Source organism: Modestobacter caceresii (genome assembly GCF_000761485.1).
Classification (GTDB): domain Bacteria; phylum Actinomycetota; class Actinomycetes; order Mycobacteriales; family Geodermatophilaceae; genus Modestobacter; species Modestobacter caceresii.
In genome coordinates this window covers 1-50,605 of record NZ_JPMX01000012.1, presented here as the reverse complement: position 1 = coordinate 50,605, position 50,605 = coordinate 1, and the positions used below count along the sequence as shown (strand labels likewise).

49 protein-coding genes, 4 tRNA genes, 1 pseudogene and 1 riboswitch are annotated in these 50,605 nt (G+C 74.2%); of the genes and pseudogenes, 27 read left to right on the top strand and 27 right to left on the bottom strand.

From position 1 onward, the window contains the following. The 3 genes and pseudogenes from IN07_RS25620 to pcaC form a co-directional block, all read left to right on the top strand. Positions 1–249, top strand: a pseudogene (locus tag IN07_RS25620) (hypothetical protein); the annotation flags it as partial. After that, positions 246–1,022, top strand: coding sequence for a 3-oxoadipate enol-lactonase (gene pcaD, locus IN07_RS04270; protein ID WP_036333885.1), 777 nt, complete (start codon positions 246–248; stop codon positions 1,020–1,022). The pseudogene IN07_RS25620 and the gene pcaD, both read left to right, overlap by 4 nt. Continuing rightward, positions 1,019–1,429: a 4-carboxymuconolactone decarboxylase gene (pcaC, locus tag IN07_RS04265; RefSeq protein ID WP_081975176.1), complete on the top strand. Its 411-nt coding sequence runs from the start codon at positions 1,019–1,021 to the stop codon at positions 1,427–1,429. The genes pcaD and pcaC overlap by 4 nt, the downstream gene beginning before the upstream one ends. Before the next feature lie 72 nt (positions 1,430–1,501). Here pcaC and IN07_RS04260 read toward each other — a convergent pair whose 3' ends face one another. Next, positions 1,502–2,860: a hypothetical protein gene (locus IN07_RS04260; RefSeq protein WP_156119031.1), complete on the bottom strand. Its 1,359-nt coding sequence runs from the start codon at positions 2,858–2,860 to the stop codon at positions 1,502–1,504. A 336-nt stretch (positions 2,861–3,196) separates the two neighbouring features. Between IN07_RS04260 and IN07_RS04255 the strand changes: the two genes are divergently transcribed. Beyond that, positions 3,197–4,249 carry a glycosyltransferase family 4 protein gene (locus IN07_RS04255; RefSeq protein WP_036333883.1) on the top strand — a complete coding sequence of 351 codons (1,053 nt, stop codon included), beginning with the start codon at positions 3,197–3,199 and terminating at the stop codon, positions 4,247–4,249. 9 nt (positions 4,250–4,258) lie between these two features. Here IN07_RS04255 and IN07_RS04250 read toward each other — a convergent pair whose 3' ends face one another. From IN07_RS04250 to IN07_RS04230, 5 genes are all read right to left on the bottom strand, one after another. Continuing rightward, a complete protein-coding gene (locus IN07_RS04250) occupies positions 4,259–5,728 on the bottom strand; it encodes a sensor histidine kinase (RefSeq protein ID WP_036333882.1) in 1,470 nt (489 codons plus the stop codon). Positions 5,729–5,744: 16 nt separating this feature from the next. After that, positions 5,745–6,485 carry a response regulator transcription factor gene (locus tag IN07_RS04245; protein ID WP_036333881.1) on the bottom strand — a complete coding sequence of 247 codons (741 nt, stop codon included), beginning with the start codon at positions 6,483–6,485 and terminating at the stop codon, positions 5,745–5,747. Positions 6,486–6,596: 111 nt separating this feature from the next. Further along, a tRNA-Phe gene (locus IN07_RS04240) sits at positions 6,597–6,670 on the bottom strand. A 23-nt stretch (positions 6,671–6,693) separates the two neighbouring features. Next, a tRNA-Asp gene (locus IN07_RS04235) sits at positions 6,694–6,770 on the bottom strand. A 37-nt stretch (positions 6,771–6,807) separates the two neighbouring features. Then, positions 6,808–6,880: transfer RNA gene (locus IN07_RS04230), tRNA-Glu, on the bottom strand. A gap of 118 nt (positions 6,881–6,998) precedes the next feature. Here IN07_RS04230 and IN07_RS04225 point away from each other — a divergent pair. After that, positions 6,999–7,646: an AMIN-like domain-containing (lipo)protein gene (locus IN07_RS04225; protein WP_197058349.1), complete on the top strand. Its 648-nt coding sequence runs from the start codon at positions 6,999–7,001 to the stop codon at positions 7,644–7,646. 15 nt (positions 7,647–7,661) lie between these two features. On the opposite strand, the gene IN07_RS04220 is transcribed toward IN07_RS04225, so the two are convergent. Both IN07_RS04220 and IN07_RS04215 read right to left on the bottom strand, forming a co-directional pair. Then, entirely contained in the window at positions 7,662–7,979 is a 318-nt protein-coding gene (locus IN07_RS04220) for a hypothetical protein (protein WP_036333880.1), read from the bottom strand. A 76-nt stretch (positions 7,980–8,055) separates the two neighbouring features. Continuing rightward, on the bottom strand, positions 8,056–8,580 hold the full coding sequence (locus tag IN07_RS04215; RefSeq protein ID WP_081975175.1) for a GtrA family protein: 525 nt from the start codon (positions 8,578–8,580) through the stop codon (positions 8,056–8,058). Positions 8,581–8,795: 215 nt separating this feature from the next. On the opposite strand from IN07_RS04215, the gene IN07_RS04210 reads away from it, so the two are divergent. From IN07_RS04210 to IN07_RS04200, 3 genes are all read left to right on the top strand, one after another. Next, positions 8,796–9,683 carry a Rieske 2Fe-2S domain-containing protein gene (locus tag IN07_RS04210; RefSeq protein ID WP_036333901.1) on the top strand — a complete coding sequence of 296 codons (888 nt, stop codon included), beginning with the start codon at positions 8,796–8,798 and terminating at the stop codon, positions 9,681–9,683. A 35-nt stretch (positions 9,684–9,718) separates the two neighbouring features. Then, on the top strand, positions 9,719–10,558 hold the full coding sequence (locus IN07_RS04205) for a hypothetical protein (RefSeq protein ID WP_156119030.1): 840 nt from the start codon (positions 9,719–9,721) through the stop codon (positions 10,556–10,558). A 175-nt stretch (positions 10,559–10,733) separates the two neighbouring features. Next, positions 10,734–10,806: transfer RNA gene (locus tag IN07_RS04200), tRNA-Lys, on the top strand. On the opposite strand, the gene IN07_RS26915 is transcribed toward IN07_RS04200, so the two are convergent. Together IN07_RS26915 and IN07_RS25615 are read right to left on the bottom strand one after the other, a co-directional pair. Then, complete coding sequence (locus IN07_RS26915) at positions 10,768–12,171, bottom strand: glycosyltransferase family 87 protein (protein WP_081975178.1); 1,404 nt, start codon at positions 12,169–12,171, stop codon at positions 10,768–10,770. The genes IN07_RS04200 and IN07_RS26915 overlap by 39 nt on opposite strands. Positions 12,172–12,320: 149 nt before the next feature. Beyond that, entirely contained in the window at positions 12,321–13,403 is a 1,083-nt protein-coding gene (locus tag IN07_RS25615) for a hypothetical protein (RefSeq protein WP_036333878.1), read from the bottom strand. Positions 13,404–13,478: 75 nt separating this feature from the next. Here IN07_RS25615 and IN07_RS25610 point away from each other — a divergent pair, with 75 nt between their 5' ends. Beyond that, positions 13,479–13,847, top strand: coding sequence for a GtrA family protein (locus IN07_RS25610; RefSeq protein WP_052090748.1), 369 nt, complete (start codon positions 13,479–13,481; stop codon positions 13,845–13,847). On the opposite strand, the gene IN07_RS04180 is transcribed toward IN07_RS25610, so the two are convergent. Continuing rightward, complete coding sequence (locus IN07_RS04180; RefSeq protein ID WP_052090746.1) at positions 13,832–14,995, bottom strand: phosphatase PAP2 family protein; 1,164 nt, start codon at positions 14,993–14,995, stop codon at positions 13,832–13,834. The two genes, IN07_RS25610 and IN07_RS04180, sit on opposite strands and share 16 nt — an antisense overlap. An 80-nt stretch (positions 14,996–15,075) precedes the next feature. On the opposite strand from IN07_RS04180, the gene IN07_RS04175 reads away from it, so the two are divergent. Continuing rightward, on the top strand, positions 15,076–16,590 hold the full coding sequence (locus tag IN07_RS04175; RefSeq protein WP_156119029.1) for a hypothetical protein: 1,515 nt from the start codon (positions 15,076–15,078) through the stop codon (positions 16,588–16,590). Continuing rightward, a complete protein-coding gene (gene pgsA, locus IN07_RS04170) occupies positions 16,587–17,177 on the top strand; it encodes a CDP-diacylglycerol--glycerol-3-phosphate 3-phosphatidyltransferase (protein WP_081975171.1) in 591 nt (196 codons plus the stop codon). The genes IN07_RS04175 and pgsA overlap by 4 nt, the downstream gene beginning before the upstream one ends. A gap of 36 nt (positions 17,178–17,213) precedes the next feature. Here the strand turns inward: pgsA and IN07_RS04165 are convergent, their stop codons facing one another. Beyond that, a complete protein-coding gene (locus tag IN07_RS04165) occupies positions 17,214–18,740 on the bottom strand; it encodes a hypothetical protein (RefSeq protein WP_036333876.1) in 1,527 nt (508 codons plus the stop codon). A 104-nt stretch (positions 18,741–18,844) separates the two neighbouring features. Between IN07_RS04165 and IN07_RS25605 the strand changes: the two genes are divergently transcribed. The 4 genes from IN07_RS25605 (at position 18,845) to IN07_RS26615 (ending at position 22,370) form a co-directional block, all read left to right on the top strand. Then, positions 18,845–19,219, top strand: coding sequence for a DUF2784 domain-containing protein (locus IN07_RS25605; RefSeq protein ID WP_197058348.1), 375 nt, complete (start codon positions 18,845–18,847; stop codon positions 19,217–19,219). A 359-nt stretch (positions 19,220–19,578) separates the two neighbouring features. Beyond that, entirely contained in the window at positions 19,579–19,833 is a 255-nt protein-coding gene (locus tag IN07_RS04155) for a hypothetical protein (RefSeq protein ID WP_036333875.1), read from the top strand. Then, the gene (locus tag IN07_RS04150; protein WP_036333874.1) at positions 19,833–20,720 is read left to right on the top strand and encodes a hypothetical protein; all 888 of its coding nucleotides are present in this window, start codon (positions 19,833–19,835) and stop codon (positions 20,718–20,720) included. The genes IN07_RS04155 and IN07_RS04150 overlap by 1 nt, the downstream gene beginning before the upstream one ends. 90 nt (positions 20,721–20,810) lie before the next feature. After that, the gene (locus IN07_RS26615) at positions 20,811–22,370 is read left to right on the top strand and encodes a flagellin N-terminal helical domain-containing protein (protein WP_036333873.1); all 1,560 of its coding nucleotides are present in this window, start codon (positions 20,811–20,813) and stop codon (positions 22,368–22,370) included. Between the two features lie 7 nt (positions 22,371–22,377). On the opposite strand, the gene IN07_RS04140 is transcribed toward IN07_RS26615, so the two are convergent. Further along, positions 22,378–24,051, bottom strand: a complete 1,674-nt coding sequence (locus IN07_RS04140; protein ID WP_081975168.1) for a bifunctional 3'-5' exonuclease/DNA polymerase — start codon at positions 24,049–24,051, stop codon at positions 22,378–22,380. A 35-nt stretch (positions 24,052–24,086) separates the two neighbouring features. Then, a complete protein-coding gene (locus IN07_RS04135) occupies positions 24,087–24,305 on the bottom strand; it encodes a hypothetical protein (protein ID WP_036333872.1) in 219 nt (72 codons plus the stop codon). 123 nt (positions 24,306–24,428) lie between these two features. Here IN07_RS04135 and IN07_RS04130 point away from each other — a divergent pair, with 123 nt between their 5' ends. Beyond that, entirely contained in the window at positions 24,429–25,139 is a 711-nt protein-coding gene (locus IN07_RS04130) for a hemerythrin domain-containing protein (protein ID WP_036333871.1), read from the top strand. 77 nt (positions 25,140–25,216) lie between these two features. Next, on the top strand, positions 25,217–25,966 hold the full coding sequence (locus IN07_RS04125; protein WP_036333870.1) for an enoyl-CoA hydratase/isomerase family protein: 750 nt from the start codon (positions 25,217–25,219) through the stop codon (positions 25,964–25,966). A 60-nt stretch (positions 25,967–26,026) separates the two neighbouring features. On the opposite strand, the gene IN07_RS04120 is transcribed toward IN07_RS04125, so the two are convergent. Then, positions 26,027–27,067, bottom strand: a complete 1,041-nt coding sequence (locus IN07_RS04120) for a YihY/virulence factor BrkB family protein (protein ID WP_036333869.1) — start codon at positions 27,065–27,067, stop codon at positions 26,027–26,029. 299 nt (positions 27,068–27,366) lie between these two features. Here IN07_RS04120 and IN07_RS04115 point away from each other — a divergent pair, with 299 nt between their 5' ends. Continuing rightward, positions 27,367–27,546 carry a hypothetical protein gene (locus IN07_RS04115; RefSeq protein ID WP_036333868.1) on the top strand — a complete coding sequence of 60 codons (180 nt, stop codon included), beginning with the start codon at positions 27,367–27,369 and terminating at the stop codon, positions 27,544–27,546. A gap of 76 nt (positions 27,547–27,622) precedes the next feature. Here IN07_RS04115 and IN07_RS04110 read toward each other — a convergent pair whose 3' ends face one another. Further along, positions 27,623–29,416: an acyl-CoA dehydrogenase gene (locus IN07_RS04110; protein ID WP_036333867.1), complete on the bottom strand. Its 1,794-nt coding sequence runs from the start codon at positions 29,414–29,416 to the stop codon at positions 27,623–27,625. 173 nt (positions 29,417–29,589) lie between these two features. Here IN07_RS04110 and IN07_RS04105 point away from each other — a divergent pair, with 173 nt between their 5' ends. From IN07_RS04105 to IN07_RS04095, 3 genes are all read left to right on the top strand, one after another. Then, entirely contained in the window at positions 29,590–30,060 is a 471-nt protein-coding gene (locus IN07_RS04105; RefSeq protein ID WP_036333866.1) for a hypothetical protein, read from the top strand. Next, on the top strand, positions 30,057–31,232 hold the full coding sequence (locus IN07_RS04100; protein ID WP_036333865.1) for a zinc-dependent alcohol dehydrogenase: 1,176 nt from the start codon (positions 30,057–30,059) through the stop codon (positions 31,230–31,232). Before IN07_RS04105 ends, IN07_RS04100 begins: the two co-directional genes overlap by 4 nt. A 30-nt stretch (positions 31,233–31,262) precedes the next feature. After that, positions 31,263–31,327, top strand: a riboswitch (guanidine-III (ykkC-III) riboswitch). A gap of 11 nt (positions 31,328–31,338) precedes the next feature. Further along, positions 31,339–31,653: a DMT family transporter gene (locus IN07_RS04095; protein ID WP_036333894.1), complete on the top strand. Its 315-nt coding sequence runs from the start codon at positions 31,339–31,341 to the stop codon at positions 31,651–31,653. Positions 31,654–31,666: 13 nt separating this feature from the next. Here IN07_RS04095 and IN07_RS04090 read toward each other — a convergent pair whose 3' ends face one another. Together IN07_RS04090 and IN07_RS04085 are read right to left on the bottom strand one after the other, a co-directional pair. Further along, on the bottom strand, positions 31,667–33,547 hold the full coding sequence (locus IN07_RS04090) for an MDR family MFS transporter (RefSeq protein WP_036333864.1): 1,881 nt from the start codon (positions 33,545–33,547) through the stop codon (positions 31,667–31,669). Next, on the bottom strand, positions 33,544–34,062 hold the full coding sequence (locus tag IN07_RS04085) for a MarR family winged helix-turn-helix transcriptional regulator (protein ID WP_036333863.1): 519 nt from the start codon (positions 34,060–34,062) through the stop codon (positions 33,544–33,546). Before IN07_RS04085 ends, IN07_RS04090 begins: the two co-directional genes overlap by 4 nt. 191 nt (positions 34,063–34,253) lie before the next feature. Between IN07_RS04085 and hrpA the strand changes: the two genes are divergently transcribed. After that, entirely contained in the window at positions 34,254–38,210 is a 3,957-nt protein-coding gene (gene hrpA / locus IN07_RS04080) for an ATP-dependent RNA helicase HrpA (RefSeq protein ID WP_036333862.1), read from the top strand. 137 nt (positions 38,211–38,347) lie between these two features. On the opposite strand, the gene IN07_RS04075 is transcribed toward hrpA, so the two are convergent. Beyond that, on the bottom strand, positions 38,348–38,710 hold the full coding sequence (locus IN07_RS04075) for a hypothetical protein (protein ID WP_036333861.1): 363 nt from the start codon (positions 38,708–38,710) through the stop codon (positions 38,348–38,350). 190 nt (positions 38,711–38,900) lie between these two features. Here IN07_RS04075 and IN07_RS04070 point away from each other — a divergent pair, with 190 nt between their 5' ends. Both IN07_RS04070 and IN07_RS04065 read left to right on the top strand, forming a co-directional pair. Then, the gene (locus IN07_RS04070) at positions 38,901–39,305 is read left to right on the top strand and encodes an ATP-binding protein (protein ID WP_052090743.1); all 405 of its coding nucleotides are present in this window, start codon (positions 38,901–38,903) and stop codon (positions 39,303–39,305) included. Positions 39,306–39,380: 75 nt separating this feature from the next. Then, entirely contained in the window at positions 39,381–39,563 is a 183-nt protein-coding gene (locus tag IN07_RS04065; protein WP_036333859.1) for a hypothetical protein, read from the top strand. Here IN07_RS04065 and IN07_RS04060 read toward each other — a convergent pair. Together IN07_RS04060 and IN07_RS04055 are read right to left on the bottom strand one after the other, a co-directional pair. Then, positions 39,560–40,780 carry a CynX/NimT family MFS transporter gene (locus IN07_RS04060; RefSeq protein ID WP_052090741.1) on the bottom strand — a complete coding sequence of 407 codons (1,221 nt, stop codon included), beginning with the start codon at positions 40,778–40,780 and terminating at the stop codon, positions 39,560–39,562. The two genes, IN07_RS04065 and IN07_RS04060, sit on opposite strands and share 4 nt — an antisense overlap. Before the next feature lie 43 nt (positions 40,781–40,823). Further along, positions 40,824–42,140, bottom strand: coding sequence for a sulfate adenylyltransferase subunit 1 (locus IN07_RS04055; protein ID WP_052090739.1), 1,317 nt, complete (start codon positions 42,138–42,140; stop codon positions 40,824–40,826). Positions 42,141–42,232: 92 nt separating this feature from the next. On the opposite strand from IN07_RS04055, the gene IN07_RS04050 reads away from it, so the two are divergent. Further along, entirely contained in the window at positions 42,233–42,556 is a 324-nt protein-coding gene (locus tag IN07_RS04050) for a hypothetical protein (protein ID WP_231557984.1), read from the top strand. Here the strand turns inward: IN07_RS04050 and cysD are convergent. From cysD to IN07_RS04025, 5 genes are all read right to left on the bottom strand, one after another. Beyond that, the gene (cysD, locus tag IN07_RS04045) at positions 42,547–43,455 is read right to left on the bottom strand and encodes a sulfate adenylyltransferase subunit CysD (protein ID WP_036333858.1); all 909 of its coding nucleotides are present in this window, start codon (positions 43,453–43,455) and stop codon (positions 42,547–42,549) included. The two genes, IN07_RS04050 and cysD, sit on opposite strands and share 10 nt — an antisense overlap. A gap of 133 nt (positions 43,456–43,588) precedes the next feature. Next, the gene (locus tag IN07_RS04040; protein WP_036333857.1) at positions 43,589–44,308 is read right to left on the bottom strand and encodes a PaaI family thioesterase; all 720 of its coding nucleotides are present in this window, start codon (positions 44,306–44,308) and stop codon (positions 43,589–43,591) included. Between the two features lie 7 nt (positions 44,309–44,315). Next, positions 44,316–45,884: a sensor histidine kinase gene (locus IN07_RS04035; RefSeq protein ID WP_052090755.1), complete on the bottom strand. Its 1,569-nt coding sequence runs from the start codon at positions 45,882–45,884 to the stop codon at positions 44,316–44,318. A gap of 32 nt (positions 45,885–45,916) precedes the next feature. Continuing rightward, on the bottom strand, positions 45,917–46,657 hold the full coding sequence (locus IN07_RS04030; RefSeq protein WP_052090737.1) for a response regulator transcription factor: 741 nt from the start codon (positions 46,655–46,657) through the stop codon (positions 45,917–45,919). 115 nt (positions 46,658–46,772) lie between these two features. Next, complete coding sequence (locus tag IN07_RS04025; RefSeq protein WP_231557983.1) at positions 46,773–47,612, bottom strand: siderophore-interacting protein; 840 nt, start codon at positions 47,610–47,612, stop codon at positions 46,773–46,775. Positions 47,613–47,929: 317 nt separating this feature from the next. Here IN07_RS04025 and IN07_RS04020 point away from each other — a divergent pair, with 317 nt between their 5' ends. Together IN07_RS04020 and IN07_RS04015 are read left to right on the top strand one after the other, a co-directional pair. Next, positions 47,930–48,139: a hypervirulence associated TUDOR domain-containing protein gene (locus IN07_RS04020; protein WP_052090735.1), complete on the top strand. Its 210-nt coding sequence runs from the start codon at positions 47,930–47,932 to the stop codon at positions 48,137–48,139. Positions 48,140–48,173: 34 nt separating this feature from the next. Beyond that, positions 48,174–48,599 carry a DUF2795 domain-containing protein gene (locus tag IN07_RS04015; protein WP_036333856.1) on the top strand — a complete coding sequence of 142 codons (426 nt, stop codon included), beginning with the start codon at positions 48,174–48,176 and terminating at the stop codon, positions 48,597–48,599. Positions 48,600–48,660: 61 nt separating this feature from the next. Here IN07_RS04015 and IN07_RS23780 read toward each other — a convergent pair whose 3' ends face one another. Then, positions 48,661–49,881 (bottom strand): hypothetical protein, encoded by a 1,221-nt coding sequence (locus tag IN07_RS23780; protein ID WP_156119026.1) that lies wholly within the window; start codon positions 49,879–49,881, stop codon positions 48,661–48,663. Between the last annotated feature and the right edge of the window lie 724 nt (positions 49,882–50,605).

The following is a 50,605-nucleotide window of genomic DNA, read 5'->3' as shown; positions in this document are numbered from 1 at the left end:
CTGGGCGCGGGCCCCGCGCACGACGCCGCGGCCGCCGCGGTCCGGGAGGCGGCCGCGGCCGGTCGCCCGCTGGCCGACCTCGTGGCCGAGCGCACCGACGTCGACGGCGCCGCGCTGGTCGCCGACGGCAGCCCGGACGTCGGTGAGGCCGGCGCCCAGGTGGACGCCGCCCTCGCCGCCCACACCATCGCGCTCCAGTCCGACCCCACCGCATCCGTCGTCACCGCAGGAGAAGGAGGACCGGCATGACCGCCGTCGAGGTGCACGCCGTCGTCGAGGGCCCGGCCGGTGCGCCGGTGCTGCTGCTGTCCAACTCCCTGGGCTCGGACCTGTCCATGTGGGACCCGCAGGTGCCGGCGCTGACCGAGCACTTCCGGGTGGTCCGGTACGACACCCGCGGGCACGGCCGCTCGCCGTCGGTGCCCGGGGAGGCCACGATCGACGACCTCGCCGACGACGTCGTCGCGCTGCTGGACCGGCTCGGGGTGGACCGGGCGCACGTCGCCGGCGTCTCCATCGGCGGGATGACCGGCCTGCGGCTGGCGGTGCGTGACCCGCAGCGGGTGCTGACCCTGGCGGTGCTGTGCAGCTCGGCGCACACCGGCAACCCGGACAGCTGGGCGGACCGGGCGCGCACCGTGCGCGCCGAGGGCACCGGGGCGATCGCCGAGCCGGTGGTCAGCCGGTGGCTCACCCCGCCGTACGCCGCCGCCCACCCCGACCTGGTCGCCCGGCTGCGGGCCATGATCACGGCTGCCGACGACGAGGGCTACGCCGGCTGCTGCGCCGCGATCGCGGGGATGGACCAGCGCCGCGACCTGCACCGGATCACCGCGCCGACGCTGGTGGTCTCCGGAGCCGAGGACCAGGCGGTGCCGCCGGAGCACCAGCAGCTGATCGCCGACGGCGTCCCCGGCGCCCGGTTGCTCACCCTCAGCCCGGCCGCGCACCTGGCCAACCTGGAACAGCCCGAGCAGGTCAGCCGGGCCCTCATCGCACACGCCATCGGAGGCACGCCGTGACCGGACCGACGGGACCGCTGGAGACCGACGAGCAGCGCCGCGCCGCGGGGATGCGGGTGCGCCGGGAGGTGCTCGGCGATGCCCACGTCGACCGGGCGGTCGCCGCGGTGACCCCGTTCACCGCCGACTTCCAGGACTTCATCACCCGCGTCGCCTGGGGCGACCTGTGGCAGCGGCCCGGTCTGGAGCGCCGCGAGCGCAGCATGCTGACCCTGGCCATCACCGCGGCGCTGCGGCAGTGGGACGAGTTCGCGCTGCACGTCAAGGCCGCGGTGCACAACGGGTTGACCGACGAGGAGATCGCCGAGGTGTGCCTGCACACCGCGGTCTACGCCGGGGTGCCGGCGGCCAACCACGCCCTGGCCGTCGCCAAGCCGATCCTGGCCGAGCTCCGCGCCCAGGGCTGAGGCCGCTCCCCGGCTGGGGCCGCTCCGGGGCTGGGGCCGCTCCGGGGCTGGGGCCGCTCGGGCCCGGGGCGGTCAGCCGGCGGGGACGGTGACCGGCACGGTCGCGCGACCGTCGCCGAGCTCGACGGTGGCGCCGTCGGGGAACGTCGCGGAGCCGGCGACGACGACGGTCCCCTCGGTGAAGTCGGCGGGCACGTCGAAGGCGGTGATCACCCGCGTCGGGGAGTCGTCCAGGTCCTGCGCCCGGAGCGTCGTCCCGTCCGGCAGGCGCAGCGACAGCAGCCCCGGTGGCACCGCACCGGGCGCGGAGTCCGGCAGCGCCATGGTGACGTCGAGCAGCAGCAGCGCGCGGCTCGGGCCGGCCGGTCGCTCGTCCCTGACGAACCACTCGAGCCGGCCGCCGCGCACCGCGATCGTGACCGGCAGGGACGCCGAGACCCGGCCGGGTGCGCTCAGCGTCGCCGGCAGCTGCCGGGAGGTGTCCACGTCGGCCTCTCGGGAGGTGCGGGCCAGCACCTGCAGGTTGTCCGGGCCGGGTGCCCCGGTGAGCAGGGACAGTCGCTGCTCGACCCCGGCGTCGGTGACCACCAGGTCGGCGACGGCGGTGTCGGTGGGCACCGACAGCAGCGCCTCGACCGTGGTCCCGGGGCCGGTCAGCGCCGGGGGTACGGGGACCGGCTGCCGGTCGCCGACCTGGTAGGTGATCGTGGGTGGGGTGGGGGAGCGACCCTCGCCCTGCTCGACCACGTACCGCACGGCGAGGAACTGCTCACCGTCGGCCGGCCGCAGGGCGGCGTCCCCGGTGCCCACCCGGTCGGGCTGCGCCAGGCCGGTGACGGTGACCGCCGCGGCCGGGCCGGAGAGCCGGGCCGGGCCCGCCGGCTCGCGGTAGGTGACGTCAGGGAACGGCCCCACCGCGGTGTGGCCGGGCAACGCCTGGGGCACGGCCGGCGCGGTCAGACCGCCGGTGCCCCGCGGGGGCTCGCCGCCGTCGGGCCGGCGGAGCAGCTCGCGATCGGTCAGCGGCTCCGGGGCGGGGTCGGCGGGCAGCGCGGCCACCGACAGCCGCACGTCGCCCCCGGCCGGCGTGCCGGTCAGCGGGAACCGGAGCCAGCTGGCGTCGTCCTGTCCATCGACGAAGAGGGCCGGGCCGCAGAGCAGGTCCGGGCGCACCTCGGAGCCGGCGGCGTCGGCCAGCTGGAACCAGCAGCGGCTCTGTGCGCTCTGGACCCCCTGCCGGGCCGCCACGTGGTCGGTGAAGACGCGGTCGGCCTCGGCGAGGACCGTGCCGGGGTCGGTGACGTAGCGGCCGCCGTAGGTGAACGGGTCCTCGCGCAGCAGCGCGAACAGGCCGGCGCCGACCAGCAGCACGACGAGCAGGGCAGCGCTGAGGATCGTCCCGACCGGCCGGGGACGGCGGCGTCCGGTCACCGGCGGCTCGGCGGCGGCCGGGTCGGACGCGGGGGGACCGGGGCGCTCCTCGCCGTCTCCGCCCACTCGTCCTCCGGCCTCTCGGTGTCCCACGGCGGCCCGGGGAGCGGCCGACCGGGAACGCTAACCGACCGGACGGGGCGACCGCACGCACCGCCACCGGAACGGGGAACGGGTCGGGTGGCCGCCGGTCACCCGGACGGAGGAGCGACGTCTTGCCTCTCGGTTCGGCGGCAGATACACCGGGTAGGGACGATCCGCTGACAGACCCCCACCCGTCGAGGAGCACCGCACCTGCCGCGTCGGAGTGCCCGACCGCAGGAGGCGTACGACCGCGTGACCGCAGTGCCCGAGGAGACGGCCCGCCCGCTGCGGGTGGCGACCGTGCCGTACGCCGGTGCGTACCTGGACGCCGTGCTGCCCGAGACCATCGTCCGCGTGGGACCGGCCGGCTCGCCCAGCCCGTGGTTGGACGTCCGTCACCTCACCGCGCACGTCGGCGAGGTCGACGTCCTGCACCTGCACGGCGGGTACGACCACCTGACCGTGGCCGAGATGGAGGCCTGGACGGCGGCGGTCCGGCGCACTGGCGTGCCGCTGGTCGTCACCGTGCACCACCTGGACGCCCTCGAGGGAGCCGACACCGGCACCCACCCCGAGTCCGCCCGCGCCCGGCACCGCGCGCACCTGCGGGCGCTGCTGGGCACCGCCGAGGTCGTGCTCACCCTGACCCGCGGCGCCGCCGACGAGATCGCCGACCGCTACGGCCGGACGGCGATCGTCGTCGCCCACCCCTCCCTGGCCGGCCCGACCCCGGACGTCGGGCGGGAGACCCGGCTGGTCGGGCTGCACCTGGGGCGGCTGGGCGCCGACGTGCCCGAGGCCGAGGAGCTGGTCCGGGCTGCGCTGTCCGGTGCGGTCTCCGGCGGCGGTCGGCTGCGGGTCGACGTGCACCCCGACGTCGACCTCGTCGCGGGGCTGCCGGGGCTGCTGGCGCTCGCCGACGCCGGTGAGCTGGAACTGGTGCGCAGCTGGCCCGACGACCCGGCCGCCTGGGTCCGCCACCTGCAGGAGCTGCACGTGTCGGTGCTGCCCCGCCGTACGGGCACCCACTCGGGCTGGGTGGAGCTGTGCCGGGACGCCGGCACCCGCGTCGTCGTGCCCGGCGGTGGCCAGCACGCCCAGCAGTGGTCCGACGTCGTCGTGTACGGCAACGACCCGCGCCAGGGCCTGGACGCCGCGTCGCTCAACTCGGCCGTGGTCGCGGCGCTCACCCGGCCGGCGCCGGCCCGGGTGGACCGTGCCTGGCGGGCCGAGCAGCGCGTCGCCGTGCAGCGGGTGCACGCCCAGGTGTACGAGCAGGTCGCCGCCGACGTCCCGGTGCGCTGAGGCGGCGGGTCAGCCGGCCTGGGTGGCGTGCGGCAACCGCACGGTGAACGCGGTGCGCCCCGGGGTGCTGGCCAGCTCCACGCTGCCGCCGTGCGCGGTGACGACGGCGTGCACGATCGCCAGCCCCAGCCCGGTGCTCCCGGCCGAGCGGGACCGGGAGGCGTCACCGCGGGCGAACCGCTCGAAGACGTGCCCCTGGAGCCCGGCGGGCACCCCCGGTCCGTCGTCGAGGACCTGCAGGACCGCCTTGTCCCCCTCGGTCCGCAATGAGGTGGTGACGGTCGTCCCCGCGGGCGTGTGGCTGCGGGCGTTGCCCAGCAGGTTGACCAGCACCTGGTGCAGTCGGGCGGCGTCGCCACGCACCACGACCGGGGTGTCGGGGAGGTCGAGCTGCCAGTGGTGGCCCGGGCCGGCGACGTGGGCGTCGCTGACCGCGTCGACGGCCAGGGCGGTGAGGTCGACCTCCTCGGAGGCGAGCTCCCGGCCGGCGTCGAGCCGGGCTAGCAGCAGCAGTTCCTCGACCAGGGCCGACATGCGCAGCGCCTCGGACTCCACCCGGTTCATCGCGTGGCCGACGTCCCCGGCGACCTCGCTGTGCTGCCGCCGGACCAGCTCGGCGTAGCCGCGGATGGAGGCCAGCGGGGTGCGCAGCTCGTGGCTGGCGTCGGCGACGAACTGCCGCACCCGGGTCTCGGACTCCTGGCGAGCGGCGAGCGAGCCCTCGACGTGGTCGAGCATCCGGTTCAGCGCCGCCCCGACCTGACCGACCTCGGTGCCCGGGTCGGTGTCCTCGGGCGCCATCCGCTCGGCCAGCTGCACCTCGCCGCTGGCCAGCGGCAGCTCGGAGACGCGGGTCGCCGTCGCCGCCACCCGGTCCAGCGGCGCCAGGGTACGGCGGATGACCAGCACGGCGGTGCCGGCGGCGGCGAGCAACGCGGCCAGCCCGGCCAGCAGCTCGACGGTGACCAGGTTGCGGACGGCGTCGGCGGCGCCGCTCAACGGCAGCCCGGTGACCAGTACGTCGTCGTCCGAGGTGGTCCTGGCGACCAGCCGGTACTCGCCGAGACCGCCGCCGAGGTCCCGGGTCACCGGCTCACCGTCGGTGGGCAGCCCGGCGAGGACGGACTCCTGCGCGTCGGTCAGCGTCAGGGGTTCGCCGAACTGGGGCACCACCCCGGACCTCCGGACGACCCCGTCGGTCACCTCGGCGACCAGGGTGCCCTCTCCCTGGCCGCGGGCGTCCAGGCCCTCGGGCCTGCCGCCGCCCTCGTCATCGTCCCGTCCGGGCCCTCGATCGGGGTCCTGCGCCCGGGCGGCCGCCGCCGCCAGTTGGGCATCCACCTGACCGCCCAGCTCCGAGCGCAGCGCGGTCACCGAGACGACGCCGACCAGGGTGAGCACCAGCACCAGCGGGACGACGAAGGCGACGAGCAGCCGGGTGCGCAGCGAGCGGCGGGACCGGGGGAGACCGGCGGTCACCGGGAGGGGGCAGACGTCATGCGGCGGGCTTGATCACGTACCCGGCGCCCCGGAGGGTGTGGATCATCGGCGGGCGGCCCGCGTCGATCTTGCGCCGCAGGTAGGAGATGTAGAGCTCGACGATGTTGCCCTGGCCGCCGAAGTCGTACTGCCAGACCCGGTCGAGGATCTGCGCCTTGGACAGCACCCGCTTGGGGTTGCGCATCAGGTAGCGCAGCAGCTCGAACTCGGTGGCGGTCAGCCGGACGTCCTCCCCGGCCCGGGTCACCTCGTGGCTCTCCTCGTCCAGGGTCAGGTCGCCGACGACCAGCAGGCCGTCGTCGGCCACGACCCGGCTGGTGCGGCGCAGCAGGCCGCGCAGCCGGGCGGCGACCTCCTCCAGGCTGAAGGGCTTGGTGACGTAGTCGTCCCCGCCGGCGGTGAGCCCGGCGATCCGGTCCTCCAGCGCGTCCTTGGCGGTCAGGAAGACCACCGGGACCAGCGGCGTGTCCGCGCGCAGCCGGCGCAGCACCTCCAGGCCGTCCATGTCGGGGAGCATGACGTCCAGGACGACGGCGTCCGGGTGGAACTCGCGGGCGTCGCGGACCGCGGCGGCGCCGTCGGGGGCGGTGCGCACGTCCCAGCCCTCGTAGCGCAGCGCCATGGACAGCAGTTCACAGATCGAGGGCTCGTCGTCGACGACCAGGACCCGCAGGGCGCTGCCGTCCGGCCGGGTGAGCTGGGCGCGGGAGCTGGACGCGGGGGAGGTGGTCGTCATGGTGTGACTGTGCGTCCTGGACCTGAGAGCTCCCTGTGCGCAGCGCAGGAACTCGCTGAACGTCTGCCCAGCGGCGAGGAGCGCGGCCGGGCAGACGGGGATGAGGTGAGGTGGGCAGGGGCGGGGTCGAACCGCCGACCTCTCACTTTTCAGGCGAGCGCTCGTACCAACTGAGCTACCTGCCCCTCCCGGTGTACTGGACACCGGGTGGCGACCCTGACGGGACTCGAACCCGCGACCTCCGCCGTGACAGGGCGGCGCGCTAACCAACTGCGCTACAGGGCCTTGCTGTGGTGCATGAACTGCTGTGCTGCATGGTGCGTGCCCCCAACGGGGTTCGAACCCGTGCTACCGCCTTGAAAGGGCGGCGTCCTGGACCGCTAGACGATGGGGGCTCGTGGTCGCTGGAGGCAGGGAGAACCATACATGGCCCCGGGCGGCTCCTCGCACCGGGGGGCCACCGGTGCGCGTGGCGTCCGTACCGGCAGGGTCCGCCGTGCCAGCATCCACCCCGTGCCGATCCGCCGTTCCGCTCGGGTGACCCGCTCCGCCGGGCTCGCCGTCGCCCTCCTGCTGGTGGCCGGTTGTGCCGCTCAGCCCGGCACCGACAGCACCGCGTCGACCGCTGACGCCTCGTTCAGCGCGGCACCGGAGACCGGGGGGACCACCGAGCCGACCCCGACCACGACCACGGCGGAGGCGGAGAGCCCGGCGCCGGAGTTCCCCGCGGACACCTCGGCCGACACCGCCGAGCCGGTCGACCCGGAGGGGCTCACGGTGACGGAGGTCCGCGCCGCCCCGCACGAGGGGTTCGAGCGGGTGGTCTTCGAGCTCGCCGGCAGCGGCACCCCCGGGTGGCGGGTCGAGTACGTCGACGCGCCGTCGTCCCAGGGGTCCGGGGACGCCGTCGCCGTCCCGGGGTCGGCGTTCCTCCAGGTGACGTTGCAGGGCACGAGCTACCCGTACGAGACCGGCGCCGAGGAGGTGGCCCGGGGACCGGTGTCGGTCTCCGGCACCGACACCGTGCAGGGCGTCGTCTACGACGCCACCTTCGAGGGCACCTCGGTCGCCTGGATCGGCACCAGCGCCGAGGTCCCTTTCCGGGTGTCCGCGCTGTCCGACCCCACCCGGCTGGTGGTCGAGGTCGCCGACGCCGGCTGAGCCCAGGGAGGCGGGTCAGCCCAGGGAGGCGCTGAGCTCCACCGAGCCGGAGTCCACCGTCGTGCAGGTCAGCGAGAGCGGCCCGGCGGAGACGCTCTCGCCCTCGGCGCAGGTGACGCTGGTGTCGCCGACGGTGACGGTCGCCCGGCCGTCCTCGGTGCCGCCGTAGGAGAGCTCGGTGCCCAGGATCGTGGCCTCGGCGCCGTCGCCGCTGAGCGTCGCGGTGCACTCGTTGCCCGAACAGGCGACGCTGTACGAGCTGCAGGCCGTGAGCGGGGCGAGCAGCAGCATCCCGGCGGCCGCCACGCGGGCGGATCGGGTCATGATCGACATGCCGGCAGCCTAGGGGCGGGACGCCGAGGCCCCGGTCAGCCGCAGCGGCGAGCCGCTGTGCTCGGTCGTGGGGAGCTCAGTCGCGGGGAGCGGGGGAGAACACCCAGCTCCGCAGGGCGACGAACCGGATCAGGCCGATCGCGCCGGTGACCGCGGCGATCAGGCTGAGCTGGACGACGGCGCCCACGTCGCCGGTCAGGGTGTGCAGGCCCGCCAGCGCGAGCGAGGTGGCGACCAGCCCGATGCCGGCCAGGCCACCGCCCTCCCACTGCGCGGTGAACCAGGAGACCCGGCCGCCGGCGTGGAAGGTCAGCCGGCGGTGCATCTCGTTGGCCAGCAGGGTGGAGGCGATCGCGCCGACCAGGTTGGCGGGCTGGGCGCCCAGGCCCTGCAAGCTGATGAACACCAGGGCGTAGAGCGCACTGGAGACCCCGCCGACGACGACGAAACGGGCGAACTGTGCCCCGGCGTCGTCCTGCTGCAGCCGCTCGCGCACCGCGCTCGACCGCTCCCGCACCCACGTCGGCGCGACCACGTCGTCGAACCCACCCGCGCGCACGCCGCAGACGGCGGTGCGGCGGAGCAGGGACGGGCAGGTCACGGGTCCTCCTCAGGGTGTGAGCACGGGTCCGTGCTCAGGCAGCAAGGTCATCCTGCGACAGCAACCAGTGGACCGCATGTGCATTCCCGCTGCGTTCCCGCAACACTCGTGACGTCGCTCACGCAGAGTGTCGGTACGTGCGTCGGCGTCCTGCTCGCGGCAGCGAGCCCGTCGACGGCGGGTTCCGGTCGGCTGCGCCGGGTATGGGCCGGTGCATGAGCCTGTTCGGTGTGCTGGACCGCCTGTCCGAGGTGTCGTCGTTCGACGCGAAGCTGGAGTCCGCCCGGACGGCGGTGAACAAGGTGCTGCGCCCGCAGGCGTTCCGCGACCTGCTGCACGGCACGTGGCTGGGCCATCCGCTGCACCCGATCCTGGCGATGGTGCCGGTGGGCACCTGGCTGTCGGCCGGGATCCTGGACCTCATGCCCCCGGCCCGCCCGGCCGCCACCGCGCTGATCGGCACCGGCGTGGCGGCCAGCCTGCCCGCGGCGATGGCCGGCGCGGCCGACTGGTCGGAGCAGGACGACGCCGTCCGGCGGCTGGGCGCCATCCACGCCGCCGCCAACGTCGCCGCGTTGGGGCTGTACGTCGGCTCGCTGGTCGCCCGCGGCAAGGGCAACGGCGCGCTCGGGCGGGTGCTGGCCTACAGCGGCCTCGGCCTGGCCAGCGGGTCGGCGGCCATCGGCGGCCACATGTCCTACGCGCAGTCCTCGGGTGCGAACCACGCCGTCACCGACGCCCGGCAGCTGACCACCGACTGGATCGACCTCGGCCCGCTCGACGACCTGCCGGAGGGGCGGCCCGCGCTGCGCACGGGCGAGGGCCGGGGCACGCCCGTGGCGCTGGCCGTGGTGCGCCGGGGCGCCCGCGTCGACGCCTTCATCAACTCCTGCGCGCATGTGGGTGGGCCGCTGGCCGAGGGCGCCGTGGAGCAGGTGCGCGGGTCGGACTGCATCGTGTGCCCGTGGCACGGCTCGGCCTTCGACCTGGAGAGCGGCGAGCCGCGCCGGGGTCCGACGGCGTCGGCCCAGGAGCGGCTCGAGGTCAAGTACGAGGCCGGCCGGGTGCTCGGCAAGCTGCCCAACCGGCACGTCTCGAAGTGACCATCGGCGGCTGAGGCCGCCCTACGCTCGGCCACGTGCGGACGGTGCGCGCCCCGGTCCTCGCGCTGCTGCTCGCCGGCTGCGCGGCGGGGAGTCCGCCGTCTGCCGCGCCGGCTGCTCCCTCTGTGACGGTGCTGCCGGACGTCCCCGGGATGGCGGGGGAGGCGCTGCGTCACCGCTCCGACGAGGCGATCGGCGGGCAGGTCCAGGTGCACCTCACCAACACCGGGACGACGCCGTTCACCGTGACCGAGGTGGCCCTGGACTCCCCGGGCTTCCAGCCACTGCCGGCCCGTCCGGTGGACGCGGAGTACGCCCCCGGGCGGACGATCGACCTGACGACGCCGTACGGACCCGTGGACTGTGCGGTGACGCCCGGCCCGGCTGCGGCCCGGCTGACCGTCGTCCGGGCCGGTGGGACCGCCGAGGCGGTGCGGGTCCCGCTGGCCGGCGGGACGCTCGCGCAGGTGCACGCCGAGGAGTGCGCGGTCGCCGCGGTCGCCGCGGTGGTGGGAGTCGCCGTCGAGGGGCTGACCGAGGCGGGGGAGGCGGTCACCGGCGAACTCGTGCTGGCCAGGCGCACGGGCGACGAGCCGGTGGAGGTCGCCGCGCTGGGGCGCAGTGTCGTGCTGGAGCCCGCACTGGACGCCGAGCTGCCCGTCACGCTGGCCCCAGGTCGTGACCGGCTGCGGCTGCCGGTGAGCTTCCGCCCGACGACCTGCGAGCCGCACGTGCTGGCCGAGACCAAGCAGCCGTTCGCGTTCCCGCTCCGGCTGACCGTCGGCGATGGTGACGAGGTGACGGTCGACCTGACGCTGGGCGACGCCCAGGAGGCGCTGCTGCAGGAGCTGCTCGGCCGGGTCTGCACCGGCTGACCGGGATTGGCCGGCCGGTGCGGCGGGCACCGGAGCACGATGTTCCTCTTCTTCACCAACCGGCTGGGTTGCCTGGGTTCCCTGCTGGTCAGCCTCGTGCTCACCGGACTCCTCTTCCTGCTGTTCACCCTGCTCTGACCGGCCCGGGCAGGCGTTCTGGGAGACTCGCCCCGCCGGGCCTCTAGCTCAACTGGCAGAGCAGCGGACTTTTAATCCGCGGGTTGTGGGTTCGATCCCCACGGGGCCCACCTCGCTGGCCGCGCGTGTCGCCGTCGGGCAGGACCACCGTCGTCCCGCGGTCGAGTCAACGGTTGGCTGTCGACCTGGTCGACGGTGTCGGGCGGGTGCGCCGCGACCCCCCGGGCTCCGGACGGGGAGAGGCGGGGCCAGCGGGACGGCGCGGCCGTGTCCGAACGATGCGCGGCCACGGCGCAGGCGCCAAGCAGCAGCAGCCAGCCCGCGAGGGGCAGCAGGCGCAGGAACGTGTCGGGCACGCCGGTCAGGCCCTCCACGTGCCAGGCGTCGTTGGTCGCGAACAGGTAGACCCCTGCCCACGCCGGCCAGGTGCGCACCAGGCTGTCGCGCCGCACCACGGTCACCAGCAGCGGCAGCAGGTAGATGCTGTAGTTGGCCCACGAGAAGGACGACGCCAGCAGCGTGCCGAGCATCAGCAGCGGCACGACCTCCAGCGGGGCCTGCGGGCGGGACCGCCGGCGCCACGCCACCCAGCAGGCCAAGCCGAACGCTGCCACCCGCAGCCCCAGGTCCAGCGCCGGCGGCAACCCCAGCTGTACGGCGGCACCGTGCAGGGAGCGGTTGAACGGGGCCAGCTCGGGACGGTTGCCCCCGGCCAGCAGCGGCAGGACGTCGCTGAAGAACACGGCGCGGTCCGGCACGGTCAGCACCCCGACAGCGGTGAGCACCACTCCGCTGGTGGCGGCTGCGAGCAGTGCCCGTCCCCGCCCCAGGAGGACGAGGGCGATCACGACCGGGGCCAGGGTGGGCTTGACCGCGCACACGGCGCCGAGCAGGGCGCCGGCTGCGATGTCTCGGCGGGCCACGAGCAGTGCGATGACGCCGGCCTCGGCGAGCAGGAGGACGGTGTCGACGTTGCCCTGGTCCAGCAACCCGATCAGCGGCCGGCTGTTGGCGAGGACCAGCAACGCCCCGGGCAGGACAGGGGACGTCGCACGGATGCCGACCAAGCGCAGCAGCAGCACCGTCGCGGCGGCCACGGCGGCCAGGCCGACCAGCACGACGACGACCAGCGCACCACGGAACGGCAGCAGGCCCAGCGGCGCGAAGAGCCAGCCGGCCAACGGGGGGTAGATGAACTCCAGGCGGGCGTCGTACAGCGGTCCGCCGGCGGCCAGGCTGGCGCCGCTGCGCCACAGGATCGCCAGGTCCGAGGCGGTCCCCGTGGACGAGCGCACCGCCAGGTGCAGCAGGGAGCCCACGGCCAGCGGCCACAGCACGACACGGACTGCCTGCCCCCACGCCACGCGTCTCGGGCGTCCGGCCGGGTCGGGGCCCCCCAGCGGGGTGCGGCGATCGACGTCGGCGTCCGCCGGCACCGACGTGCCGGTACTGGCGGCCCACGTCGTCCGCTGCATCGTCGCCTCCCTCCAGCCAGAACGACAGGGCCCCTGCGGCAGCGCGAGGCCAGCCCGGGAGTGCCCAGAAGCTCCTGCGTGAACCGCCCGGGGGCGACCGAGGTCCGCGTGGGCTGGAGCCGGACGGCACGCCGGGCATGCCGCAGCTGCTAGTGGCGATCCGTGGCGACGGGGAAGACCCACCGGCGCCCCGGCCACTCGGAGACGCACCAGAGCTCTTCCCCGGGGCGGGACCAGGCCAGGTCCTCCGGCCCGCTCGGCAACACCCCCCGGTTGCGGTGCCAGGTGCCCGGGGCGCCGACGTACAGGTCCCCGGCGGACCCCCTGCCATTGCTCGCTGTGACGAACCAGGTGGACCCGTGCACGGCCACCCCCTGCATGCGGCGCGGTTGGTCCTCGTGGACCTCGAGCGGAACGCACAGGCCGTGGCCGTCGACGGCCGGAAGCCCCGTCCGGGGGTCGAGGGGGTAGCGCGCGAGCCGGGGCTGTCGATCGTCCTTGGCTCGGTACTCCCCGACGGCGAGCGTCGGGCGCCCCTCCAGTTCCCCGGTGGACAGGAACGAGTAGCGCAGTCGACGCGGTCCCGCGCGCAGCGGGACGCGAAACGCCATGAGCTGGGGGAGCACGTGGTCATACCCCCGGGAACCGGAGCCGCCGACGGCGGATCGCCGCAGCGCGTCGATCCCGGTGGGCGACGCATCGCCCGCCGTCCCGGTGAGCCGACGAGGGACCGCCATGAGGTCCCCGAGGCGGAAGACCCGCACCCCGAAGAGGGTGTCGGCGACCAGGAGGAGGTCACCGTGGACGGCGATGCCCCCGGCGTGCACGGGAACTGTGCCCATGGTCAGGACCCCGAGACGCCGGTGCGGCGCGACCAGCAGGACGTGCCCGTAACGGGGACCATCCGGGTGCGCCCGGTCGACGACCGAGATCCGGGAGCCCGGTGTGCGGAGCAGCCGGCCGCGCTTGGCGTACCAGCTCACAAGCAGCACCGTGCCGGACCGGGTGCTCGCCACACCCTGTGGCCACCACCCGGGGTCACTACGGTCCAGTTCGTCCCAGGTGAAGCCGTCACCCGCGGCCTCGCCCGGGACGAGGCACTGTTCGCCGGCGCGGTCGAGGTCGTCGAGGACGCCGTCGAGCCCGAGCCTCTGCAGTCGCGCGCTCAACCGGTCGACGAGGTCGGCCCGCGGCCGTGTCGCCTTCAGTGCGAACGGCGGTGCAGCGCGCATGCGGTGCATTCTCAACCGGCCCGTGCCGGTCGGCGTTCCGAGCAGGCGACGCGCACTCGGCACGAGTCCCCTCGGGTGGGCAGCCGGCCCCGCAACGCCTTGGCGCACCAACGCGGGAACGCTCTGCTCGACGACCAGCCGCTGGTCGCCAAGACGATCTCTCTCGTCGCGGGCACCACCGTCGCCTATGTCGGCAACCGGTTCTGGACCTACGGGGACCGGCCCCGTGGCCGACTCGGGCGGGAGTACTCGCTGTACATGGCGCTCAGCGCAGTCGCCCTCGTGATCTCGCTCGTCTGTCTGGCGGTCTCGCGCTGCGTCCTCGACCTCAGGAGCCCGGTCGCCGACAACGTCGCGGCCAACGTGGTGGGCCTCGCACTCGGCAGCCTCTTCCGCTTCCTGACCTACCGGCGGTACGTGTTCCCGGCTCAGCCCGCGACCTGATCGGCGTCGGTGCGGGAAGCCGGACCGCCCCCGGCCGTCAGCGGGGACGGAGCCGCCTGCGGGCGGCGTCGGAGGCTGCGTCGCCGCTCGCGTGCCCCGGCCACGCCGGATTCGTCCGGCCCGGGCACGGGTTCCCGCCGGCCCCGGAACTGACCCGTGCCCCATGCGGCGAGCAGGACCGAGATGGCGCCGATCGCCAGCCCGGCGACGTCGTCGAGGAGGTAGTGCCAGCCGAAGTAGATCGTCGCGACGACGGTCAGCCCGAAGAAACCCCAGAGCGCCGCGCGCACCGCGATCGAGCCGAGCGCGAACTGCCCGATGAGGGCGGCAGTGAAGATGATCGACACGTGCAGCGATGCGAAGGCGGCGATGCTGTTGAGTCGCTCGGTCCCCTGTGGGTCGCCGAGGACGATCAGGCGGGACAGCAGCAAGCTGTCCTGGAGTCGGGACACGCCGGTCTCGGGGAGGTCTGAGAACAGCTCCGGTTCCGCGTAGATCGGGCCTCTCGACGGCAGGACGTAGTAGCTGGCGGTACCGAGCGCCCAGTTGAGGCACAGCGCCGTGACGTACCAGCTGGCGTGCCCGGCCCGACCCCGCAGCACGAGGGCGAGCCCCAGGGAGGCCGGCACGAACATCAGGAACGCCAGGTAGAACCACGACAGGACGTGCGCGGCGACCCCGGTGCCGAGCAGGTCGTGCAGCACCTCAGCGGGTGCGACCCCTCCCGTGAGTGCCCGGTCGGTCCCCGCCAGCTCGTCGTCGACCAGGCCGGTTCGGAAGAGGGGCAGGTAGTGCTTGAGGTTCCGGTAGGCGACGTAGGTGACGTAGAAGGCCGCGAGCCCGACCAGGACCGGACGGAGCCGGCGCCAGGGCCAGCGTTCGCGAACGACGCTGAGGACCTCTGCCGGAACCGCTCTCGGTGAGCGGACGCGCACCAGGACCCGCGTCAGCACGTCGAGCGCGAGCAGCAGCACCGCGATCAACGGCAGCCGCACGTAGGTCGGGCCGAGGAACCCGTCCGGGTCGCGCAGCGGCAGACCGAGGACCACGGCGCAGACGACGGCCACGGCACCCGTGAGCAGGGCGACGGCGACGGCCATGCCGTAGGCGTGGCGGTCGCGAGGTCCACGGGCGGCGGGTTCGTCCATACGCGGCTATCTTCTCTGAATCGTCGGCCAGCACACGTCGACGTTCGAATCGCCTTCGAGGCCGCCCGAAACGGAGCGCTGTGAGGACGGTCAGTCTACCGGTCGAGGAAATCGCGCCACCTCGCCCACACGCTGGCCGGTGGTCGCCGGGCCCCGGCTGGGCCGTCGTCGGACTCTCCGCGGCCGTCCACCTGGCCCTGTGCTGGCTCTTCCGGGGCTTCCTGACCGACGACGCCTGGATCTCGGTCCGATATGCGGAGAACCTCGCGGCCGGCGAGGGATTCGTGTGGAACCCGGGCGGCCCGCGCGTCGAGGGCTTCAGCAACCCGTTGCTCGTCGCCGTGGAGGCGCTGGCCTCGTGGGCCGGCTGGTCCGCACCCGGGGCGGCGCGCCTCCTGGGCGTGGCGGCCGGCCTCGCCTGCGTGGTGCTCGTCTACGCCGCGGGCCGCCCCGTCGTGGGGGAGACCGCGGCCCGGATCGGGTCGGTGCTGACCGCCTGCAGCGCGCCCTTCGCCCTGTGGGCGGTCGGCGGCCTGGAGACACTGCTGGTGGCATTCGCCCTCACCGCGGGCACCCTCGAGGTCGCCCGACGGGACGGCGGCAGGGTCCTGCGCGCCGCCGCGGCGTTCGCCGTGCTGCCCTGGCTGCGCCCGGAGGGTCTCGCCGTTGCGGCTGCCGTGGTGGCGCTCGGCGAGGTCCCGGGCCTCTTCCGGGCGGCGACGCGCCGGCGCGCGTTCCGACGTGCCCTGCTGCTCGGGGGCATCCCGCTCGGCTCGCAGATCGCGCTCGAGGCCGTCCGGCTCGGGATCTACGGGCACCTGCTCCCCAACTCGGTGCTCTACAAGTCCGGCGCCGGCGACGGTTTCACCGTGCTGGACAAGTTCCTCGACCAGGCCCTGCTGCCGACGGTGCTGGCGGCGGTCGGTGTGCTGCTCCTGACCGGCAGGGCGCGCCTCCTCGCCGTTCCGCCGCTCGTCTACGGGCTGGGGTCCATTGGCACCCTCGACAGCGCGAACGCCTACAGCCGGTTCTTCATGCCGGTCTGGCCCCTGATCGCGCTGCTGGCGGCGGTCGTCGTCGGGTACGGCGTCACGGCCCTCGCCCGGCGCCGCCGCACGGTGAGCGCCGCCGCACTGGTCGTCGTCGCCGCCCTCCTGGTGCTGGCACTGCCTCCCGGCGACGTCCGGAGCGTGCACGCCATGCAGGACCGGTACACCGACTGCAGGGTCGGCGCCCGGGAGTCGGCCATCGACTGGTTGCTGACGACGCCGCCGGACACGTCCTTCGCCATCTCCGACGCCGGCCTGGTGCCGGCCCGCGCCGGGGGGCGGTTCGTCATCGACGACTTCTTCCTCAACGAGCCGCTCATCCAGGAGACCGGCCGGATCCCGTTCCGCGAGCGGGCAGACCTCGTGCACGGCCGCGCCCCGGACGTCCTCGTGCTCGCGAGCCGGGACGCCAGCCGGTTCGTCGGCTCCTACCCGACCGAGCAGGCGATCCACGACCACCCGGACATGGCGGAATACCGCCTCGCACACGTGGCGGTCGGGCAGGGTGCCTCCTGCCGGTACCACCTCATGGTGTTCCAGCGATGACCAGCGGGATGTGGACGCTGCCCAACGCCCTCACCGGACTCCGCCTGCTCGCCGTGCCGGTCTTCGGCGCGGTTCTGGTCGTGTCGGGAGACACCCCCCGGGGCCGGTGGATCGCACTTGCCCTGTTCATCGCTGCGTCGCTCACCGACGTCGCGGACGGCTGGCTCGCGCGGCGTCGTGACCAGTGCACCGACTTCGGCGCCCTCCTCGACCCGATCGCCGACAAGGCCTTGATCGCCACGGCGCTGGTGTGCATGTCCGCCCGCGGCCTCGTCCCCTGGTGGGCGACCGTGCTGATCCTCGCCCGCGAGGCGGCCGTCACGGTCCTGCGACTGGCGGTCCTGCACCACGGTGTCATCCCGGCGAGCCGCGGCGGCAAGGCGAAGACGGCAGCGCAGACGACGCTGATCGTGCTCGCCCTGGCGGCACCCGGGTGGACGGAGGTCCTGACGGCCGTGGTGGTGACGACCGTCCTCTGGACGGTGGTCACCGGCCTGGACTACGGAGTGAAGGCAGCGGCGCTGACCCGGGCCCGGCCTCCTTCCCCGCAGCCGTCGGCGGCCCCTGGGCGGCAGGTGCCCCGCTGACCGCCGCCTCTGGCGCGGACGGAGATCACAGGCTCGTCAGCAGGGCGGTGGTGGCGCCAGCTCCCGGGTCAGATCCGCACGCAACCACACCCGGTAGCCGCAGATCTCGGCGACGACCTGATAGCGCTCGTGCAGCAGGTCCCGCAGCCGCGACCCCTCGTCGATGCCCCACGCGTTCAGGCCGTTGATCTGGACGACCCACGACGGCGCATCGGGCCCCGCCAGGGTGGCCCGCAGCCGGGTCTGTCCGGGATCGAGCGTGCGCATCGCCGCGCTCCACAGGTGCGGGTACGACGACGGCATGTCCGCGGTCTCCAGGACGGAGGGGAGGCCGTATGCCACGAAGCCCGTGTCGCTCGCCGCCTTCGAGTCGGCCAGCCACTCGCCGGTCCGCTGGCTGGACCAGGCCGACGGGACGGTGGCGTAGATCACGTTCGAGGCCAGGGTGCCGACGAGAGCGGCGGCCGCGACCAGCCTGCAGCAGCCCCGCATCCAGGCGCCGGCGCGGGAGACGGACGGAGCGAGCGCGCCGGCGGCGAGGACGGCCGCCGGCGCGAGTTGCAGCAGGTAGGGCGGCCAGTACGCGCCACCCGACGCGATGCCCACGATCCCGAACACGAGGAGCAGGGTGATGACCTTCCCCTCGGCCGACCCCTGCCGCAGGCCGCGGTGCGCGGTGAGGAGCCAGATGACCACGACCGGCAGGAGGCCCGTGATCGACCCCAGGACCAGCAACATCCCCGCCCTGCGGATGTTGTCGTCCGGACTCGTCGACCAGAGGACGTCGAACGCGGCACCACGGGAACCGACGAGGTCGTGCCATGCGTCGGCCGGCGGGACCTGGGCCGCCGCCAGCCACAGCACGACCAGCGCACAGGGCAGCAGTGCACCGAGGAGGCCCCCGGCCCCGACGAGAAGAGCGCGGCGACGGGCGGCGCCCTGACTCCACCACCCGAGGACGACCAGGCCGGCGAGGAGGAGTAGGCCCTCCAGCAGACTCTGCTTGACCAGCGGTGCGGCCGCGGCGGCCGCGCCGGCGGCGACGGCGCACCCGAAGCGGCCCGTGGTGGAGTCGGCGCTCCATGCGGACAGGGCCAGCGCGAACCCCACCATCACGAGCGCAGCCCCGAACAGCTCGCCGTCCGCCTGCTCCGCCGCCAGCGCCGGAGAGCACATGATCCCGGCGGCCACCACGGCGGCCCACCGCCCGCCGACCGGGCCTGCCAGCAGCGTGCCCGCACGCCAGCCGGCGAGGACGAACAGGAGGACGAACGGGATGGCGAGGACACGGATGGCCTGATCCCATTCGGTGAGCGACGCGACCCTGAAGATCAGCATGAGCAGCGGCGGGCGATCGACGAAGTAGTCGCCGTAGAGGAACTCACCGCCCGCGTGCCACTGCCGCGCCGCCAGCAGGTAGCCGCCCTCGTCGTTCCGCAGCGGCCTCAGCACGTATGTCGCGCGGACGAGCACCACGACCAGGCAGATCGGGACGAGGAACCGCCGGGCAGAGCTGCTGGGGGAGCGGGCGGGCTCGAGGTCCCGGACCGCACGCGAGGCCACGCCCCATTCAACCGCGACCCACCGTGCCTCGACGCCCGCGCCGGCCACCGCCCCGGCCGCGGCAGACCCGGTGCGGCAGTTCGCCGGAGTCCTATGCTCTCCACGTGGCGAGCGGGCTGGCTGTGGTGGCCGCGGTGGTGGTCGCCATCGTGCACATGGGCTTCCTGGCCTACATCGTGTTCGGCGGGTTCCTGGCGCTGCGCAGGCTGGCCTGGCTGTGGCCGAGCATGGCGGCGACCTCCTACTCGGCCTACGTGACGCTGGCCGACTTCACGTGTCCCCTCACCACTCTGGAGAAGTGGCTGCTCGAGGTCGGCGGCAGGGCGCCGTACGCGGGCAGCTTCATCGCGCACTACCTGCACGACGTCCTCTACCCGGCGCAGTACGAGACGGCGGCCTGGCTGACCGCGATGAGCGTCGCCCTCGTGTCCTACGCCGTCGTGCTCACACGGTGGCGGCGGCGGTCCGCCGTCTTCTGACAGGCGGTCCTCCACGGCCGCTCCTACGGCGACCCCGCCCAGACCGGCGGCGGTGTCGTCTTCCCGGGGATGTGCCCGATGCCCACCGTGGAATGGCGTGCGCGACAGGCCGGAATCGCGCGCCGAATCGGGATGACCGAGGCCTGATCCGAGAAAAGGCCAGCTCAGCGGTGTGTCGATGTCGACAAGGCGGCTGCTGGCAGGTCGGTCATCGACCGTTCGGGTGCCCCGCACAACGATTCGGTGACGGGACCGTGATGACGGTGTGAAAGCGCGTCGTCCGGCGCGTCGGGAGCCCTAGCTTTCGGCATGTCCGCGGCACTTCCCCAGCCGCGACGGAATGCACCGAGGAGCCCCTTGTGACCGCCTTGCTCGATCTGGCACCCCGCCCGTCGTCCCGTTCCGTGACCCCGGCAGAGGAGGAGCTGGACCTGGCCGCCCTGCTCCAGCTCTTCGAGGCCGGCGTGGACGGCGAGGCCGACGTGGACGGCGAGGACGGGACGACGCCGGTGCACGCCTCCCTGCGGTCGTCCGCTGTCTCGCTCCTCCGGTGGGCCCAGGGCTCCTCGCGTCGGGCCGCGAGCTGGGGCGCCGTCCCCGGTGGGTGGCAGTGATGTTGATCTGGCCGGTGGTCGCCGTGGTCGGTTTCGTGGTGCTGGCCGCGCTCGTCGTGGCCCTCGCGCAGAGCTCGACCGCGCAGTACGAGTTCGAGCGGAACCAGGTGCAGGGCCAGCGCCAGCAGGCGCCGGCCGAGGCGGCGGTCCCGGTGGCGGTGGGCGCGGCGGCGGTGGGCGCGGCGGCGGTCGCCGGCGGTGCGGCAGTCCAGCCCCAGATCGCCGAGCCGGCCAACGCGGTGGCGGTGCAGCCGGTCCCGGCCAGCGGCATGGCGGCTCACCCGGCGGGCCGGCAGGGCGGCGCGCAGGGCACCCCGCCGGCCTGGTGGCTGGTCGAGGAGCAGGAGGACGGCGCCCGGGAACAGGTGCTGGCGGGCCCGTTCGCCGACCCGATCGAGGCCGACTGGCTGGCGATGTCGGCACCGGCGGGTGCCGGCCGGGCCGTCTACGGCGTGCTGCGCTCCGACGGCCGGTTGGTCCGCCGGCAGCTGCCGGCCGAGCGGGAGTGGCTCAGCGACCTCGGGGACCAGCTCGACCGGCTGCCGGAGGAGTGGGACGGGCCGCTGGCGGACGAGGACGAGCTCGTCTCGCTGGGGGTCGAGGTGACTGCGGCGCTGGTCGAGGCGGGGCTCCAGCTGCACGACTGCGCGGGGGAGGGCCCGGCCGGCGGCGTGTGCCTCACGCCCGAGCCCGGGCACCCGGGTGTGCTGGTCAGCTGGCACCAGCACGACCGGATGAGCCGCGACCACGTCCGCGGCGTCGCGGCGCAGGAGGCGGTGCAGCACACGATGAACGCCGCGATCGCCGAGTGCCTGCTGCAGCTGGGCTTCGACGTCCAGCCGTTCGGTGCAGCCGGGTGCTTCCTCGTGGCGGTCGACCCGCACTGAGCGACGGCGGCCCGGGGCGGCCACGCCCCGGGCCACTGTCACCCTCCCGCCGCACGGTTGCGGCGATCCCCCCGGCCATGAAGGAACAGCGTGGGTCTCACCGTCACCACCGGCATCGCGGCGATGAACGCCTCGCGCGTGCTGGCGACGAACGACCAGGCGCTGCGCACGTCGCTGGAACGGCTCTCCTCGGGCTTCCGGATCAACCGGGCCGCCGACGACGCCGCCGGGCTGACCCTCTCCGAGGGCCTGCGTTCCCGGATCGGGGGGACGACCCAGGCGCTCCGCAACGCCCGGGACGGCATCAGCGTCCTGCAGACGGCGGAGGGCGCGCTGCACGAGAGCGCCGCGATCCTGCAGCGCATGCGCGACCTCGCCGTCCGGGCGGCCAACGACGGGGCGGTGGACGCCGCCGGCAGGTCGGCCGTCCAGGCCGAGCTGAGCCAGCTCCGGGACGAGCTGGACCGGATCGCCGTCACCACCACCTCGCACGGCAACGCCCGGCTGGACGGCTCCTGGGACCGGGTCTTCCAGGTGGGCGCCCAGGTCGGCGAGACGATCGGGCTGCGCCTGGGCAGGGGCACGAACGCCGTCGCACTCGGCCTCGCGGACGTCGACGTCACCCGGGGCGAACCGGCGGTGCGGACGACCGCGGCGGTGGGCCCGGACGGCACAGACAGCCCCAGCGGCGCCGCGCTCGTGTTCGAGGGCGTGACCCTGGTGGCCGATGGCGTCGCCGCGCTCACCGGCACCATCTCGGTCGATGGGCGCACCCTCGACCTGGGAGCGGTGGCCCACCCCGATCCCGAGGGCGACGGCGTGACCAACGCCGAGGCCGTGGCCCACCTGAAGGCGGCCGCGCGGGCCGCCGGCTTCAGCTGGCCGCACGACCCGTTCCTGGACGACGGCGACGACCTGCTCTTCCGCGGCCCACTGCCCGCCGACGACGCGACGGCGGGCGACCTGGCCGCGGCCACCCCGGTGTACACACCGGTGACCGGCGCGCCGCCGGTCACCGTGTGGACGGTCCTCGCCTTGCCCCCGGACAGCCCGGCGGCCGGTTCGGTCGTCTTCCTCGATGCCGCCGCGGGCGGCCACGTCCCCCGGCTCACCGGCACGATCTCCGTCGCCGGCCGCACCCTCGACCTGGGCCGGGTGTCCCTCGTCGACACCACCGGCGACCAGGGCGTCTCGCTCGCGGAGGCGCTGGAGCAGCTGGGCGCCGCGGCCCAGGCGGCCGGCCTCACCAGCGGGGACGACGCCTTCACGGCCGTCGGCGACGACCTCGTGTTCCGTGGTCCCGTGCCCGCCGACGACGCGACCGCGGAGGAGGTGCTGGCGGCCAGCCCGGTGTACCGCCCCGCCGTCGGCGCCCCGGCCGCGATCCGCGCCATCGACCAGGCGATCGGGCTGGTGTCCGCTCAGCGGGCGGAGCTGGGGGCCGTGCAGAACCGGCTCGAGCACACGATCAGCAGCCTGGGGGTGGCCCTGGAGAACGCCACGGCCGCCGAGTCGCGGATCCGGGACACCGACATGGCCCAGGAGAGGACCCTCTTCACCCGCGGCCAGGTGCTGACCCAGGCCGGCACCGCGATGCTCGCCCAGGCGAACCAGTCGGCGCAGCGCGTCCTGTCGCTGCTGCAGGTCTGACCGGGTCTCAGTCGGCGTCGGCCCAGGACTCGACGACCGAGACGTCGAGCGGGAAGTCGACCGGGAACGAGCCGAACAGCAGCCGGCCGGCCTCCGCGGCGGCCTGGTGCACCGCCGCGGTCACCTCGTCGGCGAGGTCGGCGGGGGTGTGCACCACGACCTCGTCGTGCAGGAAGAACACCAGGTGCGGGCGGTCGGTGAGCCCGCCGGCGTCCCCGAGCTGCCAGAGCCGGTTGCGCAGGTCGGCCAGCCAGCACAGCGCCCACTCCGCACCCGTGCCCTGGACGACGAAGTTGCGGGTGAACCGGCCCCACGCGCGACGGTCGCGGGCCCGGTCCTCCGGCGGCACATCGTCATCTGACGGTTCCAGGGAGCGCTCGGCCCACGCGCCGGTCGGCGGGGGAGAGCCGCGTCCGAGCAGGGTGTGCACGACCTCGCCCCGCTCGCCGGCCCGGGCGGCCTCCTCGACCAGGCCGATGGCCCGCGGGTAACGGCGCGCCAGCCGGGGGAGCATCCGCCCGCTCTCGCCCCGGGTGCCGCCGTACATCGCGCCGAGCATGCCCAGCTTCGCGTCGCTGCGGCTCGGCACGGCGCCGCTGTCGACCATCGCCTGGTACAGGTCCGCCGCACGGGCGGCCTCGGCCATCGCCGTGTCGCCGCTCATCCCGGCGAGCACCCGTGGTTCCAGCTGGGAGACGTCGGCGACGACGAACCGCCAGCCGGCGTCGGCGACGGCCGCCGGCCGGATCTGCACCGGCACCGACAGCGCGCCTCCGCCGGAGGACGCCCACCGGCCGGTCACGACCCCACCGGGCAGGTAGGTGGGGCGGAACCGGCCGTCGCGCACCCAGCTGTCCAGCCAGGCCCAGCCGTTCGCCGCGAGCAGCCGGGCGAGCTTCTTGTACTCCAGCAGGGGCGGGATGCCGGGGTGGTCCAGCTGCTCCAGCGTCCAGGACCGGGTGTCGGCCACCGGCAGCCCGGCGGTCTGCAGCGCCCGCAGCAGCTCGCCGGGGGAGTCCGGGTTCAGCTGCGGCGCCCCCAGGGCCGTGCGGATCTCCGGCACCAGCCGTTCCAGCTCCGCCGGCCGCTGCCCCCGCAGTGGCCGTGGGCCCATCAGCTCGGTCAGCAGCCGGTCGTGGACGTCGGCACGCCAGGGCAGCCCGGCGTGCGTCATCTCCGCGGCCACCAGCGCACCCGAGGACTCCGCGGCGAGCAGCAGGGCCAGCCGGCCGCGGTGCGGCGATGCGGCCAGGGCCGCCTGCTGCCGGCCGTGCTCGGCGCCCGGGTCGAGCCGGTCGGCCAGGTCGTCGAGGGCGAAGAGGGCGTGGTCCTCGGCAGCGACCGGCGCGAGCGCGTCCCAGGCCGCGGCGTCGTCCCCGGCGAGGAACGCCTGGTCGACGAAAGGGGAGTGGCGCAGCAGCGCCCGGCTCAACCGCAGGTCGGAGCAGCGCTCGACCCGCACCCCGGCCGCCAGCAGCCCCGGGTACCAGCGGGTGGTGTCGTCCCAGACCCAGCGGGTCCGTGCGCGCTGCCGGACGAACCCGGGCAGCTCCTCCTCCGGGAGCCGCACCGGTGCACCGGCGCCGGCGAGGGCATGCGCCTCCACCTGACCGGGCGCCGGGCGGACCAGCAGCACCCGCTCCGGGACGCCGCCGTCCTGGACCGGACTGCCCGAGGTCACCGCGGCAGTGTGCTGGACGGGTACGACGCGATCGCTCAGCTGCCGTGCTGGCAGGCCGGGCAGAGCCCGGTGTCGTCCGGCACGTCCTCCACCGGCACCACCTGGACGTACGCGCCGCACAGGGCCGGCACGTCCTCGTGCGACTCCAGCGCCGGACGCCCGACGGCCGCGTCGACCGCGTGCAGCGGCCCGGCCAGCTTCTCGCCCACCGGGTCCTCCGCCGTCCGCCGGGCCCGCCCGATCACGTTCGCCATGTCCTCCACTCTCCCTCACCTGCGACGGGCGGGCTCGGCCGGCGCATGGGACGGACCGGTCCCGGGCAGGAGCAGGAGCGTCCCAGCCCCGGACGCCGCAGCGCCGCACGTCAGGAGTCCCCGATGCCGCGATCGATCGCCGACCAGACCGTCGAGGAGCTCGGCGGGCCGAACAGCGTCCTCGCCCGCCAGCGGGACGACCACGAGCAGCTGGACCGGCTGCTGCACGAGCTGGACGGCACCACCGGCACCGACCAGGAGCAGGTGCTGCGCCGGATCGACCGGCTGGTCTTCAGCCACGCCTTCGCCGAGGAGACCGTGCTCTGGCCGGTGATCCGGCGGGTGCTGCCCGATGGTGACACGTTGACCCGCCAGGTCGAGGAGGAGCACCAGGAGGTCAACGAGCTGGTCAGCGAGCTGGAGACCCTCCCGCACGACGACCCGCGCCGGGCTGCCGCGCTGTCCCGCCTGGTGGAGGTGCTGCGCGAGGACGTCCGGGACGAGGAGGACGTGATGTTCCCCCGCCTGCAGGAGGCCCTGGACGCCGACGCGCTGCGCCGGCTGGGCCGGCAGTGGCAGCTCGCCCGGCTGGTCTCGCCGACCCGGCCGCACCCGACGGTCTCCCGCCGTCCGCCGGGCAACGCACTCTCCGGGCTGCCGCTGTCGCTGCTCGACCGCACGCGGGACCTGGTCGATGCGGGTGTGCAGCACGCCCCCGCGCGGATCGCCCCGGCCGGCCAGGCGGTCAGCCGCAGGCTGGCCACGGTCGCCGGCTGGGTGGAGCGGGTGCCGCTGGCCCGCCGCGGTGACGACGGCCAGTCGACCAGCCGATGAGAGACGTCGCCGGCCTCGTGGTCTGATCGCAGGGACACGGCCGGCACCGCCGCCGGCCGACGACGCGAGGGAGTCGCATGTCCGGCAGCTCAGGCGAGGTCCAGCTCGAGGTCACCGACGGCGTCGCCGTCGTCACGCTCAACGCCCCGGAACGCCGCAACGCGCTCACCCCCGCGATGGCGGCCGAGCTGATCGCGACGTTCGACGAGGTGGACGGTCGGGACGATGTCGGCGCCCTCGTGGTCCAGGCGGTCGGGAAGTCGTTCTGCGCCGGCGGGGACGTGCAGACCCTGACCGACGCCGGCCGCGACCCGGCGGCGCCCGAGGCCTACGCCGGGATGGGCGCCATCTACGACTCCTTCTACCGGCTCGGCCAGGTCCGGGTGCCGACGATCGCCGCCGTCCGCGGCTCGGCGGTGGGCGCCGGGATGAACATGCTGCTCGCCGCCGACCTGCGGATCGTCGCCCGGGACGCCCGGCTGATCTGCGGCTTCCTCAAGCGCGGCATCCACCCCGGCGGCGGGCACTTCGTGCTGCTGTCCCGGCTGATCGGGCGCGAGGCGGCCGCGGCGATGGCGCTGTTCGGCGAGGAGCTGGACGGCGAGGCAGCGGTGCGGCTCGGCCTGGCCTGGGAGACCCACGACGACGACGCCGTCGAGGGCCGCGCCCGGGAGCTGGCCGCCCGGGTGGCCCGGGACCCGGCCCTGGCCCGGCTGGCGGTCGGCAACTTCCGCAAGGAGACCGGCCCGCCCGGGGTGAGCTGGGAGATCGCCACCCAGTTCGAGCGGCCCGCCCAGATGTGGTCGATGCGCCGGCCGACCGACTGAGCACGGACGACGGTCCCCGGTCCAGCTGGACCGGGGGCCGTCGTGGGTGTGCGGGGTGGATCAGGTGGTCTGCTGACGCTTCGGCTCTGCCCGGGCGTCGAGCTGGATCTCCTTGTCCGCGCGCGGCACACCGGCCTTCAGCTCCGTCGTCCGCTCCATCTCGGAGTCGAGCTCGATGCCGAACAGCAGCGCCAGGTTGATCAGCCAGAACCAGATCAGGAAGATCACGACACCGGCCAGTGCCCCGTAGGTGGCGTTGTAGCTGCCGAAGTTGGCCACGTAGAACGCGAAGGCAGCCGACGCGACGACCGCCACCAGGATGGCGACGCCCGCACCGGGGCTGACCCACTTGAACCCGCGCAGCTTCGCGTTGGGGGTGGCGTAGTAGAGGACGGCGATCATCAGCGCCAGCAGCACCAGGATGACCGGCCACTTCGCCCAGCTCCAGACGGTGAGCACGGTGTCGCCCAACCCGATGGACTGCCCGATCGCGTCGACGACCGGGCCGCTGAGCACCAGCATCGCCAGGATGAGCGCGGCGAACAGGATGCCGATCAGCGTGACCAGCAGCTGCAGCGGCTTGAGCTTCCAGATCTTGCGGCCCTCGCGGACCTCGTAGACCACGTTGGCCGCCCGGGTGAAGGCGCCCACGTAGCCGGAGGCCGACCAGATGGCAGCGGCGAGGCCGATGACCAGGCCGAGCCCGGCCGCACCCGGACTCCCCGCGATCTGCTCGATGACCGGGTTGAGCGTGTCGGCCGCCTGAGCGGGGACGACCTCGGTGATGGCGTCGGTGAGCTGCTGCGGTTCGGTGAGCAGGCCGACGATCGACACCAGGGCGGTCAGTGCGGGGAACAGCGCCAGCACGCCGTAGTAGGTCAGCGTGGCCGCCCAGTCGGTCAGCCCGTCCTCGCTGAACTCCTTGGCCGTGCGCTTCAGCGTCGCGCCGGTGCCCGTGCCGGTGTCTGCGCCGGTGGGCGCGAAGTCGGCCCGCTCGTGCGTGATGTTGTCGTCGTCGGGAGCGATGTCGCGCTCCCGGCTGTCCTGCGCAGTGTCACTGCGCGCCCCCTCCTGGGGGTCGCGCGCACTGGCTCCGGCCATTCGTGGCCTCCGGGGTGTGGCGCCGTCATTGTCGAGCGGTGGGTGCCCCGGCCCGACCCCTGGCAAGCCTCCAGCGGGGGAGAATCCGACACCGGGCGGTTCCCGGGTGGCGCGCGGGCCGGGTCCCCCCGACGTGCCTGGCCCTGCGCCCCACGGGGGTTGCGAGGAGCGTCACAGCTCTTTTGGGTGAATTCCGCGTACCCAGGGGTTCGCCGCGCGCCGGACCGGGCAGTGGACGCCGGACGGAAGTCGTCGGGCCCGTCCTGGCGAGTCTCGAAGAGAAGCATGGAGAGCGACAGATGGTGTTCTGGCCGGCGCTGACCCTGATCGGGTTCCTGGTCCTGACGGCCCTGGTCATCGCGATGGGCACGCAGTCCACCGCGCGGTACGAGGCGGAGAAGCGCGCAGCATCGCGGCCGCGCGCACGGCACGCTGCCGCGGAGAACCGCTCGCCGGTCCCCGCGAACGCCGCCTCCTGACCTCCCGGCGCCCACCGGCGCCGCTGGACTGTCCCACCACGGCGGTCCTCCTCCCGGAGGGCCGCCGTCGTCGCGTTCAGAACCAGTCGCTGCGCATCTCCAGGACCGTGGTGTCCAGCGAGGCCAGCAGGGCCAGCTGCGGGCCGACCTTGGGCAGCTCCCAGTGCTGGAAGTAGCGCGCGGCCTGGCGCTTGCCGGTGTAGAAGTCGCCGTCCCGGCCCTCGGTGGCCAGGGCCTGCTCCAGCCACAGCCAGCCGACGACGACGTGGCCGGCCGCCTCCAGGTAGACGCTGGCGTTGGCCAGCGCCACCTGCGGGTCGCCTTGGCCCCACAGCGTCGCGGTGACCGCGCCGAGCTGCTGCACCAGGCCGTCGAGCTGCTCGCCCAGGTCGGCCCACTGCGTGCCGGCCGCCCGGGCGGTGGTCGCCGTGATCGTCTCGCCCAGCAGGCTCAGGCCCGCCCCGCCGGACATGACGACCTTGCGGCCCAGCAGGTCAAGCGCCTGGACGCCGTGGGTGCCCTCGTGGATCGGGTTGAGCCGGTTGTCCCGGTAGAACTGCTCGACCGGGTAGTCGCGGGTGTACCCATAGCCGCCGTGCACCTGGATGGCCAGGTCGTCGGCGGCCAGGCACCACTGCGAGGGCCAGCTCTTGGCGATCGGGGTCAGCATCTCCAGCAGCAGGTGCGCCCGCTGCCGGTCGGCCTCGCCCTCGGCGGTGCGCTCCTCGTCGACCAGTCGCGCGCAGTACAGGCCCAGCGCCAGCCCGCCCTCGACGTAGGACTTGCCGGCCAGCAGCATCCGCCGCACGTCCGGGTGCTCGATGATCGGCACCGGCGGCGTCGCCGGGTCCTTGCCGGACAGCGGCCGGCCCTGGGTGCGGTCGCGGGCGTAGTCGACGGCGTGCAGGTACCCGGTGTAGCCCAGCCCGGTGGCGCCCATCCCGACGCCGATCCGCGCCTCGTTCATCATGTGGAACATGTAGGTCAGTCCGCGGTGCTGCTCGCCGACCAGGAAGCCGACGGCGCCGGGCTGCCCGCCGGGGGTGTGCACGCCCTCGCCGAAGTTCAGCAGGGTGTTCGTCGTCCCGCGGTAGCCCATCTTGTGGTTCAGGCCGGCCAGCACGACGTCGTTCCGCTCGCCGAGCGACCCGTCCTCGCCGACCAGGAACTTGGGCACGATGAACAGTGAGATGCCCTTCACCCCGGCCGGGCCCCCGGGCACCTTGGCCAGCACCAGGTGGACGATGTTCTCGGTCAGCTCGTGGTCCCCGGCCGAGATCCACATCTTGTTGCCGGTCAGCCGGTAGCTGCCGTCGTCCTGGGGCTCGGCGCGGGTGGTGATGTCGGCGAGCGACGACCCGGCCTGCGGCTCCGACAGCGCCATCGTGCCGAACCAGCGCCCCTCGGCCATCGGCGGCACGTAGGTCTGCACCTGCTCCGGGGTGGCGTGGGCGACCAGCAGGTTCGCGTTGGCCATCGTCAGGAACGGATAGGCCGAGGTGCCGATGTTGGCGGCCTGGAACCACACGTGCACCGCCTGGTTCACCACCGCCGGCAACTGGAGCCCACCGAGCTCCTCGGGCAGCGCGGCGGCGGTCATCCCCGCCTCGGCGAAGACCCGCAGCGCCGCCGCCACCTCCGGGATCAGCACGACCTTGCCGTCGACGACGTGCGGCTCGTTCTCGTCGGCCTTGCGGTTGTGCGGGGCGAACTGCTCGGTGGCGATCTGTTCGGCCAGCTCCAGGACGGCGTCGAACGTCTCCCGCGAGTGCTCGGCGAACCGCTCCCGCTTGGTCAGCGTTTCGACCTGCAGCCATTCGTGCAGCAGGAACTCGAGGTCGCGGGGGGACAGGACGAGCGACGAGCGCACGGGGGGCTCCTTGACGACGGCGGTGTCGGCGGGGCGGATGGTCGACCCCCGTCCAGGTTAAGCGCGCACCGCTGGACGCAGACGGTGCTCGGTGACCAGCCTCGGGTGGTCCCCGTGCAGCGTGTCGCACTGTCCGTGGTTGGCCGCCCCGCGCAGCCGGGTACCCGCGCGCCATGCCCCTTTCAGACATCCTGGCCCGGGCGGCCGGGCTGGCCTCCGAGGCCGGCAGCGGCGCGCTGAAGCAGCTCCAGCACGTCCGGCTCCCCGGGGTCGGTCAGGCCTCCGCCACCGACGACCCGCAGACCGCCGCCCGGCGCTGGCGGGCGGTCACCGTGCTGACCGATCCCGACCAGCTGCGCTCGGCCACCCCGGCGCCCCTGACCAGGTTCGGCGATCGGGTGGAGATCCGGGTGACCCCGGCCCCGGGAGACCGCGGGGCCGAGCTGGCCGCCCGTTTCCGCGAACCCGTCGGCGAGGACGACCTCGGCGAGCTGCGGTCGGCGCTGCGCGAGGCCAAGCAGCGGATCGAGACCGGTGAGGTGCTGCGGAACGAGCCGCAGCCGCACGGTCACCGCAAGCAGACCCCGCAGGGGGAGGCCCTCGACGGGATGGTCGAGCGAGCACCGAAGGAGGGCGTGCTGTGAAGGCCGCGACCTGGACCGGCGTGAACGAGGTCTCCGTCGAGGAGGTGCCCGAGCCACAGCTGCTCAACGACCACGACGTGATCCTGAAGGTCACGCAGTCGGTCACCTGCGGGTCGGACCTGCACCTGCTGGGCGGCTACATCCCCTTCATGCGGGCCGGCGACGTGCTGGGCCACGAGTTCATCGGCGAGATCGTCGAGGTCGGGTCAGCGGTGCGGCACCGCAAGGTCGGCGACCGCGTGGTCGGCGCTCCGTTCGCCGCCTGCGGGAACTGCTGGTACTGCGAGCAGGAGCAGTACTCCCTCTGCGACAACGGCAACGCGAACCCCGGGATCACCGAGGGCCTGTGGGGGCAGAGCCCCGGCGGCTGCCTCGGCTACTCCCACGCCATGGGCGGCTACGCCGGCAGCCACGCGGAGTACATCCGCGTGCCCTACGCCGACGTCGGCACCTTCGTCGTCCCCGAGGGCATCTCCGACACCCGGGCGCTGTTCGCCTCCGACGCGGCCTCGACCGGCTGGATGGGCGCCGACCTGGCCGGCACGGAGCCCGGCGACGTCGTGGCCGTGTGGGGCGCCGGCGGCGTCGGCCAGATGGCGGCCCGGGCCGCGATGCTGCTCGGCGCGGAGCAGGTGGTCGTCGTCGACCGCTTCGCCGAGCGGTTGCAGCAGGTCCGCGAGCACGTGGGCGCGGAGACCATCGACTACTCGAGCACCGACGTCCTCGCCGAGCTGCGCGAGCGGACCGGTGGCCGCGGGCCCGACGTCTGCATCGAGGCGGTCGGCATGGAGGCGCACAGCTCCGGCGCCGCGGGCGTCTACGACCAGGTCAAGCAGCAGCTGCGGCTGCAGACCGACCGGCCCACCGCCCTCCGTGAGGCGGTCATGGCCTGCCGCAAGGGCGGGAGCATCTTCACCCTCGGGGTCTTCGCCGCGATGGTGGACAAGTTCCCGCTGGGGGCGTTGATGAACAAGGGCATCACCCTCCGCGGGGCACAGGTGCACGCCCAGCGCTACATCCCCGAGCTGCTCGAGCGGATGGAGCGGGGCGAGCTGACCACCGAGCACCTGGCCACCCACGTGCTGCCGCTGAGCGAGGCGCCCCGCGGCTACCAGATGTTCAAGGACAAGGAGGACGGCTGCGTGCGGGCCGTCTTCACCCCCGGCGGCTGACGAGCCCGTCCCCGGCCGTGTCAGGCTGGGGACGAGCCCGGCACCGGGCTCCCGGACGAGCACGCCGTACCCGGACAGCGACAAGACGGTGTACCAGGAGGCCCCGGTGTACTGGCTCGTCCTCGTCGTCTCCGGCGTGCTCGAGGCCGTCTGGGCCACCGCCCTCGGCCGGTCGGAGGGGTTCACCCGGCTGACGCCGACCGTCGTCTTCGCCGTCGGCCTCGCCGCGAGCATGGCCGGGCTGGCCTACGCGATGCGCGGCCTGCCCATCGGCACCGCGTACGCCGTCTGGGTCGGCATCGGTGCGGCGCTGACCGCCGGCTGGGCGATGTGGTCGGGGGAGGAGCCGGTCTCCGTCGTCCGCGTGCTGCTGCTGGCCGGGATCGTCGGCTGCGTCGTCGGGCTCAAACTCACCCACTGACCGCGAGGAGCGGTCAGCGCTGGTCGCGCGCCCCGTCGGGCAGGTGGTCGGCCGGGACGCTGTCCAGCCCGGTCGGCTGGTCCGGCGCCGCCTCGTGCCGGCCCCCGCCGGACGTCGGTGCACCGACCCGGTCGTCGTCCAGGCGCCGGTCGGTGCGGTCAGCGTCGTCGACCGGCGGCTCGACCGACGTCGGCGCCGCGACACCGGCCGCGTGCGCCGCTGCCGTGTTCGGGTCGTCGGTGACCTCGCGGGCGCCGGCCTGCTGGGCCTGGATGCCGGACTGGGTCCGCAGCTCCAGCTGGGGCAGGAAGAGCAGCACGAAGAAGCCCAGCGCGACCACGCCGGCGGCGATCAGGAACACCATGTCGATCGAGTCGGCGAAACCGGCCTTGAACGGCAGGGCGACGGCGCTGGGCAGCTCCTGGATGAAGGAGGTGTCCGACAGGTCGGTCGCGTTCCCGGCTGCCGCCTGCAGCTGCGGGGCCAGTGCCGGGTCGGCGGCAGCGGCGGCGGAGACCTCGTTGCCGATGTCGGTGGGCAGCCGGGTGAACAGCACGGAGAGGAAGACCGCCGTCCCCAGGGTGCCGCCCATCTGTCGGAAGAACGTCACCGACGAGGTGGCGACGCCGATCTCCCGCGGGCTGACCGCGTTCTGCACCGCCAGGATGACCGGCTGGAAGTTGAAGCCCAGGCCCAGCCCCATCAGCGTCATGAAGGGGAACATCGCCCACACCGAGGTGTCCGCGTCGACGATGACGGACAGCGACACCAGTGCGGTGACGATGAAGACCACGCCGACCAGGGGGAACGGCTTGTACACGCTGGTCCGGGCGATGACCTGACCGGCGATGATCGAGCCGGCCATGATCCCCAGGACCAGCGGGATCATCTGCAGCCCGGCCTGGGTGGGGCTGGAGCCGAGCACGATCTGCAGGTACTGGGGCAGCAGCAGGATGCCGCCGAACATGCCGGCGCCCAGCACGATGCTGCTGAGGCTGGTCACCGCGAACGTCCGGTTGGCGAACATCCGCAAGGGCAGCAGCGCGTCGTCCTCGTAGACCCGTTCGGCGAGCACGAAGAGCACGAAGCCGACGGCGGAGAGGGCATAGCAGACCAGCGCGCCGGTGCTGTCCCAGCCCCAGGTGCGGCCCTGCTCGGCGACGATCAGCAGCGGCACCAGGAAGGTGATCAGGGCCAGGGCGCCGGGGAAGTCGATGCGGTGCTCGCGCTTGGTGTGCGGCAGGTGCAGCACCTTGAAGACGACGGCGAACGCGAGGATGCCCAGCGGCACGTTGACGTAGAAGATCCACCGCCAGCCGGTGATGCCCAGGATCGCGGACTGGCCGGCGAAGAAGCCGCCGATGACCGGGCCGAGCACGCTGGAGGTGCCGAAGACGGCCATGAAGTACCCCTGGTACTTCGAGCGCTCCCGCGGCGGCACGATGTCGGCGATGATCGCCAGCGCCAGGGACATCAGCCCACCGGCGCCGATGCCCTGGATCGCCCGGTAGACGGCCAGCTGGTACATCGTGTCGGCCAGACCGCAGAGCATCGAGCCGATGACGAAGACGGCGATCGCGAACAGGTAGAACGGCCGGCGGCCGTACATGTCGCTCAACTTGCCGTAGAGCGGCGTGGTGATCGTCGAGGTGATCAGGAACGCCGTGGTCGCCCACGCCTGCAGGTCGTAGCCGTTCAGGTCGTCGGCGATCGTGCGGATCGCCGTGGACACCACGGTCTGGTCCAGCGCGGCGAGGAACATGCCGAGCAGGAGGCCGCCCAGGATCGTCATGATCTGGCGGTGGGTGAACACCCCGGAGGCGTCGGGCGCCGCCGCGGCGGCGCGGGCGGTCCGGCGGTCGGCCCCGGTCGCGCGGTCGCTGGTCTGGGTCATCGGTCCTTCTTCTCCTCGCGGTCGTCCCCGGCGCTGCCAGCAGGGGCGCCGGGGGTCGGGAGGTGGTCGGTGAGGTCCTGGACGAACCGCTGCAGCGCGGTGGTGAAGGAGTCGAGCTCGGCCGGGGTCCAGCCGGCGGTGGCCTGCGCCAGGTGGGCGTTGCGCTCCTCACGCAGCCGCTCCAGAGCGGCCTCGCCGGCGGGGGTCACGATGAGCCGGCTGGCCCGGCCGTCCCGCTCGTCGGCGACCCGGCGCACCAGCCCCTGGTCGACGAGCAGGGTGACGTGCCGGCTGACCGTCGAGGGGTCGGCGTGCACCATCTCGGCGAGCGCGCCCTGCCGGAGCGGGCCCGAGCGGGTCAGTGGGAACAGCAGCACGTGCGCCGCCCGCTCCCGGGCGTCGGGGCCGGAGTCGTCGGTGGCCAGGGCTTTGAGCGCGTGCATCACCCGCATCAGGCGGCCGAGCTCGTCGCCGAGGGCCACCCTCTGTTCCGGGTGGCGGGCGAGGTCGGTCATCACTGCTCCGGGGGATCGCGGTGCGTCTGCCCAGCGCGACGGTGCGCCGGAGGAACCGTTGCACCGTACAATCCGTTGCGCGATACACGCAACCAGTTGCACGCTGCACGGAGTGTGACGCCTGCGACCATGGCCGGGGAGGTGAGACCCTGGGTGGTCGTCCCCCCTCTCCAAGGAACTGCGAGCACCCCGTGACCACCCCGCACGACGACCTCCGGTCCCGGCTGTCCGCACTCACCCTCGCCGACGAGCACCGGCTCCGCCGACGGCTCGACGGCATCCGGCGCACCAAGGACCCGGCCGCCCGCGCCCGCCAGCACGAGCAGATCGCCGCGGACGTCGCCGCCGCCGAGGAGCGCATCGCCCGCCGTCGCGCCGCCGTCCCGGTGGTCAGCTACCCGGAGGAGCTGCCGGTCAGCCAGCGCCGCGAGGACATCGCCGCCGCGCTGCGCGACGCCCAGGTGGTCGTGGTGGCCGGCGAGACCGGCTCGGGCAAGACCACCCAGCTGCCGAAGATCCTGCTCGAGCTGGGCCGCGGGGTGCGCGGCCGGATCGGGCACACCCAGCCGCGGCGGCTGGCCGCCCGCACGGTGGCCGAGCGGATCGCCGAGGAGATCGGCTCCCCGCTGGGCGAGACCGTCGGCTGGAAGGTCCGGTTCACCGACGAGGTCGGGGACAAGACGCTGGTCAAGCTGATGACCGACGGCGTCCTGCTGGCCGAGGTGCAGCGCGACCGGATGCTGCGCCAGTACGACACGATCATCATCGACGAGGCCCACGAGCGGAGCCTCAACATCGACTTCCTGCTGGGCTACCTGGCCAGGCTGCTGCCCCGCCGTCCGGACCTGAAGCTGGTCATCACCTCGGCGACCATCGACGTCGACCGGATCGCCAAGCACTTCTCGACCGACGGCGCGCAGGTCCCCGTCGTCGAGGTCAGCGGGCGGACGTACCCGGTCGAGGTGCGCTACCGGCCGGTGATCGACCCCGACGACCCCGAGGCCGACCCGGACCGGGACCAGGTCTCGGCGATCGTCGACGCCTGCGCCGAGCTGGTCGCCGAGGGGCCGGGCGACGTGCTGGTCTTCCTGGCCGGTGAGCGCGAGATCCGGGACACCGCCGAGGCGCTGGGTGGGACGACGGAGCGCAACGGCACGCCCATCGACGTCCTGCCGCTCTACTCGCGGCTGTCGGCCGCAGACCAGCACAAGGTCTTCCAGGCGCACACCGGCCGCCGGATCGTGCTGGCCACCAACGTCGCCGAGACGTCACTGACGGTGCCGGGCATCAAGTACGTCGTCGACCCGGGCACCGCGCGGATCTCCCGGTACAGCCATCGGACGAAGGTGCAGCGGCTGCCGATCGAGTCGGTCAGCCAGGCCTCGGCCCGGCAGCGCTCCGGCCGGTGCGGGCGCACCAGCGAGGGCATCGCGATCCGGCTGTACACCGAGGACGACTTCGACGCACGGCCGGAGTACACCGACCCGGAGATCCTGCGCACCAACCTGGCCTCGGTGCTGCTGCAGATGGCCTCGCTCGACCTGGGCGACATCGCCGACTTCCCGTTCATCGACCCCCCGGACCGCCGGGCGGTCGCCGACGGTCTCGCCCTGCTGCAGGAGCTCGGCGCCCTCGACGGCGACGGGAAGCTCACCGAGACCGGGCGGGCGCTGGCCGCCCTGCCGCTGGACCCCCGGATCGCCCGGATGGTCGTGGAGGCCGACCGGCGCGGGGTGCTGGAGGAGGTGCTGGTCATCGCCGCCGGCCTCACCGTGCAGGACGTGCGGGAGCGCCCGGCCGAACACCAACAGGCCGCCGACGAGCTGCACAAGCGGTTCGCCGACGAGAACTCCGACTTCCTCGCCCTGCTGAACCTGTGGAGCTACCTGGCGGAGCGGGCCGAGGTGCTGTCCGGCAACCAGTTCCGGCGGACCGTGAAGAAGGAGTTCCTGCACTACCTGCGGATCCGGGAGTGGCAGGACCTGCACGGTCAGCTGCGCAGCACCGCCCGCCGGCTGGGCATGACCACCGGCTCGCTGGCCCCGGCGCCCGACGAGCGTGGTGTCACCGCGTCGCTGCTGGCCGGGCTGCTCTCCCAGGTCGGGATGCAGGCCGAGCCGGTCAAGGACCGCAGCGGCAAGCCCGGCCGGCCGGGCCGGGAGTACCTAGGCACCCGCAACACCCGGTTCGTGATCGCCCCGGGCACGCCGCTGGCCAAGAAGCCGCCGCGCTGGGTGGTCGCCGCCGAGCTGGTCGAGACCAGCCGGCTCTTCGCCCGCACCGTGGCCCGGGTGGAGCCGGAGGTGGTCGAGCGGCTGGCCGACCACCTGGTGAACCGGCAGCACAGCGAGCCGCGGTGGGACGCGAAGCGCGGCTCGGTCGTCGCCACCGAGCGGGTCACCCTCTACGGCCTGCCGCTGGTGGTGGGCCGGCGGGTGCAGTACGGCTCGATCGACCCGGTCGTCTCCCGCGAGCTGTTCATCCGGCACGCCCTGGTGCAGGGCGAGTGGACGACGCACCACAGGTTCTGGGCGGCGAACCAGGCCGCGATCGAGCGGGTCGCCGAGCTGGAGGAGCGGGCTCGCCGCCGGGACATCCGGGTGGACGACGAGACGGTGTTCGAGCTCTACGACGCCCGGGTGCCCGCCGACGTCGTCTCGACCCGGCACTTCGACCGCTGGTGGAAGGAGGCCCGGCGGACCCAGCCGGACCTGCTGACCTTCACCCCGGAGATGCTCACCAACGCCGCGGCCGCCGGGCAGGTGCAGGCCGAGGACTACCCGGACGAGGTGCGGCTGACCCAGGGGCTGACCCTGCCGCTGTCCTACGCGTTCGCCCCGGGAGCGGCCGAGGACGGCGTCACCGTCGACGTCCCGCTGGGCGTCCTGGACACCCTGGCCGCGACCTCCGGGGAGTCGTTGGCGTTCACCGTGCCCGGGCAGCGGGCGGAGCTGGTCACCGAGCTGCTGCGCTCCCTGCCCAAGCAGCTGCGCCGCGGCCTCGTGCCCATCCCCGACCGGGTGCGTGAGGTGCTGCCGCACATCGACCCCACCGAGCCGCTGCTGCCGGCGCTGGAGCGCGAACTGCGCCGGGCCACCTCGGTCGTCATCCCGCCCGACGCCTGGCAGCCGGCCGAGGTGCCCGCCCACCTGCGGGCGACCTTCCGGGTGCTCGACGACCAGCAGCGTCCGCTGGCCCAGGGCAAGGACCTGACCGCGCTGCGCGCCGAGGTGGCACCGCACGCCCGGGCCAGCCTGGCGCGGGCGGCCTCCACCTACGAGCGCACCGGCCAGACCAGCTGGACCTTCGGGGACCTGCCGGCGACCGTGGAGGTGCAGCGCGGCGGCCACGTGGTCACCGCGTACCCGGCGCTGGTCGACGAGGGCGCGACGGTCGGCGTCCGGGTGGTGGCCACCCAGGCCGAGGCGATCCGGCTGGGCTGGCGCGGCGCGCGGCGGCTGCTGGTGCTGGTCGCCGGGGCACCGGTCAAGCAGGTGGTCAAGGGGCTGGGCCCGCGCAGCCGGCTGGCGCTGCAGTTCAACCCGGACGGCGAGATCCCCGACCTGGTGGCCGACTGCGTGGACGCGGCGGCCGACGAGCTCATCGCCGCGGGCGGCGGCCCGCCGCGCACCGAGGCGGCGTTCACCGCGCTGGTCGCCTCGGCGCGGGAGCAGCTGCTGCCGCTGACCTCCGATGCCGTCCGCCGGGTGGAGGCGGTGCTGACCCAGGCGCGCGAGGTCGCCATCGCCATCGGTGCCGCACCCGGACGCCGGGTGCCGGAGGCGGCGATCGCCGACCTGCGCGCCCAGATGGGCGGGCTGCTGCACCGCGGGTTCGTCGCCACCGCCGGCCGGCGCCGGCTGCCGGACCTCGTGCGGTACCTGACGGCCATGGCCCACCGGCTGGAGAAGCTGCCGGCGAACGCCGCCCGCGACGAACTGTGGACGGCGCAGGTCGCCGCGGTGACGGCCGAGTACGCGCAGCTGCGTGCGGCCGCGCCGCCGACCGGGGCGCCCGACGACCCGGTCACCCGGGTGCGCTGGATGATCGAGGAGCTCCGGGTGGGGCTGTTCGCGCAGACCGTCGGCACCCCCCGGCCGATCTCCGAACAGCGGGTCTACAAGGCGATCGACGCCATCAGCGCCTGACGAAGGTGGAAGGACCCCGTCCTCCTCACTCCTCGCGAGCTCGGAGCGAGCCTCTGGACGGGGCCGTTCCCCCCACGCCTCGCAAGCTCGGCGCGGGCCCCTGCAGCGGGGCCGAACGGCCCGTGGGGCCGTGGGGGTCAGGCGGGGTCGTTGGCCTCGCGGAGCAGGGCGGAGATCCGTTGGCGGGTCACGCCGAACATCGCGGCGATCCGGTTGATGCTCACGTCCTCGGCCTGCAGGGCGGCCGCCTGCTCCCGCCGCCAGGCGTGCCCGGCGGTGGAGAGGGCGCCGAGCACGGTGCTGATCCGCTCCACGATCAGCGGACGCGCCTCCGAGCCGACGACGTCCTGCCAGGGCAGGCCGGACGCCCGGGCCGCGAGGAGCGCCTCGGCCCGCGCCTTCGCCTGCTCCAGCTGGGCGGTGCAGGCGTCCAGCTCGGTGAGCAGGGTGCGCAAGGCGCGGGTGGCGTCGTCCTCGAACGGTCCGCCGGTCTCGGTCACGCCATCACCTCCTCGGGCATCGGTACGGACCGTTCGGCCCATCAGTTCAGTTGCACACTACTGGACTGAACGGTTATTGCATGCAACGACCATGACATGCAATGGGCATTGCGTTTCGGCGTGCTCGATGGGATGGTGGTGCACCTGCCGGTTGCGTACAACCGGAGCTCTGCCTGCCGAGATGAGACCCGTGTCCTCCTTCACCGCGAGCATCGACCTGCCGCCCCGGGCGAGCAGCGTCCCGCTGGCCCGGCGTCTCGTCCGCGACGTGTTGCGCACCTGGCGCGCACCGCAGGACCCGGAGGACGCGGAGCTGCTGGTCACCGAGCTGGTGGCCAACGTCGTGGACCACGCCGGCGGTGACGTGCTGACGCTGGAGCTCAGCCTGGCCGGTGCCTGGCTGCGGGTCGGTGTGCTGGACGGCTCCGCGGTGGTGCCGGTGATCAGGGAGATGTCGCACACCGAGGAGCGGGGCCGGGGGATGCAACTGGTCGCTGCCGTCGCGGACCGCTGGGGGTGCGAGGAGCACCGCGGCGGCAAGCGCGTGTGGTTCGAGCTGTCGCCCGCCGGCGTTGGGGAGCCCGCCGAGCCCTGACCGCCGCTGGTTTGCCGCCCCGGCGGGACGGGGACGGTCCGGGGGACCGCGACCGTCAGACGAAGGAGTCGTCGCATGAGTGAGCCGACCAGCCACACCGAGCCCGCCGGACAGGGCCTGTCCGACGAGGAGATGGTGGAGACCGTCGCCGGGCAGACCGACAGCGCCTCCGAGAACGCCGACGAGGCCGGCAGGGACTGGAACGGCGAGGCCGCGGACGCCCCGCAGCCGGACGCCGCGACCGACCCGACGGCCTAGTCCGGCCGCGACGCCGTCCTCGCCCCTCCCGGGTCCAGGACGGCGTCGCGCGCGGCACCCCAGCCGGCCCAGACCATCGGGGCCAGCAGCGCGATCAGCAGCACCAGGGGCCAGGTCCACCCGGTCGTGGCGTCGTGCAGCGCCCCCAGCACCACCGGCCCGGTCGAGGCGACCAGGTACCCCAGGCACTGGGCCACGCCACCCAGCCGGGCGGCCACCAGCGGGCTCGGGCTGCGCAGCACGATGAGCGTCAGCGCCAGGGCGAACCCGCCGCCCTGGGCCACGCCGAACACGGCCACCCAGACCAACGTGCCGCTGGCCGGGGCGAGCAGCAGCCCGCCGAGCCCGACGGCGTACGCGGTCAGCACGCCGGCCACCAGTGGCCGCTGGTCCGGCATCCGCCCGGCCGCTGCCGGCACCAGCAGTGCCCCGAGGGCGCCGGTGACGTTGGAGGCCGCCAGCAGCAGCCCACCTTCCCGGACCGGCACCCCGGCGTCGGCCAGCAGGGTGGGCAGCCAGGCGGCGAAGGAGTAGAACTGCACGCTCTGCAGGCCGAGGTAGGCGGTCACCTGCCGGGCCAGCGGCTGCCGCAGCAGCGACCACGAGCCGGCCTGCGGCGGCGCCGTCCGGGTGCCGCGCACCCCCGCCACCGGCAGCCAGAGCGCCAGGGCCGCGAGGGCGAGCACCAGCCAGAAGGCGAGCGCCACCCGCCACTCCAGCCCCAGTGCCGCGCCGATCGGCACGGTGAGCCCCGCGGCGGCGGCCGCGCCGATGTTCAGCGACGCTGAGTAGGCGCCCATCACCGCGCCGGGCCGGGTGAACTCCCGTTTGACGTAGGCCGGCATCAGCACGTTCGCGATGGCGATCGCCGCGCCGGCCACCAGGCTGCCGGCGTACAGGAGCGCGACCGGTGGCAGCAGCCGCAGGGCGATGCCACCGGCCAGCAGCACGAGCGAGGCGGCCACCGCCGTCTCCAGCCCGATCCGGCGGGCCAGCCGGGGGGCGAGCGGGGCGAAGGCACCGAAGCAGAGCACCGGGAGCGCGGTCAGCAGGCCGGCCAGCGCGCTGCTCAGGCCGGTGTCCGCACGCAGGGCGCCCAGCAGCGGGGCCACCGCGACGACGGCCGGTCGCTGGTTCAGCGCCACGACGACGATCGCCGCGACCAGCAGCAGCACCGCGCCCCGCGAGCGGACCCGCGGTGCGGCGACGTCGGTCACCGCCGCACGACCCCGCCCCGGGGAGGACGGGGTCCTGCGGCCATCAGCCGGCGGGGGTGAGCATCCCGGCGCCGACGGTGGCGTTGGTCGCCTCGTCGATCAGGATGAAGCGGCCGGTCACCCGGTTGCGGTGGTAGTCGTCGACGAACAGCGGCTGGGTGGTGCGCAGCCGCACCCGGCCGATGTCGTTGAGACCCAGCCCGGTCGCGTCGGTCTCCCGGTGCAGCGTGTTGACGTCCAGCCGGTACTGCAGCTCCTTGACCATCGCGCGCACCGTGCGGGTGGTGTGCTTGACGGCCAGCCGCATCCGCGGGGTCAACGGGGCATCGGCCATCCAGCAGACCAGCGCGTCGAGGTCCTGGGTGACCTGCGGGGCGTTGTGCGGGCGGCAGATCATGTCGCCGCGGGAGACGTCGAGGTCGTCGGCCAGCCGCACGGTCACCGACATGGGCGGGAAGGCCGCCTCCACCGGGCCGTTCGGCCCGTCGATCGCGGTGATCGTGGTGGTCAGCCCGCTGGGCAGCACCTGCACCTCGTCGCCGGGGCGCAGCACGCCGGCGCCGACCCGGCCGGCGTAGCCGCGGTAGTCGTGGAAGGCGTCGGACTGCGGCCGGATCACGTACTGGACCGGGAACCGGGTGTCGACGAGGTTCCGGTCGCTGGCCACGTGCACGTGCTCCAAGTGGTGCAGCAGCGAGGTGCCCTCGTACCAGGGCATGTTCGTGGACCGGGTCACCACGTTGTCGCCCTGCAGCGCGGAGATCGGGACGACCGTGAGGTCGGGGACCTCGAGCTTGGTGGCGAAGGCGGTGAACTCGTCGCGGATGCCCTCGAAGACGTCCTCCGACCAGTCGACCAGGTCCATCTTGTTCACCGCGACCACCAGGTGCGGCACCCGGAGCAGAGAGGCCAGGAAGGCGTGCCGGCGGCTCTGTTCGACCATGCCCTTGCGGGCGTCGACCAGCACGATCGCCAGGTCGGCGGTCGAGGCGCCGGTGACCATGTTGCGGGTGTACTGCACGTGCCCGGGGGTGTCGGCGAGGATGAACGTGCGCCGCGGGGTGCTGAAGTAGCGATAGGCGACGTCGATCGTGATGCCCTGCTCGCGCTCGGCGCGCAGCCCGTCGGTGAGCAGCGCCAGGTCGACGTAGTCGCCCCGGCTGGCCCGCTCGATCGCGGCGTACTGGTCCTCGAACACGGCCTTGCTGTCGTACAGCAGGCGGCCGATCAGCGTGCTCTTGCCGTCGTCGACGGAGCCGGCGGTGGCGATGCGCAAGATGTCCTTGCGGGCGTGCGCGATCTCCGCGGCTGCCTCGGCGGCGGCGGAGTGGACGTCGATGGGTGCCTCGGCGGAGGTCATCGGGCGGCCTCTTCCCTGTCTCGTCGGAGGTCTCGCTGGCGGGGGGCTCCGTGGAGGCGGACGCTGGGCACCACGTCCACGGAGAGGTGACGGTGTTCGTCTTCGCTGCCGCAGTGCCCGCGCTGATGGTCGTGCTGCTGGGTTACGTCGTCGGCTACGTCGTCACCGAGTGGGCCAGCGGGCTGATCGGCGCGGCGTTCGGGGCGCCGCTGGGCCCGGGCGTGCCCGAGGTGGTCGGCTGGCTGACCGGGCTGGTGCTCCTGGGCGTCGTCGTCCGGGTGCTGGTCGACCGCCGCCGGCGCATGCGGCGGTCGCTGCGCCGGGCCCGCGTCCAGGGGCGGCAGGCCCAGGTCGAGCGGCTGGAGGCCGCGTTGGCCGCGCGTGCTCGCCGCCATCAGGACCGCCATCAGAAGTAGCCCTCCTTCTTGCGGTCCTCCATGGCGGCGTCGCTGACCTTGTCGTCACCGCGGGTGGCGCCGCGCTCGGTCAGCCGGGTCACCGCGATCTCGGCGATGACCTCCTCGATGCTGGTGGCCGTCGAGCGGACGGCCGCAGTCAGGTTCGCATCGCCGACGGTGCGGTACCGGACGCTCTCGCGCAGCACCTGCTCGCCGTCCCGGGGCGTGATGAACTCGTTGACCGCGTAGAGCATCCCCTGACGGTCGACGACGTCCCGTTCCCGCGCCAGGTACAGCGGCGGGATCGCGATCTCCTCCTGGAGGACGTAACCCCAGATGTCCAACTCGGTCCAGTTCGACAGCGGGAACACCCGGATCGACTCGCCGAGGTGGGTACGGCCGTTGTAGAGGTCCCAGAGCTCGGGGCGCTGGTTCTTCGGGTCCCACTGGCCGAACTCGTCGCGGAAGGAGAACATCCGCTCCTTGGCCCGGGCCTTGTCCTCGTCGCGCCGTGCGCCGCCGAAGAGCGCGGTGAAGCCGTGCTGCTCCACGGCGTCCAGCAGCACCGGGGTCTGGATCCGGTTGCGCGACCCGTTGGGCTCCTGACGCACCGTGCCGGCGGCGATGGCGTCGGGCACCGAGGCGACCACCAGCTCCACGCCCAGCTCGGCGACCCGCTTGTCCCGGAACTCCAGGACCTCGGGGAAGTTCAGCCCGGTGTCGATGTGCATCACCGGGAAGGGGATGCGGGCCGGTGCGAACGCCTTGCGGGCGAGCTCGAGCATGACGATCGAGTCCTTGCCGCCGGAGAACAGCAGCACCGGCCGCTCGGACTCGGCTGCCACCTCGCGGATCACGTGGACGGACTCGGCCTCCAGCGTCTGCAGCTGGGTGAGCCGGTGGTCGGCGATGGACACGCTGTCGAGCTCCCGGGGACGACGGCAGACGTCGCCGGCCGGCGACGCGATCAGTGGGGCAACCCCATCGACGTGATGGGGATTCCCGCATCAGTGTCCGCCATGGCGCCCCCGGGCCCGGCGGCCGGTCGGCTCAGCCGGTGGCGCCGGGCTGCTCGACGACCGCGGTCGCGTCCCCCGGGCGGCCGGGCGGGGTCGGCCGGCCGGACGCGTCGGTGATGGCGGAGTAGTAGGCAGCGGCCTGCTCCGGCCGGGGCGTCACGAACACCCCGCGCGCCTCCACCAGCGGCTGGTCCGGGGCCGCGGCCAGCGCGATCGTCCCGGAGACCGTGGTCCGGCGGCCGGCGCTCTCGCGGACCGCCGCCCGCAGCACCAGCGCCGTCTCCAGGGGCACCGGACGGCGGTAGTCCAGCTCAAGCCGCACCGTCATCCCCCAGAGCCCGGCCGCGATCGCCGCGGAGCCGAGCAGCTGGTCCATCATCAGCGCGCTGATCCCGCCGTGCACGTAGCTCGGCGGGCCCTCGTAGGCCAGGCCCAGTGCCACCTCGGTGACGACGGCGTCGTCCTCGCGCCGGATGACCAGGGGTGGGGCCAGCGGGTTCCCGACGCCGCTGACCGGGTTGAAGACCCGGCGCGCCTGCCCCGGGTCGTCGAGCGCCGGCAGCTGGTCGCGGCTGCGTCGGGCGGCAGACAACCGGGCGGTGACCTGCCGGACGGCGACGGCCGCCGACCGCAGCTCGGCAGCCGGGACCGTCGTCGTCACCGCGGTGCCGACCAGCTCGCGCAGGGCGCTGCCCAGGTCGGTGACGGCTGCCAGCAGCTCGGCCTCGGTCGCGGTCCCCTCGATCGTCACCCGTGGATCAGACCAGGCGGTCCGATGGCCGGGGCAGGAGGGGGCCGGGCGCCTGGTCCGCAGGCGGGGCGGGCGGACCGGACCGCGGCAGGTGGACGGCGAAGGTGGCGCCCTCGCCGGGGGCGGTGTGCAGCTCGACCCGGCCGCCGTGCGCCTCGACCAGCGCGGCGACGATGGACAGCCCGAGGCCGGTGCCCCCTGCGGCCCGGGTCCGGGAGGCGTCGGCGCGGTAGAACCGCTCGAACACCCGGTCGGCGTCGGCCTGGGCCAGGCCGGGGCCCTCGTCGGTGACCGCGAGGACGAGCCAGCCGGGCTCGGCCCCGTCCTCGGCCACCCGGATGGTCACCCGGGTGTCTGCGGGGGTGTGGGTCAGCGCGTTGGTGACCAGGTTCCCGATCACCTGGCGGAGCCGGGCCTCGTCGCCGCGGACCACCGGGGCGTCGGTGAGCGAGGGGTCCAGCTGCAGGCTGAGCGAGCGGTCGGGGGCGACGGCGCGGGCGTCGTGCACGGCGTCGCCGGCCAGCTCGGCCAGGTCGACGGGGCCCCGTGCCAGCGGCCGCTGCTGGTCCAGCCGGGCCAGCTGCAGCAGGTCCTCGACGAGCAACCCCATCCGGGTCGCCTCGGACTCGATCCGCTGCAGGAGCCGGCCGGTCTCCTCCGGGCCGTGGACCGCCCCCTGGCGGTGCAGCTCGGCGAAGCCGCGGATCGAGGTCAGTGGGGTGCGCAGCTCGTGGCTGGCGTCGGCGACGAACCGGCGCATCCGGGCCTCGGAGGCGACGGCGTGCTCCTCCGAGGCCTGCTGGGCGCGGAAGGAGCTCTCGATCCGGCCGAGCATGCCGTTGAGCGCCTGCGACAGCCGGCCGACCTCGGTCCGGTCGTCGCCGTCGGGCACGCGCCGGGACAGGTCACCGGCGGCGATCGCCTGGGCCGTGTGCTCGACCTCGACGAGCGGTCGCAGGCTGTTGCGCACCACCAGGTGGCCGGCGATGCCGAGCACCGCGAGGACCAGCAGGCCGACGACCAGCTCGATCCGCACCAGCCGGTTCAGGGCGTCCTCATCGGCGGACAGGTCCTGTCCCACGAGCAGGACGAACTCGTCGCTGAACGGGGTGGCAGGTACCTGGGTCGCGCCGACCCGCCACCTGGTCCGACCGTCCTCCGACACGGCGGTGAGGATCCTGGTCCCGTCGATCGTCGCCGGGTCCAGGGCGCTGACATCGGGCAGGTCGTCGTCGTCCCGGGGGCCGGTCACCACCGACGCGGGGCCGTCCTCGGCGCCGAAGGGGAGGCAGGCGACGTACTGGTTGGTGGGGAACCGCATGTCGCTTCGGGAGCAGGCCTGGACGACCGCGAAAGGCTGCGCGGCCCACTGGTCGAGCGTCCGCTGCAGCTGGGCGTCTTGCTGCTCGACCAGGTAGTCGCGCAGCAATGAGGTCGCGGCGAAGCCGGTGGCGGCCAGCGCCGCCGCGACCAGGGCCACCATCAGCGCCACCAGGGTCACCCGCAGGGGGATGCGGGGCGCGGAGCCCCGGACCGGGCGCTCCGCCGGCGCACCCGCGGGCGAGGGGGTCGTCATCGGCTCCACCGGCGTCCGCGGGGCGGTGGCCGTCACGAGCCGCGGGGCAGGCGCAGGGAGTAGCCCACCCCGCGCAACGTGTGCAGCAGCCGCGGTTCGGTGGTGTCGATCTTGCGGCGCAGGTAGGAGATGTAGGACTCGACCACGTTGGCCTCGCCGTTGAAGTCGTAGTTCCACACGTGGTCGAGGATCTGCGCCTTCGACAGCACCCGGCCGGCGTTGGTCATCAGGTAGCGGAGCAGCTTGAACTCCGTCGGCGACAGGCTGACCAGCTTGCCGGCCTTGAGGACCTCGTGCGACTCCTCGTCGAGCTCGATGTCGGCGAAGGTCAGCCGCGGTGCCTCGGTGGCCTGCTGCACGCTCTGGGTGCGGCGCAGCACCGCCCGGATGCGGGCCAGCACCTCGTCGAGGCTGAACGGCTTGGTGACGTAGTCGTCCCCGCCCAGGGTCAGCCCGGTGACCTTGTCGTCGGCGGCGTCCCGGGCGGTCAGGAACAGCACGGGGGTGTGCGACCCGTTCTGGCGCAGCCGGCGGACGACGCCGAAGCCGTCCAGCCCGGGCATCATCACGTCGAGCACGAGCAGGTCGGGGCGGAACTGCTCCGCGACGGACAGGGCCTGCTGCCCGTCCGGCGCCGTCGCCACCTCGAAGCCGGCGTACCGGAGGCTCGCCGACAGCAGTTCACGGATGTTCGGCTCGTCGTCGACGACCAGGAGCCGGGCCTCGGGCCGCTGGGCGCCGGGAGCCGGTGAGCTGGAACCGGTGGTGGACACGTCCCCTCCCGATGGACCCTGCGGCAGCGTCGTCATCCCCCCAGCATGCCGCCGGCGACTGCGGCTGTCCTGGACGGCACCTGTGAGGAGCCTGGGTGTCCGGGCTGCGAGGAGGTCACCCGGCCGGGGACATCGCCCGGCCGGCGCGCCAGTACCCGATGGCGTGGTGCTGGCTCCGGCGCAGTCCCCAGCGGCCCCGCAGATCGGCGCGCACGGCGCGGACGACGGCCGACTCGGCGCCCACCCAGGCGAAGAGGTCCTCACCCGGCGGGCGGTGCAGCGCGGCCACCGCGTCGACCAGCAGGGTGCTCGCCTCCGGCGCCGTCCCGGCCCGGTGCAGCCAGCGCAGCTCGACCCCGGTCGGGGCGGTCAGCGGCTGCTCCTCCTGTCGGCCGGCCACCTCGAGCAGGGCCACGCCGCGGGTGTCCGGGGCGGCCGCCGCCAGGATCCGGCTGATCGCCGGGAGCGCGGTCTCGTCGCCGGCCAGCAACAGCCAGCCGGCGGGGGAGGCGCCCAGGGGTGCGGCGCTGGCCAGACCCAGCACGGCGCCGGGCGTGGCGGCCGCCGCCCAGGAGGCGGCCGGGCCGTCCCCGTGCAGCACGAAGTCGACGTCGACCTCACCGGCGCCCGGGTCCTGCCGGCGCGCGGTGTAGCTGCGCAGGGCGACGCCGTGGCTGCCCTGCGGCCAGACGATGCGGCCGTCGCGGGCCACCTGCGGCCAGCGCGGGGAGCGGTCGTCGGCGCGGGGGACCAGCAGGGACATCGTGGGTCCGCAGGCGGCGACCACGGCGGCGGGCGCGGTGAGGGTGACCCGGCGGACCGCGGGCGTCACGTCGCGCACGGCGGTCACGCTGAGCACGTCGACCGGGCGGACGGCGGGGTCGGCCGCCCCGGCGCCGGGCGCGGCTGCCGTGGGGGCCGGTTCCTCGGTCGGTGCCACTTCCTCGGTCGCCACGAGGACCGACCCTAACGGGGCCGGCCCGGCCGGCCCCGGGGGAATGGGGCCAGTCGGGCCGGCGATCGTGGACGAGGACCTCACCCAACGTGACCAGTTGATCGCACTGATCAGGGAAGACGTTGTGTGTGTCCCGTCGAGTGAGCACGCTACGTGACCATCCTGCCGTCGGCACCACCGACCGCACGGAGACCCCCCGAACGGGTGACCGCCGTCGGGTGGCGGCGAGTCGGTCGACGCGCGCCGGCGCCCGATGTGTGCGCCCGTGCCGCCACGGGCAGGCACACCGGACCGACGGTGCGATAAGGGGGCCTGACTTGGCGGAGGAGTTCTCGAAGGGCGACCACGTGAGCTGGAAGAGCCACGGCGGCACGGCCGAGGGCACGGTGAAGCGCGAGATCACCGAGGACACCGAGGCTGCCGGGCGGACGGTGCGCGCCAGCCCCGACGACCCGCAGTACGAGGTGGAGAGCGAGAAGAGCGGGGGCACCGCCGTGCACAAGCCCAGCGCACTGGAGAAGGACTGAGCGGCGCGGTCGCGCCCGCACGGAGGAGGAGAACGTGAGCGAGTCGGACGGCGGCTTCACCGGGAGCCGGAGCACCAAGCACAACCCGCGCCTCGACGAGGAGCTAGAGCACGAGGTGCAGGGGATGATGAAGGCGGAGCGGGCCACCCGTTCCGAGGAGTGGCGCGAGGTGGAGCCGGTCGGGGAGGACCAGCCCGACATCGACGCCGACCCGGCCGGCACGTTGGTCGGCGGGGTCCCGCAGGGCATGGACGCGAACGCGGTCGTGGCCCGGGCGGAGTTGGCCCGCTGGCTGGACCGTGCGGATTTCCCCAGCACCGGCCCGGAGCTGGTCGAGGCCGCCCGGGACCACCGCGCCCCGGACGTGGTCGCCGAGGAGCTGTCGCGGCTGCCCGAGGGCCAGGTCTTCGAGCGCATCGGGGACGTCGTCCGGGCGCTGGGCTACCCGACCGAGACCTGAGCCCCGACCTGGCCGACCATCGACCGGCGTCGTCCCCTGGGGGCGGCGCCGGTCGGTGCGTTCAGGACGAGCTGTCGGCCTCGGCCGCCTCCTCCTCGGCGATCTCCTCCGCGCCGCGGCGACGGAACAGCCGCGACCCCGGGAACCCCTTCACCACTTGGCGCATGTCCTGCACGGTCTCCACCAGGGTGTGCACGTCCGGTGCGACGTCGCTCAGCGTCAGCAGCACCGGGAGCAGGTCCTCGTCGAGGTGCACCACGAGGTCGGGGAGCCGGTCGACCAGGGTGATGATCGCGGTGACCTCGTCGGTGTGCAGCTCCTCGGCGAACCGGGTCAGCACCGGGGCCAGCGTCCTCAACGCGGGGCGGTAGTCCTCCAGCAGCGGGCAGATCGTCGCGAGCAGCGCCTCCGCACGGGCCAGCGTGCCGTCGGCGGCGCCGGCCGCGCCTGCGACTGCGGTGAGCAGCGCATCGGCGGCGTCGGTGGACCGGCCGATCCGGGCGACGGACTCGTCCGCGGCGTCGTTGGTCGCCCCGATCCGGGCGACGGACTGGTCCGCGGCGTCGTTGGTGACCCCGATGCGCGCAACGGCGGCGTCTGCGGCGTCGTTCGTGACCCCGATCCTGCCGACAGCGCCGTCTGCGGCGTCGTTGGTGACCCCGATGCGGGCGACGGCGGCGTCTGCGGCGTCGTTGGTGACCCCGATCCTGCCGACGGCGGCGTCGGCGGCGTCGTTGGTCACGCCGATGCGCGCGACGGCGGCGTCTGCGGCGTCGTTGGTGACCCCGATCCTGCCGACGGCGGCGTCGGCGGCGTCGTTGGTCACGCCGATCCGGGCGACGGCGGCGTCCGCGGCGTCGTTCGTGACGCCGATCCGGGCGACGGCGGCGTCGGCGGCGTCGTTCGTGACGCCGATGCGCGCGACGGCGGCGTCCGCGGCGTCGTTCGTCGCCCCGATCCTGCCGACAGCGGCGTCCGCGGCGTCGTTGGTGACGCCGATCCGGGCGACGGCGGCGTCCGCGGCGTCGTTCGTGACCCCGATGCGGGCGACTGCCTCGTCGGCGTGGGCGCGGGTGACGTCGATGCCGGCGACCGCCACCTCGGCCCGGTCGGCGATGCCTTCCATCCGGTCGACCAGCACCCCGACGCGCTTCAGCAGCTGTTCACCCTCGTTGAGGGCCCCCACCACCCGAGGCAGCAGGGCGAGGGCCTCGGCGACGCCGTCGCGCAGGCCCCCGGCGGCGTTCAGCACGTCCGACGGGCCGGGAAAGGGCAACTTCACGGGCCAGACGCTACGGTCCGGCGGGTCAGCCTGCCGGTCGAGAGCCCGGTCCCGCGCGACGGGATCCGTTCGCCGCCCGCGCGTCCGGCCGGCCTGGTGGCGCACCGCCCGTATCGTGGAGCGGTCGCGCTGGCGGCGGTCTCCGGCCGTCCCGGGGCGCAGGACGACCACGCAGCGAGCGACTGCGGACAACGACGATGGGATGTCGACGCCGGTGGCGGATCAGCCGACGCGGGACGGGGCCGACGACGGTCCCCGGCGCGGCGACCGACCGACCGGCGCCGTCCCCCCTGTCCCGGGGGGTGAGCCGGGTGCTCCCGGTACCGAGGGCCCGGCCGCGCCGCTGACCGTCGCCGAGCTGCTCGCCCGCTCGGGCACGGGGGTCCGCCGGCGACGCGCGGATCGACGCGAGGCCGGTGAGGCCACCGGCCGTCAGCAGTCGGTCGACGACGCCGGCACCCCGCTGTGGCAGCCGGGGGCGGCCAGGGACGACGGTCCGGTCCGGCCCGGCCGGCCGACGCTCTCGGACGAGCACGGTCCCCGGGGTACGTGGCGGGACCGTCCGCAGCCGTCCGCCGTGCCCTCGCCGCCGGTGCTCCCGACCGGCTGGCAGCCGGCGATGCCCGGACCGGCCTCGGACCCGGAACCCGCCCCGCCGGCCGAGGAGCCGGCTGTCCGGCCCGTCCGCCCGCCGGTCGCCCCACCCGGTTCCCGCGCGCCCGCG

Bases quoted from the DNA above. Each gene is read 5' to 3' on its own strand.
- IN07_RS04055 (WP_052090739.1), bottom strand. From the start codon at position 42,140: ATGACCTCCGCCGAGGCACCCATCGACGTCCACTCCGCCGCCGCCGAG.
- IN07_RS04035 (WP_052090755.1), bottom strand. From the start codon at position 45,884: ATGACGACCCCCTCGCCCGCGGGTGCGCCGGCGGAGCGCCCGGTCCGG.
- pgsA (WP_081975171.1), top strand. From the start codon at position 16,587: ATGACCAGCGGGATGTGGACGCTGCCCAACGCCCTCACCGGACTCCGC.
- IN07_RS04130 (WP_036333871.1), top strand. From the start codon at position 24,429: ATGCCGCGATCGATCGCCGACCAGACCGTCGAGGAGCTCGGCGGGCCG.
- IN07_RS04245 (WP_036333881.1), bottom strand. From the start codon at position 6,485: ATGACGACCACCTCCCCCGCGTCCAGCTCCCGCGCCCAGCTCACCCGG.
- IN07_RS04065 (WP_036333859.1), top strand. From the start codon at position 39,381: ATGAGTGAGCCGACCAGCCACACCGAGCCCGCCGGACAGGGCCTGTCC.
- IN07_RS04220 (WP_036333880.1), bottom strand. From the start codon at position 7,979: ATGTCGATCATGACCCGATCCGCCCGCGTGGCGGCCGCCGGGATGCTG.
- IN07_RS04120 (WP_036333869.1), bottom strand. From the start codon at position 27,067: ATGGCCGGAGCCAGTGCGCGCGACCCCCAGGAGGGGGCGCGCAGTGAC.
- IN07_RS04125 (WP_036333870.1), top strand. From the start codon at position 25,217: ATGTCCGGCAGCTCAGGCGAGGTCCAGCTCGAGGTCACCGACGGCGTC.
- IN07_RS04180 (WP_052090746.1), bottom strand. From the start codon at position 14,995: ATGGACGAACCCGCCGCCCGTGGACCTCGCGACCGCCACGCCTACGGC.
- IN07_RS26915 (WP_081975178.1), bottom strand. From the start codon at position 12,171: ATGCAGCGGACGACGTGGGCCGCCAGTACCGGCACGTCGGTGCCGGCG.
- IN07_RS04135 (WP_036333872.1), bottom strand. From the start codon at position 24,305: ATGGCGAACGTGATCGGGCGGGCCCGGCGGACGGCGGAGGACCCGGTG.
- IN07_RS04105 (WP_036333866.1), top strand. From the start codon at position 29,590: ATGCCCCTTTCAGACATCCTGGCCCGGGCGGCCGGGCTGGCCTCCGAG.
- IN07_RS04150 (WP_036333874.1), top strand. From the start codon at position 19,833: ATGTTGATCTGGCCGGTGGTCGCCGTGGTCGGTTTCGTGGTGCTGGCC.
- IN07_RS04085 (WP_036333863.1), bottom strand. From the start codon at position 34,062: ATGACCGACCTCGCCCGCCACCCGGAACAGAGGGTGGCCCTCGGCGAC.
- pcaD (WP_036333885.1), top strand. From the start codon at position 246: ATGACCGCCGTCGAGGTGCACGCCGTCGTCGAGGGCCCGGCCGGTGCG.
- IN07_RS04090 (WP_036333864.1), bottom strand. From the start codon at position 33,547: ATGACCCAGACCAGCGACCGCGCGACCGGGGCCGACCGCCGGACCGCC.
- IN07_RS04115 (WP_036333868.1), top strand. From the start codon at position 27,367: ATGGTGTTCTGGCCGGCGCTGACCCTGATCGGGTTCCTGGTCCTGACG.
- IN07_RS04210 (WP_036333901.1), top strand. From the start codon at position 8,796: ATGAGCCTGTTCGGTGTGCTGGACCGCCTGTCCGAGGTGTCGTCGTTC.
- IN07_RS25615 (WP_036333878.1), bottom strand. From the start codon at position 13,403: ATGCGCGCTGCACCGCCGTTCGCACTGAAGGCGACACGGCCGCGGGCC.